55 protein-coding genes, 2 pseudogenes and 1 other annotated feature (2 of these 58 running past the window's edge) are annotated in these 57,671 nt (G+C 37.1%); of the genes and pseudogenes, 7 read left to right on the forward strand and 50 right to left on the reverse strand.

Features of this window, described 5'->3' with window-relative positions; all coding sequences use genetic code 11:
- The 6 genes from fabD to AC3WTA_RS06885 form a co-directional block, all read right to left on the reverse strand.
- A protein-coding gene (gene fabD / locus AC3WTA_RS06860) for an ACP S-malonyltransferase (protein WP_000516945.1) crosses the window boundary here: on the reverse strand, positions 1-885 show its 5' portion. Its footprint begins 60 nt before the window's first position; the window shows 885 of its 945 coding nt (coding positions 1-885); it begins with the start codon at positions 883-885; its stop codon lies off the left edge, out of view.
- A 14-nt stretch (positions 886-899) separates the two neighbouring features.
- Positions 900-1,892, reverse strand: coding sequence for a phosphate acyltransferase PlsX (plsX, locus tag AC3WTA_RS06865; RefSeq protein ID WP_000684108.1), 993 nt, complete (start codon positions 1,890-1,892; stop codon positions 900-902).
- Complete coding sequence (fapR, locus tag AC3WTA_RS06870; RefSeq protein ID WP_000747354.1) at positions 1,889-2,482, reverse strand: transcription factor FapR; 594 nt, start codon at positions 2,480-2,482, stop codon at positions 1,889-1,891. The genes plsX and fapR overlap by 4 nt, the downstream gene beginning before the upstream one ends.
- Positions 2,483-2,570: 88 nt before the next feature.
- On the reverse strand, positions 2,571-4,619 hold the full coding sequence (gene recG, locus AC3WTA_RS06875) for an ATP-dependent DNA helicase RecG (RefSeq protein ID WP_001006889.1): 2,049 nt from the start codon (positions 4,617-4,619) through the stop codon (positions 2,571-2,573).
- Between the two features lie 283 nt (positions 4,620-4,902).
- Positions 4,903-6,579 carry a DAK2 domain-containing protein gene (locus AC3WTA_RS06880; RefSeq protein ID WP_000027122.1) on the reverse strand — a complete coding sequence of 559 codons (1,677 nt, stop codon included), beginning with the start codon at positions 6,577-6,579 and terminating at the stop codon, positions 4,903-4,905.
- A 22-nt stretch (positions 6,580-6,601) separates the two neighbouring features.
- Positions 6,602-6,964, reverse strand: a complete 363-nt coding sequence (locus AC3WTA_RS06885) for an Asp23/Gls24 family envelope stress response protein (protein ID WP_000021109.1) — start codon at positions 6,962-6,964, stop codon at positions 6,602-6,604.
- A gap of 375 nt (positions 6,965-7,339) precedes the next feature.
- On the opposite strand from AC3WTA_RS06885, the gene rpmB reads away from it, so the two are divergent.
- The gene (gene rpmB, locus AC3WTA_RS06890; RefSeq protein WP_000124776.1) at positions 7,340-7,528 is read left to right on the forward strand and encodes a 50S ribosomal protein L28; all 189 of its coding nucleotides are present in this window, start codon (positions 7,340-7,342) and stop codon (positions 7,526-7,528) included.
- A gap of 72 nt (positions 7,529-7,600) precedes the next feature.
- Here rpmB and spoVM read toward each other — a convergent pair whose 3' ends face one another.
- The 17 genes from spoVM to AC3WTA_RS06975 form a co-directional block, all read right to left on the reverse strand.
- A complete protein-coding gene (gene spoVM, locus AC3WTA_RS06895) occupies positions 7,601-7,681 on the reverse strand; it encodes a stage V sporulation protein SpoVM (RefSeq protein WP_001213599.1) in 81 nt (26 codons plus the stop codon).
- Positions 7,682-7,747: 66 nt separating this feature from the next.
- The gene (locus AC3WTA_RS06900; RefSeq protein WP_002096352.1) at positions 7,748-8,428 is read right to left on the reverse strand and encodes a thiamine diphosphokinase; all 681 of its coding nucleotides are present in this window, start codon (positions 8,426-8,428) and stop codon (positions 7,748-7,750) included.
- 99 nt (positions 8,429-8,527) lie between these two features.
- Positions 8,528-9,172, reverse strand: a complete 645-nt coding sequence (gene rpe, locus AC3WTA_RS06905; protein ID WP_098708329.1) for a ribulose-phosphate 3-epimerase — start codon at positions 9,170-9,172, stop codon at positions 8,528-8,530.
- Between the two features lie 2 nt (positions 9,173-9,174).
- Positions 9,175-10,056: a ribosome small subunit-dependent GTPase A gene (gene rsgA, locus AC3WTA_RS06910; RefSeq protein WP_001113945.1), complete on the reverse strand. Its 882-nt coding sequence runs from the start codon at positions 10,054-10,056 to the stop codon at positions 9,175-9,177.
- Positions 10,057-10,324: 268 nt separating this feature from the next.
- A complete protein-coding gene (gene prkC, locus AC3WTA_RS06915) occupies positions 10,325-12,298 on the reverse strand; it encodes a serine/threonine protein kinase PrkC (protein WP_000904733.1) in 1,974 nt (657 codons plus the stop codon).
- Positions 12,299-12,306: 8 nt separating this feature from the next.
- On the reverse strand, positions 12,307-13,059 hold the full coding sequence (locus AC3WTA_RS06920) for a Stp1/IreP family PP2C-type Ser/Thr phosphatase (RefSeq protein WP_000648695.1): 753 nt from the start codon (positions 13,057-13,059) through the stop codon (positions 12,307-12,309).
- A gap of 4 nt (positions 13,060-13,063) precedes the next feature.
- Positions 13,064-14,152, reverse strand: coding sequence for a dual-specificity RNA methyltransferase RlmN (gene rlmN, locus AC3WTA_RS06925; protein ID WP_000450539.1), 1,089 nt, complete (start codon positions 14,150-14,152; stop codon positions 13,064-13,066).
- 4 nt (positions 14,153-14,156) lie between these two features.
- Entirely contained in the window at positions 14,157-15,491 is a 1,335-nt protein-coding gene (gene rsmB, locus AC3WTA_RS06930) for a 16S rRNA (cytosine(967)-C(5))-methyltransferase RsmB (RefSeq protein WP_001249653.1), read from the reverse strand.
- Positions 15,488-16,432, reverse strand: a complete 945-nt coding sequence (gene fmt / locus AC3WTA_RS06935; protein ID WP_000598793.1) for a methionyl-tRNA formyltransferase — start codon at positions 16,430-16,432, stop codon at positions 15,488-15,490. The genes rsmB and fmt overlap by 4 nt, the downstream gene beginning before the upstream one ends.
- 23 nt (positions 16,433-16,455) lie before the next feature.
- Positions 16,456-16,926, reverse strand: coding sequence for a peptide deformylase (def, locus tag AC3WTA_RS06940; RefSeq protein WP_000279468.1), 471 nt, complete (start codon positions 16,924-16,926; stop codon positions 16,456-16,458).
- Positions 16,927-16,937: 11 nt separating this feature from the next.
- Positions 16,938-19,343: a primosomal protein N' gene (gene priA, locus AC3WTA_RS06945; RefSeq protein WP_000666706.1), complete on the reverse strand. Its 2,406-nt coding sequence runs from the start codon at positions 19,341-19,343 to the stop codon at positions 16,938-16,940.
- Complete coding sequence (gene coaBC / locus AC3WTA_RS06950) at positions 19,340-20,545, reverse strand: bifunctional phosphopantothenoylcysteine decarboxylase/phosphopantothenate--cysteine ligase CoaBC (protein ID WP_000911723.1); 1,206 nt, start codon at positions 20,543-20,545, stop codon at positions 19,340-19,342. Before coaBC ends, priA begins: the two co-directional genes overlap by 4 nt.
- Before the next feature lie 172 nt (positions 20,546-20,717).
- Entirely contained in the window at positions 20,718-20,930 is a 213-nt protein-coding gene (gene rpoZ, locus AC3WTA_RS06955; RefSeq protein ID WP_000933964.1) for a DNA-directed RNA polymerase subunit omega, read from the reverse strand.
- A 2-nt stretch (positions 20,931-20,932) separates the two neighbouring features.
- The gene (gene gmk / locus AC3WTA_RS06960) at positions 20,933-21,550 is read right to left on the reverse strand and encodes a guanylate kinase (protein ID WP_001257740.1); all 618 of its coding nucleotides are present in this window, start codon (positions 21,548-21,550) and stop codon (positions 20,933-20,935) included.
- Positions 21,551-21,563: 13 nt separating this feature from the next.
- Positions 21,564-21,827: an extracellular matrix/biofilm regulator RemA gene (remA, locus tag AC3WTA_RS06965; protein WP_001251456.1), complete on the reverse strand. Its 264-nt coding sequence runs from the start codon at positions 21,825-21,827 to the stop codon at positions 21,564-21,566.
- A 67-nt stretch (positions 21,828-21,894) separates the two neighbouring features.
- Positions 21,895-22,770, reverse strand: coding sequence for a YicC/YloC family endoribonuclease (locus AC3WTA_RS06970; protein ID WP_000564115.1), 876 nt, complete (start codon positions 22,768-22,770; stop codon positions 21,895-21,897).
- 99 nt (positions 22,771-22,869) lie between these two features.
- Positions 22,870-25,593, reverse strand: coding sequence for a calcium-translocating P-type ATPase, SERCA-type (locus tag AC3WTA_RS06975; protein ID WP_001104751.1), 2,724 nt, complete (start codon positions 25,591-25,593; stop codon positions 22,870-22,872).
- 105 nt (positions 25,594-25,698) lie between these two features.
- On the opposite strand from AC3WTA_RS06975, the gene AC3WTA_RS06980 reads away from it, so the two are divergent.
- From AC3WTA_RS06980 to AC3WTA_RS06990, 3 genes are all read left to right on the forward strand, one after another.
- Positions 25,699-27,408: an Rqc2 family fibronectin-binding protein gene (locus tag AC3WTA_RS06980; RefSeq protein WP_000863259.1), complete on the forward strand. Its 1,710-nt coding sequence runs from the start codon at positions 25,699-25,701 to the stop codon at positions 27,406-27,408.
- Positions 27,409-27,751: 343 nt separating this feature from the next.
- Positions 27,752-28,822, forward strand: a complete 1,071-nt coding sequence (locus AC3WTA_RS06985; protein WP_070169096.1) for a M24 family metallopeptidase — start codon at positions 27,752-27,754, stop codon at positions 28,820-28,822.
- An 84-nt stretch (positions 28,823-28,906) separates the two neighbouring features.
- Positions 28,907-29,431: a DinB family protein gene (locus tag AC3WTA_RS06990; protein WP_070169097.1), complete on the forward strand. Its 525-nt coding sequence runs from the start codon at positions 28,907-28,909 to the stop codon at positions 29,429-29,431.
- Between the two features lie 33 nt (positions 29,432-29,464).
- On the opposite strand, the pseudogene AC3WTA_RS06995 reads toward AC3WTA_RS06990, so the two are convergent.
- Both AC3WTA_RS06995 and AC3WTA_RS07000 read right to left on the reverse strand, forming a co-directional pair.
- A pseudogene (locus AC3WTA_RS06995) lies at positions 29,465-29,833 on the reverse strand (YoqO family protein).
- Positions 29,834-29,848: 15 nt separating this feature from the next.
- On the reverse strand, positions 29,849-30,280 hold the full coding sequence (locus tag AC3WTA_RS07000) for a YoqO family protein (RefSeq protein WP_171902940.1): 432 nt from the start codon (positions 30,278-30,280) through the stop codon (positions 29,849-29,851).
- 101 nt (positions 30,281-30,381) lie between these two features.
- Here AC3WTA_RS07000 and AC3WTA_RS07005 point away from each other — a divergent pair, with 101 nt between their 5' ends.
- The 3 genes and pseudogenes from AC3WTA_RS07005 to AC3WTA_RS07015 all read left to right on the forward strand — a co-directional run bounded on the left by AC3WTA_RS07005 (position 30,382) and on the right by AC3WTA_RS07015 (position 32,887).
- Positions 30,382-31,767: a hypothetical protein gene (locus AC3WTA_RS07005; protein WP_070169098.1), complete on the forward strand. Its 1,386-nt coding sequence runs from the start codon at positions 30,382-30,384 to the stop codon at positions 31,765-31,767.
- A gap of 165 nt (positions 31,768-31,932) precedes the next feature.
- Positions 31,933-32,187, forward strand: coding sequence for a YbeF family protein (locus AC3WTA_RS07010; RefSeq protein WP_001003947.1), 255 nt, complete (start codon positions 31,933-31,935; stop codon positions 32,185-32,187).
- A gap of 22 nt (positions 32,188-32,209) precedes the next feature.
- Positions 32,210-32,887 (forward strand): annotated as a pseudogene (locus AC3WTA_RS07015) (HAD family hydrolase).
- 39 nt (positions 32,888-32,926) lie between these two features.
- Here AC3WTA_RS07015 and pyrE read toward each other — a convergent pair.
- From pyrE to ftsZ, 25 genes are all read right to left on the reverse strand, one after another.
- Complete coding sequence (pyrE, locus tag AC3WTA_RS07020) at positions 32,927-33,559, reverse strand: orotate phosphoribosyltransferase (RefSeq protein WP_000711448.1); 633 nt, start codon at positions 33,557-33,559, stop codon at positions 32,927-32,929.
- The gene (gene pyrF, locus AC3WTA_RS07025; RefSeq protein WP_000083488.1) at positions 33,556-34,272 is read right to left on the reverse strand and encodes an orotidine-5'-phosphate decarboxylase; all 717 of its coding nucleotides are present in this window, start codon (positions 34,270-34,272) and stop codon (positions 33,556-33,558) included. The genes pyrE and pyrF overlap by 4 nt, the downstream gene beginning before the upstream one ends.
- Positions 34,257-35,186 carry a dihydroorotate oxidase B catalytic subunit gene (gene pyrD, locus AC3WTA_RS07030; RefSeq protein WP_001081054.1) on the reverse strand — a complete coding sequence of 310 codons (930 nt, stop codon included), beginning with the start codon at positions 35,184-35,186 and terminating at the stop codon, positions 34,257-34,259. The genes pyrF and pyrD overlap by 16 nt, the downstream gene beginning before the upstream one ends.
- Positions 35,183-35,962 (reverse strand): dihydroorotate oxidase B electron transfer subunit, encoded by a 780-nt coding sequence (pyrK, locus tag AC3WTA_RS07035; protein WP_000983346.1) that lies wholly within the window; start codon positions 35,960-35,962, stop codon positions 35,183-35,185. Before pyrK ends, pyrD begins: the two co-directional genes overlap by 4 nt.
- Positions 35,959-39,177, reverse strand: a complete 3,219-nt coding sequence (gene carB, locus AC3WTA_RS07040; RefSeq protein ID WP_001126142.1) for a carbamoyl-phosphate synthase large subunit — start codon at positions 39,175-39,177, stop codon at positions 35,959-35,961. Before carB ends, pyrK begins: the two co-directional genes overlap by 4 nt.
- The gene (locus tag AC3WTA_RS07045; protein WP_000828668.1) at positions 39,162-40,259 is read right to left on the reverse strand and encodes a carbamoyl phosphate synthase small subunit; all 1,098 of its coding nucleotides are present in this window, start codon (positions 40,257-40,259) and stop codon (positions 39,162-39,164) included. The genes carB and AC3WTA_RS07045 overlap by 16 nt, the downstream gene beginning before the upstream one ends.
- Positions 40,256-41,542, reverse strand: a complete 1,287-nt coding sequence (gene pyrC, locus AC3WTA_RS07050) for a dihydroorotase (RefSeq protein ID WP_492332856.1) — start codon at positions 41,540-41,542, stop codon at positions 40,256-40,258. Before pyrC ends, AC3WTA_RS07045 begins: the two co-directional genes overlap by 4 nt.
- Positions 41,526-42,440, reverse strand: coding sequence for an aspartate carbamoyltransferase (gene pyrB / locus AC3WTA_RS07055; protein ID WP_000018868.1), 915 nt, complete (start codon positions 42,438-42,440; stop codon positions 41,526-41,528). The genes pyrC and pyrB overlap by 17 nt, the downstream gene beginning before the upstream one ends.
- Positions 42,441-42,585: 145 nt before the next feature.
- Positions 42,586-43,869 (reverse strand): uracil permease, encoded by a 1,284-nt coding sequence (gene uraA, locus AC3WTA_RS07060; RefSeq protein ID WP_000435919.1) that lies wholly within the window; start codon positions 43,867-43,869, stop codon positions 42,586-42,588.
- Positions 43,870-44,015: 146 nt separating this feature from the next.
- Entirely contained in the window at positions 44,016-44,558 is a 543-nt protein-coding gene (gene pyrR / locus AC3WTA_RS07065) for a bifunctional pyrimidine operon transcriptional regulator/uracil phosphoribosyltransferase (protein WP_001156490.1), read from the reverse strand.
- 203 nt (positions 44,559-44,761) lie between these two features.
- Positions 44,762-45,670: an RluA family pseudouridine synthase gene (locus tag AC3WTA_RS07070; RefSeq protein WP_000005846.1), complete on the reverse strand. Its 909-nt coding sequence runs from the start codon at positions 45,668-45,670 to the stop codon at positions 44,762-44,764.
- Positions 45,671-45,674: 4 nt separating this feature from the next.
- Positions 45,675-46,133, reverse strand: a complete 459-nt coding sequence (lspA, locus tag AC3WTA_RS07075) for a lipoprotein signal peptidase LspA (protein ID WP_000642186.1) — start codon at positions 46,131-46,133, stop codon at positions 45,675-45,677.
- A gap of 124 nt (positions 46,134-46,257) precedes the next feature.
- Entirely contained in the window at positions 46,258-46,587 is a 330-nt protein-coding gene (locus tag AC3WTA_RS07080; RefSeq protein ID WP_001004658.1) for a TraR/DksA C4-type zinc finger protein, read from the reverse strand.
- A 157-nt stretch (positions 46,588-46,744) separates the two neighbouring features.
- The gene (gene ileS2 / locus AC3WTA_RS07085; RefSeq protein WP_000455963.1) at positions 46,745-49,510 is read right to left on the reverse strand and encodes an isoleucine--tRNA ligase; all 2,766 of its coding nucleotides are present in this window, start codon (positions 49,508-49,510) and stop codon (positions 46,745-46,747) included.
- A gap of 71 nt (positions 49,511-49,581) precedes the next feature.
- Positions 49,582-49,806, reverse strand: a binding site (T-box leader).
- A gap of 51 nt (positions 49,807-49,857) precedes the next feature.
- A complete protein-coding gene (divIVA, locus tag AC3WTA_RS07090) occupies positions 49,858-50,364 on the reverse strand; it encodes a septum site-determining protein DivIVA (RefSeq protein ID WP_001131609.1) in 507 nt (168 codons plus the stop codon).
- Positions 50,365-50,453: 89 nt separating this feature from the next.
- Positions 50,454-51,221 (reverse strand): YlmH family RNA-binding protein, encoded by a 768-nt coding sequence (locus AC3WTA_RS07095; protein WP_000029705.1) that lies wholly within the window; start codon positions 51,219-51,221, stop codon positions 50,454-50,456.
- Positions 51,222-51,236: 15 nt separating this feature from the next.
- On the reverse strand, positions 51,237-51,500 hold the full coding sequence (locus AC3WTA_RS07100) for a YggT family protein (RefSeq protein WP_000259081.1): 264 nt from the start codon (positions 51,498-51,500) through the stop codon (positions 51,237-51,239).
- Positions 51,501-51,506: 6 nt separating this feature from the next.
- Positions 51,507-51,977, reverse strand: a complete 471-nt coding sequence (locus AC3WTA_RS07105; protein WP_000119131.1) for a cell division protein SepF — start codon at positions 51,975-51,977, stop codon at positions 51,507-51,509.
- Positions 51,978-51,996: 19 nt separating this feature from the next.
- Positions 51,997-52,671 (reverse strand): YggS family pyridoxal phosphate-dependent enzyme, encoded by a 675-nt coding sequence (locus AC3WTA_RS07110; protein WP_000218035.1) that lies wholly within the window; start codon positions 52,669-52,671, stop codon positions 51,997-51,999.
- Positions 52,668-53,486 carry a peptidoglycan editing factor PgeF gene (gene pgeF, locus AC3WTA_RS07115; RefSeq protein WP_001249693.1) on the reverse strand — a complete coding sequence of 273 codons (819 nt, stop codon included), beginning with the start codon at positions 53,484-53,486 and terminating at the stop codon, positions 52,668-52,670. The genes AC3WTA_RS07110 and pgeF overlap by 4 nt, the downstream gene beginning before the upstream one ends.
- 117 nt (positions 53,487-53,603) lie before the next feature.
- Entirely contained in the window at positions 53,604-53,882 is a 279-nt protein-coding gene (locus tag AC3WTA_RS07120) for a YlmC/YmxH family sporulation protein (RefSeq protein ID WP_000619414.1), read from the reverse strand.
- A gap of 172 nt (positions 53,883-54,054) precedes the next feature.
- On the reverse strand, positions 54,055-54,834 hold the full coding sequence (gene sigG, locus AC3WTA_RS07125) for an RNA polymerase sporulation sigma factor SigG (RefSeq protein ID WP_000197753.1): 780 nt from the start codon (positions 54,832-54,834) through the stop codon (positions 54,055-54,057).
- Positions 54,835-54,991: 157 nt separating this feature from the next.
- Positions 54,992-55,711 carry an RNA polymerase sporulation sigma factor SigE gene (gene sigE, locus AC3WTA_RS07130; RefSeq protein WP_000976947.1) on the reverse strand — a complete coding sequence of 240 codons (720 nt, stop codon included), beginning with the start codon at positions 55,709-55,711 and terminating at the stop codon, positions 54,992-54,994.
- Positions 55,712-55,730: 19 nt separating this feature from the next.
- Entirely contained in the window at positions 55,731-56,648 is a 918-nt protein-coding gene (spoIIGA, locus tag AC3WTA_RS07135) for a sigma-E processing peptidase SpoIIGA (protein WP_000261992.1), read from the reverse strand.
- A gap of 313 nt (positions 56,649-56,961) precedes the next feature.
- Positions 56,962-57,671, reverse strand: the 3' portion of a protein-coding gene (gene ftsZ / locus AC3WTA_RS07140) for a cell division protein FtsZ (RefSeq protein ID WP_492332857.1). Its footprint extends 445 nt past the window's final position; 710 of the gene's 1,155 nt are visible here — the last part of the coding sequence; the start codon falls outside the window, past its right edge; the stop codon is at positions 56,962-56,964.

The raw sequence follows: 57,671 nt of genomic DNA on the forward strand, positions 1-57,671 counted from the left end.
ATATGCTTTCACTGATGAATCAATTGACTTCATAAGTCCAGCAAGTACTTTCCCAGGTCCAATCTCAATAAATGTATCTACCCCTTGATTCACCATGTTTTCAATGGACGGGTACCATAAGACAGGCGAATAGAGCTGTTCAATTAGCTTCTCTTGAATATGTGCACCACTTGTAATAACGTCTGCTGTTACATTTGCGATAACAGGAATATTCGTATCTTGAATTGTAATTTCATTTAAGACACTTTGGAACTTCTCTGCTGCTGGCTTCATAAGCGAAGAGTGGAACGGTCCACTTACCTTAAGCGGAATTGCTCTCTTTGCACCATTTTCTTTCGCTCTTTGAGAAGCAATCTCGACCCCTTGCTTTGTTCCCGAAATCACAATTTGTTTCGTACTATTCATATTAGCGATTTGCACTGCATATCCTTCACTTGTTACTTCTTCTGTAACTTGTTTCAGCATATGTGGATCAGCACCTAAAATAGCCGCCATTGCACCTTCTCCGCCAGGAACAGCTTCTTCCATATATTCCCCACGTTTTCTTACAGCATATACAGCGTCTTCAAAAGTTATTGCACCCGCTGCTACAAGAGCGCTATATTCACCTAAACTATGCCCTGCAACAAAGTCTGGTGTAATATCATACTCTTTCAAAGCTGTCAAAATAGCAAAACTCGTTGTTAATAAGGCAGGCTGCGCATTTGTCGTTAACGTAAGCTTTTCCTGCGGCCCTTCAAAAATCACTTCTGAAAGTGAATCTTGCAACACCTCATCTGCTTTGGCGAACACATTTGCAACCTCTTTATTATTCTCCGCTAACTGTTTACCCATTCCAACTGCCTGTGAACCTTGGCCCGGAAAAAGAAATGCTAGTTTTCCCATTTCAAATCCTCCTCTTATTGGAGTGGCTCTTTCTCCATTACGCTTGAAATAGTAGGAATAACTTCTTTCGCTACCATTTCTCTAGTTTGACGAATCGCACTAAATATTGATTGGTCATTGGAAGAACCGTGAGCCTTAATGACAGGAGCTTTCAATCCAAACAATGCAGCTCCTCCATACTCCGAATAATCCATTTTATCTTTTAATACCATAAGTTTTGGCTTTAATACCGCTGCTGCTAATTTGCTCGTAAACGAACTCATTAACTGCTCTTTTAACATAGAAAATAACGCAAGTGCTGTTCCTTCTAATGATTTTAACGCTACATTCCCTGTAAAACCATCACATACAACAACATCTGCTACACCTTGCAATAAATCTCTTGATTCAACGTTCCCAACGAAATTAATTGGGGCATCCTTAAGCATTGCAAAGACTTGTTTTGAAAGCTCGTTCCCTTTGCCATCCTCTGTTCCAACGTTCAAAAGTCCAACGCGAGGATTTTTAATTCCTCTTACTTTCTCAGCGTATACAGATCCCATTACTGCATATTGATATAAATGAATTGGTTTTGCATCAACGTTCGCTCCAACATCTAACATAACAAAACCTTCTCCATCAACCGTTGGCATTGTAGGGGATAAAGCTGGTCGCTCAATTCCTTCCATACGACCTACAACAAACAATCCAGCCGCCATTAAAGCTCCTGTACTACCAGCTGATATACAAGCATCCGCTACGCCGTCTTTCACTTGCTGCGCTGCTAGTACCATTGAGGCTTGTTTTTTTCGACGAACCGCTCTTACTGGTTCATCTGTCGATTCGATTTTTTCATCTGTATGAAGTATAGTAATTCGTTCTTCACTCGTTAAGTATTGACGAATTTCCTCTTCTTTCCCTACTAACGTAATATGTAAATCAGAATATTCCTTAATAGCTTTCATTGCTCCTAATACGACAGCCTTTGGAGCATGATCGCCGCCCATTGCATCTATTGCGATTTTCATAAGTTGTTACCTTCCTCACTATAATTACTAGATCGATACATTTCAAAAGTGCCTGTAAAAACAAGTTCTTCTCCAACAAAGCTACGCACTTTGACAACGGTCCGTCCTTTATCATTCTCTACATCTTCAACGCGCACTTTTGCAACAACACGCTCTCCTAATTTTACAGGACGAATGTATCGAATGGTAGACTTTGCAGTTAAAGCTAATTCTTCATCAATAACTGCAACAGCTAGTGAGTTTGCTTGTGCAAACAAATGATGCCCACGGGCAATCTGATTTCTTTTAAATACGTGTTCTACCTTCACTTCAAAGATAGAAATCGCATGTCTATCTAATTCTATATCGATAATTTCTCCGACAACCTCTTCTAACGGTAAAGATTTCACATCTTCTTCATGTTGCTTTGTAGCTACATGTTTAATTCTTTCTCTTAATTCAGGAATAGATAATTCCATACGGTCAAGACGTACGGTTTGTATACTCACTTGAAATTTTTCTGCTAAATCTTCATCCGTAATAAAAGGATTCGTTTCTATTGTTTGTTGTAATAATTCTTGTCTTTCTTTTTTACTTCTTCTTTTTTTCATACCGCACCATCCATTTTTATGACTAGGTACTAACAGTAGTATATAATCATTAAAAGTAGAATGCAACAAAAACTTTCGTTGCCTCCCTTTAATCGAGCTTCTCTCCTTGGAACACACCTGTCCCGTCAAGATAAGTACGCAGCGAAGCATACTGATCATTATGCCAAAACGCTTCTGATTCTACTAGTAACGCCGCATCTTGTCTAGCTGTTTCTAAAGCTCGATAATCATGTACCATATCAGCAACCTTGAATTCTGGTAAACCACTTTGCTTACTTCCAAAGAAATCTCCAGGACCTCTTAACTCTAAATCTTTTTCTGACAATACAAATCCATCATTCGTTTCGGTCATAATACGCATTCGCTCTTTTCCCGTTTCCGATTTTGGATCCGCGATTAATAAACAATATGATTGTTCACTACCACGCCCAACACGTCCCCTGAGCTGATGGAGCTGCGATAAACCGAAACGCTCTGCATCATAAATAACCATTACAGTCGCATTCGGTACGTTCACACCTACTTCAACAACTGTTGTCGACACAAGAATTTGCACTTTATTTTCACTAAATTGTCCCATTATCTCTTCTTTTTCTTGAGATGAGAGTCTGCCATGCATTAATCCGACTTGACATTTCCCTTGATAATGATGAGTCAGCATACTATGTAAGTCAATCGCATTTTGTACATCAAGTTTCTCAGATTCTTCAATAAGGGGACAAATAACATATGCTTGTCTTCCTTTTTTTATCTCCTTCTCCACAAAACCGAGAACTCGATCTAACATATCATGTTTTGCCCAGTATGTTTCAATTACCTTTCTACCAGCTGGCATCTCATCGATTATAGAAACATCCATCTCTCCAAATGCAGTAATTGCTAACGTACGCGGAATTGGCGTCGCCGTCATAAATAAAACATCCGGACTTTCACCTTTCTCCCTTAAAACTCGTCGCTGCGCTACACCAAATCGATGTTGTTCATCAGTAATAACGAGACCTAACCTATGAAAGATAACTTCATCTTGAATTAAAGCATGTGTTCCAACAAGGATATCTATTTCTCCTTGTTCTAATTTTGCCAAAATCTCTCGACGCCTTACACCTTTAACAGAACTGGTTAACAATTCAACATTCATACCAAAGTGTGAGAACGTCTCTGCAAGCGATTGATAATGTTGCTCTGCTAAAATTTCTGTAGGAACCATTAAAGCACCTTGATAATGTGCTAACTTCGCTGCATAAAGGCCAATCGCTGCAACGACTGTTTTCCCAGAACCTACATCACCTTGCAACAGACGATTCATCCGATAAGGAGATGTCATATCTTTCATAATTTCATCTACTACCCGACGCTGTGCACCAGTTAATGGAAACGGAAGTGCATCAATAAACTCTTGCAATTCTGCTGAAGGAATTTCTTTTTTCGTCCCTTTCGAATTTTCCCTCTCCATTTTCCGTAATGTTTGCATTTTTAGCTGAAATAAGAAAAACTCCTCATATACAAAACGGCGACGTGCTTGTTTTAAATCTTCCTGTCCTGCTGGAAAATGCAACGCCCGAAGTGCTTCATAACGCGGCAATAATTTATATCGACTTAGCAATCCATCAGGTAACACTTCAACTATAGATTCTCCATACTCCTTGAACGCTTGGGCAATAAAACGGCGCATCTGTTTTACTGTAAGTTTCCCTTTCACTGAGTATACAGGCTCTACTTCTTGTTGACGTACAACTGGTCCAAAATGAAGCTCTGATACCGCAATCGTTTGACGGTGCTGATCCCATTTACCAGTAATCGTTACTGTTTCATTTAAATTTAACTTCTGCTTATAGTACGGCCTATTAAAGCATACAGCTGTAATTAAATAACGACCGACGAGGACACGAACCGTAAGACGCGACTTCTTCTTCCCATAATATTGCAGTAAAGGAGCACTATGAACCTTTCCCTCAACTGTTACACGTTCATCATGCTTTACTTCAGCAAGATCTTTCATCGCATAATCTTCATAACGGTACGGAAAATGTTCTAATAGATGAGAAACTGTATAAATCCCCATCTCGTGTAGTAATTCAGATGTTTCTCCTCCGATTCCCTTTACATCCGTAACAGGAACTTGTACAACTTCATTCAAGATTCTCACGCTCCGTCACATTATTTTCTTTGATTCATTCATACTATTGACATCTCTAATCGCTCTCTTTCACCCTATATATTCTATCATAGGCATTCTTAGAGAAACTACTCAAATCCCTCATAAACAATACGAAAGAAAAGAGCCTCACTATTAGCAGCAAGGCTCTTTTTTATCTTCAATATGCTAGCCTTTTGAATAAAAACTAGTAATAAACTTCATATTACTACTTCTTATCCATTAGCAAGTAAGTAATCCATTTATTTTCAAAACGAATTTTTTCTTATTCTACAGAGAAGATGAACGAATACACCGGTTGGTTTCCAGCATGTACTTCTACTTCTGCATCTTCAAAATTCTCTTCTACAAATGCAACTAACTCAGCTACTTCTTCGTCAGTTGCATCTTCACCTTGTAGAATCGTTACAATTTCAGAATCTTCATCAATAAGTGCTTCTAGTAATTGCTTTGCAGCTCCTACTTTTGCAGCATTTGTTGATACGATTTTTCCATCTGCAATACACATGAAATCATCTTTTTGAATCTCTACACCATCAATTTCCGTATCACGTACAGCATACGTAATTTGACCGGTTTTCACATGAGATAAAGCTTCTTTCATGTTTTCTTCGTTCTCTTCTAACGTTCCAACTGGATTAAATGCTAACATTGCAGCCATACCTTGAGGAACTGTTTTTGAACGAATTACAATCACTTCTTGATCCACAACTGACGCTGCTTGTTCTGCTGCCATCACGATATTTCCGTTGTTCGGTAAAATAATGATTTTTTCAGCATTCGCTTCTTCAATCGCCTTCACAATATCCTCCGTACTTGGATTCATCGTTTGGCCACCTTCGATAACTTTCGTCGCGCCAATGCTCTCAAATAAAGTTTTAATACCAGATCCCATAGCAACAGTTACGATACCGTACGGTTGTTTCTCTTTAGACTGGCTAGTTGGCTCAGCCATCATAGTAGGCTCATCTAATAAAGCAGTATGCTGTTCACGCATATTTTCTACTTTAATCTTAATTAAACTACCATAGCGTTGTCCATAATTCATAGGATCTCCAGGATGTTCCGCATGAATATGAACCTTAACAACCTCATCATCTGATACAACAAGTAGTGAATCTCCGTACACACTAATATCTTCACGGAACTTTTGTTCAGAGAAATTATGTTCTTTCATTTTTTCAGGCTCTAATTTCACCATGAATTCCGTACAATATCCATACTTAATATCTTCTGTACTCAATTGGCTTTGTACACTACGGTGATGTTCTGCGCGTACCATGTCATTCATAGATGGTTGGGCAGACACATTAGAAGAAATCGTTTCTCCTTTTAAGTCAGCTAAAAATCCTTCGTATACAACAACAAGACCTTTACCACCGCTATCTACAACGCCAACTTGTTTTAATACAGGTAATAAATCCGGCGTACGATTTAACGATGCATTCGCTTCTTTCACAACGTCTTCCATAAACAAAACAAAGTCGCGCTGTTTTTTCGCAACTGTCACTGCATATTTACCCGTTTCTCTTGCAACCGTTAAAATCGTTCCTTCAATCGGTTTCATAACCGCTTTGTAAGCCGCTTCTACCCCAGCATCTAAAGCTGCAGCAAAATCAACTGTTGTTAATTCTTCTTTTTGCTCAATGGATTTAGAGAAACCACGGAACAACTGAGATAAAATAACTCCAGAGTTACCACGTGCTCCCATTAATAATCCTTTGGCTAAACTTACGCCGACTTTACCAGCATGCTGTGAAGGATTTGCTTTCACTTCACGCGCGCCTGAAGTCATTGATAAGTTCATGTTCGTACCGGTATCGCCATCTGGAACTGGAAATACGTTTAATGCATCAACAAGCTGAACATTATTTGTTAAATTATTCGCTCCTTGCATGATCATTTGTGATAAACGTTTCCCATCAATTTTTTGAATTGACACAGATTTTCCTCCTTAATGCACATTACAAGTTTATTACTTTAACTCCTTGTACGTAGATGTTTACAGAATCTACTGCTAGTCCTACAGTTTGATCTAATGTATATTTCACTTTCGTCTGCACGTTATGTGCTACTTCTGAAATTTTCGTACCATAGCTCACAATAATATACATATCAATATGTACTTCATCTTCATCTTTACGAACAATAACACCTCTAGTGAAGTTTTCTTTTCGTAAAATGTCTGTTAAACCATCTTTTAACTGATTTTTTGATGCCATACCTACGATACCGTAGCAATCTACTGCGGCACCTCCAGCAATTGTTGCAATTACATCTGTACTAATATCAATTTGACCATACTTCGTTTTAATTTCAATTGACATCTCGTTTCCCCCTTCATAAATGGTGAAAGTGAGCTAGACTACTTTAGTTACTATCATATAATCTTTTTAAAGAAAATTCCATCGTTCTTTCTTTTCACTCTCATATTTTATGTTTTAAATCACATTTTTTATGATGAGCAAAATAGTCCATTGTTATTATACAACATGTACCACTATAATATGTCAAGTAATTTTTCTTGATTTCAACTTTTCATCATCGACATATGGTGTCAAGTAATTTTTCTTGATTTCTTTTTTCTACGGTGTTGCATTCTCTTTTTAGTTGTGTTAAATTATAGTAGTGTTTTTAGCATCGCAAAAAAGACTAACATTGAAAAATTACGTATGGTAAGGTATCAAGGGAGGGAAATATAAATGGCTCGTGTTTGTGCTATCACTGGAAGAAAAGCTCGTTCTGGTAACTCTCGTTCTCACGCAATGAACGCTACAAAACGTAAATGGGGCGCTAACCTTCAAAAAGTTCGCGTACGCATCGACGGAAAAGTTCAACGTGTTTACGTTTCTGCTAGAGCATTAAAATCTGGCAAAATCGAACGTGTTTAATAATAAAAAAAAGAGCCGATAGGCTCTTTTTTTACTATGAAAATGGAAAAAGCACCGGTAATAGGTGCTTTTTTAATCTTTTTTGAAGGTATTTAACATGGCACGAACAATTCCACCAAGAAATTTAGGTAACTTAATTGTATAAAATCTCATGGTTTCCCTCCTAATCCCCATTACTCCACTTGTTCACTATATGATGTAAGGAGCAAAATTGTTTCTTTAATCAGTGCTTCTTATCACCATTAATATGCCAGAAGTAAATGAAAAAGTACCTTTTTCCTCAACGAGTTCATTACTAATACAAAGTGTTGATCCCCATTCTATTGTTTTATTAGTTAGAGGATACTTAAAACCAAGTAATGTAATCCCTTCTACTATTTCAGTAACCGGCACAAAAGATACATAAGGGAAATTTTTATTTTCTTCAATTATATGTGTACCCACTTTTTTCACGCTTATTTCATTTTTATTGTCTACAATACACATTTCTATCCCTACTTCTAACCCTCTTAAAAGCATCTGTATATTTGCTAAACCGTGATCCAGCCTTCCACCGGTGGCACCAAAAATACGAATCAATGTCGGATTTTCTTCTAACGCCCAGTTAATCGCAATTTCTAAATCTGTTTGATCTTTTTCACGAGGAACAATATGTAAGTCATTTGTTTGCTGGCCCATCCATACTAATTCCTCTTCAGTAACTGAATCGTAATCTCCAAATGCAACAGCTGGAGTAATCCCTCCTTTTAATAGACGATATACTCCTCTATCAACTGCCGCCCACACTACTTTCTCATTTTCATATCGAGAAAAATCTGCACAATATTCCGCAGGTCCACCCGCTAAAATATGAATAATCATGTTTCCTTCCCCTTCTATTGTAAAAAGGCAATCTGCCATTCGGTAGATTGCCTTTTTACATATTTTTTCTCTATCCTTTATAAATAGTGAAAACTTACTACACTAGCAGTTTCACTAGGATAAAGACTCGTTCATTCATTATCCACGAATGAAACGAATTGCTTCACCACGGTCTTTTTGATTGTATACTGCTGATCCAGCTACAAGTACATTTGCTCCTGCTTCAACACAAAGTCGTGCTGTTTCAGTGTTTACACCACCATCAACTTCAATTTCTACTTCTAGATTGCGCTCTTTAACCATTTCTGCCACTTGTTTAATTTTCGGTAATACAGAATGGATGAATTTCTGTCCACCAAATCCAGGGTTTACTGTCATAAGTAATACTATATCGATATCTTCTAATACATGCTCAATCGTCGAAACTGGCGTATGCGGATTTAATACAACTCCCGCTTTAATGCCATGAGACTTAATTAGCTGAATTGTACGATGCAAATGAGGGCACGCCTCTACATGAACAGTAATAATATCCGCTCCCGCTTTTGCGAAAGTCGGGATATAGTTATCAGGATTTTCAATCATTAAATGTACATCTAATGGTAAAGATGTAATTGGACGGATAGCTTCTACAATTAATGGTCCAATCGTAATATTTGGTACGAAATGTCCATCCATTACATCGACGTGAATGTAATCCGCTCCGCCTTTTTCTACATCTTTAATCTCTTCCCCTAATTTTGAAAAATCTGCTGATAAGATCGATGGTGCAATTTTAATCATAACTAATACCTCGGCTTTCTCTCTCTAATTTCTTCTACGAATTGTTTGTAATTTTTATAACGATATTCTGTAATCTTCCCTTCTTCAACTGCTGTCTTCACAGCACATTTCGGTTCCGAAAGATGTGTACACCCTCTAAATTTACAGTATTGGCTCGCTTCTTTCAACTCTGGAAAACAATATGTAAGATCTTCTACCTCTATATCTATGAAATCAAGTGAACTAAAACCAGGTGTATCTGCAACTAGTCCGCTTCCAACCGCAATTAATTCCACGTGTCTTGTCGTATGTTTCCCGCGTCCTAAATGCGAGGAAATATCATTCGTTTTCAGTTCTAACTCTGGACGTAAAACGTTAAGCATAGAAGATTTTCCAACACCAGATTGCCCTGCAACGACAGAAATACAACCTTCTAAGAATGGTTTTAAAATATCAATACTTTCCGATGTATTTATAGAAGTAAATAATACATCATATCCCATCTCACGATAGTCATTTGCATAAGATTCAACAGTCTCTCTCATTTTTTCATCCACTAAATCCATCTTACTAATGCAAATAATCGGCTTAATGTTATGATATTCAATCAGCACTAAAAATCGATCTAATAGTCCCGGATTAAAATCTGGTTCTACTGCAGAGAAAACGAGGATTGCTTGATCAACATTAGCAATAGGAGGCCTAACAAGTTCATTTTTTCGATCAAATACTTCAAGCACATATCCTTCAGTTGGATTATCTGCTTGAAAGACAACTTGGTCTCCTACCAGTGGCGTAATTTTATTTTTTCTGAACACACCACGCCCACGGCATTGTGTAATCCCTTCTTCATGCTGCACATAATAAAATCCACTTAGAGCTTTTACAATTTTTCCTTCTGGCATATAATTCTCCTTTATTTTGTATAAAGTGAAGCTGTCATTAATATTAAATGGTTTAAAATTCTTTAAATACTTATTTCAAAACCCGTCATATATACAAGTTAATATATTTAATCTACCATCAAATTTAAAATATTATTTATAACAGTATCACTTTTATAGCTTTTTGAATCATATATTTTTGCCTGTTATACAGTCCACTATATGTAGACAGCATAACAGGCAAGAGTAATACATTCCATCCCCTCTAGAAAGAAAATGGAAGTCATTATTATTGAGTTGGGTATGGTACTTCTTTGTCGATAATCGTTACACCATCTCGTACAATTTTATAATGTCCTTTTGTACCTTCTTGAATTACAAATTCTAAAGAAATAGTTGCCGACTCTGAAATTGTTCTAGTTTCAATTGGTCTATCCATTTTTTGTTGCATATCCTCTTTATAAATTTCTATTGTTTGCGGTTTTTTCTCACCAATTATAGAAGACTCATACGGAATAGAAATATTATCCACTTTCACTGTTTTCGTTACTTTCGGCTTAGGCCCCTCTGAGATGATAATCGTCACTTTATCTCCTTCTTTTAACGGCGTTCCTGGTTTTGGAAATTGCGAAATTACAAGTCCTTTATCAACAGTATCGGAATACTCTCGTTTTATATCTGGAGTTAGTTTTCTCTCATTCAAATAACCATTTACGCTATTTTCAGTCCATCCTGAAAAATCACCTGGTCTAATTTGATAAGGACCTTTACTTACCCAAATTTTCAGTTCTTGTTCCGCCTCTACTACCATTTGATCAGGCGTCGGAATTTGCTCTACGATTTCACCTTTTGGCCTATCATTTTCAATATAATTTATTGTAACTTGCTTATATTTTTCTTCTAATTCATTCCTTATACTCTCAAAATCTTTTCCTGTGAGATCACTCATCTTACTTTTCTTTTTTCCACCTGATTGATAGATAGTAATTTTAGAGTTTTCTTTCACGACTCTACCTGCCACAGGGTCTGTTTTTATCACATCACCGGTTTCAACATCATCTGTATATACAATATTAGGTTCCGTAACCTCAAAACCCTTTTCAACTAATTTATTTACTGCTGTCGTATACTTCATACCAGCCACATCAGGGACTTTTACATCTTTTGGAATAAAGAATCCTGGAATAACAGTAAGCGCTAACGTTATTCCAATTGCTAAAAGTAAAAATGTCGTAATTAAAACTTTGATCCATTTATTACTTCGTTTTTTCTTCTTATTTAATTCCGTTTCTTCTTTTCTTTTCTGTTCATCCACTTTACTTCCTTTTAAAACAATTGTTTCATCAGTTACATTTTCGAATAATTGTTCTTGTTGAATAATCGGAATCGCTTTTGTCGCTTCCATATCTTCCGGTATGTAAAATGGCTGCTCATTTATCCTCTCTGGATATAGCGCAGTTTCAATATCTCGTTTCATCGCATTGGCAGATTGATATCGGTGAAACGGATCTTTCGCAGTTGCCTTTAATATAATATTTTCGACACTTTGCGGAATATTTTCATTCCATCTCTTTGGAGACGGAATTTCACTTTGTAAATGTTTTAAAGCTATAGCAACAGCAGATTCGCCAGAAAACGGTTGTCTTCCTGTTAACAACTCAAACATAACGATCCCTAGGGAATAAATATCTGATTGTTTATTTGCTATCCCGCCGCGTGCTTGTTCTGGTGATAAGTAATGCACCGAACCGAGTACCGAATTTGTATGTGTAATTGTTGTTGCACTTGTAGCTGTCGCAATTCCAAAATCTGTTACTTTTATTACTCCATCAGCTCGAATTAAAATATTGTGCGGTTTAATATCACGGTGCACAATTTCAAAATGATGGGCGTGTGCCATGGCGGATGTTAACTGCTCCATAATATCAAGAGCTTCTCCTATAGGTAACATCCCTTGCTCAATTATGTATTGCTTCAATGTTTGTCCTGGTACATACTCCATTACAAGATAATATATACCATCTTCTTCTCCGACATCATACATATTCACAATATTTGGATGCGACAACGTTGTAACAGACTGCGCTTCTCGATGGAAACGTTTAATAAACTCTTCATTATTTGAATAGTCGAGTCTTAATATTTTTACCGCTACATCTCGGCCAAGTATATCATCATGAGCTAAATACACATTGGCCATTCCACCACCACCAATCATTTTCAGCAGCTTATAACGGTCATTTAAGCGTTTTCCAATCAGCACGTTGCACTTCACCTACTTTCGTTTGTCGAACCCGCATAATCAATAAGAACAAGGGTGATATTATCTTCCCCGCCACGATCATTCGCCAATTGAATGAGACGTTGTCCCTTAGTTTCAAGCTGTTCATTTACCTGTAAAATTTGTTGCATATCAGCAATAGAAACTTTGTTAGATAACCCATCAGAGCAAAGAAGTAACTGATCATCTTCCTCAAGCACCAATGTTTTAACATCTAATCCGACTTTTTCTTCTGTTCCTAATGCCCTTAACAAAACATTCTTTTTCGGGTGATATTCTGCGTCTTCTTTTGAAATTTCACCATGTCTTACAAGTTCATTTACAAGTGAGTGATCTTCCGTTACAAGCGAGATTTCTCCCTCTGATACCATATAACAACGACTATCTCCTATATGGCCTATTGTCACAAAGTTTGGCGTACAAATCGCTATTATAAGTGTTGTTCCCATACCATTACATTCTACATGTTGCTTAGAGTACTCATATATACGCTCATTAATAATCCCAACACTCGTATGTAACCACTCTTCTACTTTTTTTGGTTCATTCATATTATGCGTTTGCTTCCAATAATCATGGAATAATTGAATGGTCATCGAGCTAGCTACATCACCAGCTCGATGACCTCCCATTCCATCTGCTACTACCGCTAAAATATTTCCATCTAAATTGTGAAAAACTCCCGCACTATCCTCATTATGTTGACGAACTTTTCCTTTATCTGATAGAAACACGGCTTTCATCTCGTCACCTCGTCTCTTCTTTACGCTCCTTCGCACGTAACTGACCGCAGGCTGCATCAATATCATGACCTTGTTCACGGCGAATTGTTACATTCACTCCACGATCTTTTAACGTTTTTTCAAATAAGAAAATTTGTTCACGTGGGGTACGTACATAATCACGTTCAGGTACGTAGTTTACCGGAATTAAGTTTACATGACATTTTACACCTTTTAAAAGCGCAGCAAGTTCTTCAGCTTGCTCAACTTGGTCATTTTCTCCTCCAAATAAGCCATATTCAAACGTAATACGACGCCCTGTTCTATTTACATAGTATTTAACAGCTTCCATTAAGTCTGGTAGCTTATAAGCACGGTTAATCGGCATTAATTTTGAACGTAACTCTGTATTTGCAGAATGCAATGAAATCGCAAAATTAATTTGCATATCTTCTTCAGCGAACTTATAAATTTTTGGAACAATTCCACTTGTTGAAACTGTCATATGTCTTGCGCCAATATGAATTCCTTTTTCATGGTTTACAATGCGTAAGAATGACATTAAGTTATCATAATTATCAAACGGCTCTCCAATTCCCATAACAACAAGCGAACTTACACGTTCTTCTGTTTCATCAAGTGCACGTTGCACTTCTACTACTTGCGCTACAATCTCTCCAGCCTCTAAGTTTCGTTTTAACCCACCAAGTGTAGATGCACAGAACGTACAACCGATACGGCATCCGACCTGTGTTGTTACACAAATAGAATTTCCATATTCATGTCGCATTAACACTGTTTCAATAGAATAACCATCATATAATTGGAATAAGAATTTAATTGTTCCATCAGAAGATGTTTGTTTTACCAATGTATTTAAAGTAGTAATATCAAAGGAATTCGACAATTTATCGCGTAATCCTTTAGAAAGATTCGACATGTCGTCATAATTTTTTACACGTTTTTTATATAGCCAATCAAAGATTTGTCCTGCACGGAATTTAGGTTCTCCTTGTTCCTTTAACCAATCTTGCATTTCATGAAGTTGTAAAGAATAAATTGATGGTTTTTTCGTTTCTAAATTTTTCTTTTGTTTTCTCACAGTCGTTTCCACGATGCTACACCTTCTTCCTTAAACAAGCAATATAAAAGCCATCTGTTGCAAAATAATGCGGTAAAATTCGCACTTGACCTTCATCAATATACGGATTTAACTTTTCTGGCATGCGATCTTTTATCGTAGTATCCCATTCAAATTCAGGATGCTCTTGTAAAAATTGCTTTATTACTTGTTCATTTTCTATTTTTTCTATTGTGCACGTACTATAAACAAGGCGACCACCTTGTTTTAATAACGGTGCTATTTTTTCTAGTATTGCAAGTTGAATCGTCGATAATCTTTCACTATCGCCTTTATTTTTACCTAACTTAATATCAGGTTTACGTCTAATCACACCAAATCCAGAACATGGTGCATCTACTAATATTTTATCAAATGTTTCATTCGCAAAATGTTCTTGCACTTTTCTAGCATCTAATGCTTTTGTTTCGACATTTTCTAGACCAAGTCTCTCTGCTTGTTGTTTAATTAAACGTACTTTGTGTGCATGTAAATCAAGAGACATAACTTGACCTGTTCCTTTTAATCGCTCTGCAATGTGCGTTGTCTTTCCGCCCGGAGCAGCACAACTATCAAGAACTTCATCTCCCTCATTCGGTTCTAAAGCGCGTGCTACAAGCATAGAACTTTCATCTTGAATAGAAAGAAAACCTTTTTTGAACGCATCTGTATGCGCTACATTCCCTCTTTCAATTTGAATTGCATCCTCTGATAAATCGCCGCGCTTCGCTTCTATACCTTCACCAGCCAACAACTCAATTGCTTCTTCTACTGTTATTTTATCAACATTTACACGCGCTGTTGGTACCGGGGGTAACATGTTCACTTCACACATTTTCTCTGCTGTCTCTAAACCATATTCAGAAGCCCAGTCTTGCACAAGCCACATTGGATGACTTGTTGCAATTGCCAAACGTTCTATTGGATCCTTGATTTCATCTACAGAAGGTACCCCTTCTCTCTGAATCGAACGTAATACCCCGTTTACCATACCAGCAATCCCTTTATGCCCGCGACGCTTTGCAATTTCAACTGCTTCATGAATAGCCGCTCTTTCTGGCACTCGGTCTAAATAAATCATTTGATATAAAGATAAGCGAAGTAATACTCTTACCCACGCCTCAACCTTCTTTTTTAAAAAAGGCTGTAAATAATAATCTAATGTGTCACGACGTTGAATCGTTCCATATACAATTTCAGTTAACAAACCAATATCTTTTCTATCAATTGCATTTTTTTCAATTAGATTATTTAAAAGTAAGTTACTGTATGCACCACTTTTTTCTACTTGAATTAAGCCATCAAGAGCTAACTCACGAACATTTTGTCTCATGCATTTTCTCCTAACTTTGTTCCAATTTCAGGTTTTGTGCCACGTAAAAATTGCGAACAACTCATACGTTTTTTACCAGAAGGTTGCAATTCAGTGATTTTAACACCTGTCTCATTCCCTGTTGCAACAACAAATCCATCTTCTTCAAGAGCTACTATTGTACCTGGTTCAGCTTTCTCTGTAATAGAGACCTTCTCTCCCCACCATACTTTAATAACTTGTCCTGCCAAAGTCGTATAAGCGACTGGCCATGGATTCAATCCGCGAATGTGATTGTATACTTCTTCACCTGTTTTTGTCCAATCAATTTTCTCTTGCTCACGTTTTATATTATATGCAAACGTTACTTCTTCTTCATTTTGTTTAATTGGTTCTAACTTACCTTGAATTAATAAAGGTACTGTTTTAGATAGAAGGTGTGCCCCTGCTTCACTTAACTTATCGAATAAAGAGCCTGTCGTTTCACGCTCTTCAATCTCGACTTCTACTTGCGTTAAGATATCACCAGCATCCAATTTCTCTACCATATACATAATTGTAATACCCGTTTTTTCTTTACCTTCCATAATTGCATAATGGATTGGTGCACCACCACGAAGTTCAGGTAGTAAAGACGCGTGGACGTTAATACATCCATACTTCGGTGCTTCTAAAATTTCATTTGGTACAATCTGACCGAAAGCAGCTGTTACAATTAAATCTGGCTCTAATGCCAAGACTTGTTCATATTCGTCTTTTTCACGAATTCTTAACGGTTGTAACACCGGAATACCATGTTTTTCTGCTTCAACTTTAACAGGTGTAGGTGTTAATACTTTTTTTCTACCTACCGGACGATCGGGCTGCGTCACAACACCTATTACATCATAGCCATCTTCGATAAGACGACGAAGCACCGGCACTGAAAAGTCCGGTGTTCCCATAAATACTACTTTTATCATTTAAAAACCGCTCCTTTTAATACCTATTCTAATTCGTTTTCCTCATAATATCTTGTCACTTTCGATGTAAATAACACACCGTGTAAATGATCGATTTCATGTTGAATTGCACGTGCTAAAAATCCTTCTGCTTCTAGTAAAAATACTTTACCTCGGCGATTTTGCGCACGTACTTTAATATAATCCGCACGTTCCACTTCACCATAAAGTCCCGGGAAGCTTAGACAGCCTTCGGGACCTACTTGTTCACCACGTTTTTCTAGTATCGATGGATTGATTAACTCGATTTTTCCCGTATCATCACCGATATCAACTACCGCAACTTGCAAGCTTACACCTACTTGAGGCGCAGCTAAACCGACTCCGTCCGCAATTAACATTGTTTCATGCATATCTTTCAACAATTTCACTAACTTTTTATCAAAGTTAATTACTCTTTCGCATGGTGTTTCTAATACTTCATTTGGATGCTTTACTATTTCTAAAACTGCCATATTTCCCTCCGCTACATTAACATTGTTGGATTAAAATCAATTGAGATTTGTAGCTCTTTTTGCATTTCTGCTTGATAATGTTCATTTACCATTTTGAGCACGTTCTTTAAGTTTGGTTCCCGTTTGTATTTTATCATGCATTGATAACGATATCTATCTTTTATCCTTGGAATTGCTGAAGCAACCGGTCCTAACACCATTGTTTGCTGCGTGCAGTGTGCCCGTAAATGACCGACAATTTTTTCCGTCACTTGCACTGCCTTTAATAATTCTGGATGAGATACTGTTACAAGTACAACATAGTAATAAGGTGGATATTGTCTTGTTCGTCTCATTTGCATTTCTTGGTCAAAAAACACATCATATTGTTGGTTCTTTGCTAACTCTATACTGTAATGTTCTGGCGTATACGTTTGAATTATAACTTCCCCTGGCAATTCATGTCTGCCTGCTCGTCCACTTACTTGCGTCAATAACTGATACGTCTTTTCACTCGCTCGAAAATCAGGTAAGTGAAGCATCGTATCTGCAGTTAAAACCCCGACAAGCGTTACTTTAGGAAAATCCAATCCTTTCGCAATCATTTGTGTTCCAAGTAGTATATCTGCTTTTTCTTCCCCGAACGCCTTTAATAATTTTTCATGCATTCCTTTGCGACTTGTCGTATCTACATCCATTCGAATAACTCGTGCCTCTGGAAATAGTTTTGTAATTTCTTCTTCTACCTTTTGTGTACCTGTACCAAAGAAACGAATATATGTACTTTGACAAGCAGGACACTCAATCGGCATATTCTCTTCGTGACTGCAGTAATGACATTTTAAACGATGGTTCATTTTATGATATGTCAGCGAGATATCACAATGCGGACATTGTACAACATACCCACAATCACGGCACATAACAAATGTAGAATGACCTCTTCTATTTAAAAAGAGCACCATCTGTTCTTTCTTTTCTAATCGATCTGCTATTTTTTCATGCAATGCCTTCGAAAACATGGAACGATTCCCGTCACGAAGTTCCTCACGCATATCAACAATCTCTACTGTTGGTAAAGCTTGTTTATTCATACGTTTTTCCATCGTTAGTAATTCATACACACCTTTTTTCGCTCTTGCAAACGATTCAAGTGTCGGTGTTGCACTACCAAGAACGATAGGACATTTATGATATTGCCCCCTCCACACAGCTACATCCCTTGCATGATACCTCGGATTATCTTCTTGCTTATAGCTCGATTCATGCTCCTCATCAATAATAATAATTCCTAAATTTTCAAAAGGAGCAAATACAGCTGAACGTGCACCAACTACAACTTTCACTTCTTTTCTTAAAATCTTACGCCATTCATCATATTTTTCTCCAACAGACAGCGCACTATGAAGAACCGCAACTTGCGAGCCAAATCTGCCTTTAAAACGATCTACCATTTGAGGCGTTAGTGCAATTTCAGGAACAAGCACAATAGCTTCTTTCCCTTTCGCGAGCACCGCTGCTATAGATTGTAAATATACTTCTGTTTTTCCGCTTCCTGTAACACCATATAGTAAAAATGGATTGTAAGTTTCATTTGTAATTGATGATAAAATCGGTGCAATAACTTGCTTTTGTTCCTCCGTAAGTGGGAATGGTTTCGTTTGTTCAAAATCATCATCGTCATACGGATTTCGGTACACTTCCACATACTTTTCTGAAATTAGCCCCTTTTTAACAAGTGCTTTAATCGGAGCGTCTGTTATTTGCAACTCTTCTGTTATCACTTTCAACGGCACACTTTTATAATTTTCCACAAAATAATAGAGTACATCTTGTTGTTTTTTACTTTTCAGTTCAAATGCTGCTAATTCCAATTTATCTTCTGACAACTCCGGTTGAACGACTCTTTGTTTCTTCTTTTGCACTTTATCTTTTACCTGATAAACAACTTCAATCGTGCCATTTTTAATTTCTTGTTGAATCGTGCGGTATAGATGCGGCTGCGTCTCAATCGCTTCCCAATCTATCGCTTCTTTGTCCTGAAATAAAAACAGTAGTTCAGGTGCTACTTCTTCTTGTTTACGAAGTTGTAGACGCTTTTTATACGTTGCTTTTATCGCCGTTGGAAGCATGACTTGAAAGGCTGAAATCATATAACATAACGTTTCGCTTGTAAGCCAATATCCAAGCTTTAATAATTCCTCGTTTAAAACTGGTGTTACATCTAATATTTCATGGATTGTCTTTAACTTCTTACTTTCTACTTCAGCCGAATCTTTGATCCCAATAATAAAGCCTTGCAATTTCCTTGGACCAAATGGAACTACTACACGCATGCCTGTCTGGACAATATCTTCCCACTTTTTAGGGATAATATAATCAAATGGTCGATCAGTCTGACGTGCAGGTACATCAACAATTACACTTGCAAATTTCATAGACGATCATCTTCTAACATCATTTCAATTTGCTTTAATATTTCACGAGCAACCTCTTTCTTCGTTAAAAGTGGTAACTCGATAACTTCTCCATCTTTTCTATACATTGTTACAATGTTTGTATCTGTACCAAATCCAGCTCCTTGTGCCTTTACATCGTTCGCAACAATCATATTCGCATTTTTCTCACGTAATTTTTTTGTTGCGTATTCCTCTACCTTTGTCGTTTCAGCCGCAAAACCGATAAGTAACTGTTTATCCTTCATCTCACCTAACGTTTTTAAAATATCTACTGTTCTCTCGAGTTCGATTACAGCATCACCATTTTTCTTTTTCATTTTATTATCATGAACATATTTCGGGCGATAATCTGCAACTGCTGCTGTTTTAATGACAACATCTACGTTTTGATACTGTTGCAGAACTACTTCTAACATATCTTGTGCAGATTCCACTTGTACCGTATTTACATGTAATGGTGGGTTTAATGCTGTCGGTCCCGAAACAAGTATGACATCAGCACCTAAGTTCGCTGCCACTTCCGCAATTGCATATCCCATTTTCCCAGAAGAAAAATTGGTCATAAAACGTACTGGATCAATCTTTTCACGAGTTGGGCCAGCAGTTATTAATATTTTTTTTCCTTGCAATGGTTTTTGTTCGGAAAAACCCTCTTCTAACCGTGCAATAATTGCTTCCGGTTCTTCTAGTCTTCCCTTCGCAACATAACCACACGCTAAAAAACCTTCTCCAGGCTCAATAAATGTATATCCTAACGTTTTTAACGTCATCATATTTTTTTGTACAATTTTGTTTTCATACATATGCACATTCATAGCAGGTGCAATCCAAACTGGGGCTGTAGTAGCTAACAAAGTAGTTGTAATCATATCGTCTGCAATACCACCAGCTAACTTCCCAATACAATTGGCAGTAGCAGGTGCAACAAGTACTACATCTGCCCAATCTGCTAAATCGATATGTGCAATAACAGCTGAGTCTTTCTCATCGAATGTATCTGTATATACGTCATGGCGAGAAAGTGCTTGAAATGTAAGAGGCGTAACAAACTTCATTGCCGACTCACTCATCATTACTTTTACAATAGCACCAGCTTGTGTCAATTTACTAGTTAACGCAGCCGCTTTAAAGACCGCAATGCCTCCTGTTACACATAGAAGTATCTTTTTCCCTTTTAGCATATGGCTCGTCCTCTTTCTTTTTCAAACTTATAATACTGAAACAGAATTCCCAGCTCATCAGTACCAATATTTCTTCCCTATCGTAAAAAAATAACAACCTACTTGTAAATAGGTTGTTACCGTTACATAGAAAATTATAAAGTCTATGTTTTAATTTGTCGAAAAGAATGTCTTAATCGATGATTTTGTCTTCGCTTGGTACATATTTTAATACTTCTGCATCGATTTCTTCTAATGATTTACCTACACATTTATGAGAAACAGGTTGCTCGATAACACAGTTATCCGCAAGTTGCATTTCACGTGCACGTTTTGCAGCTACTGTTACAAGTGTATATTTAGAATCGATTTTTGTTAATAATGAATCAATTGATGGATTTAACATAATTATAGACCCTCCGTCATTTCTTTATAATATTTTGCTACTCTTTCACGGCGGCAATGTTCACCAACCACAATTGCTTTAATTCTTTCACAAGCTAATTCAACTTGATCGTTTTCTACAACATAGTCGTAAGCGTCCATCATTTCGATTTCTTCTTTCGCTACCGTTAAACGATTTTCAATAACATCTTCAGTTTCTGTACCACGGCCGACAATGCGGTTCTTTAGTTCAGATAAACTTGGAGGTGCTAAGAAAATGAATACACCTTCTGGGAAAGCTTTCTTAACTTGAATTGCTCCTTGCACTTCAATTTCTAAGAATACATCTTTTCCTTCTTGTAATGTTTTTTCAACATAGTCAATCGGTGTTCCGTAATAATTACCTACGAACTCAGCCCACTCAAGTAATTTTTCATTACGAATCATTTCCTCAAATTCTTCTCTCTCTTTAAAGAAATAATCCACACCATCTACTTCACCTTCACGTGGCTTACGTGTCGTTACTGAAATGGAGTACTGAAAACGTGTATCCTCATGACTAAACAGCTCTTTTCGAACCGTTCCTTTACCAACCCCAGAAGGTCCTGAAAGAACGATGAGCAATCCTCTTCTACTTCTCATAAATATGTAAAACCTACCCTTCCTCACTTAAATCTTCTTTATTATTCAAACGATGTGCAATCGTCTCTGGCTGAATTGGACTTAATACCACATGCCCATCATCCATAACAATAACCGCCCTTGTTTTTCTCCCATACGTAGCATCAAGCAAAGCATTATGTTCGCGTGCTTCCTGTACTGTTCGTTTAATAGGAGCTGACTCCGGACTTACAATAGCAATAATTCGATGAGCAGATACAATATTTCCGTATCCAATATTTAAAAACCGCATGGCCATAGTTTGCGCCTCCTAGTAAGTCTATCCGATTTCTCCACCACGTATAACTTTATATATTTTTTGAAAGCTACTCAATATTTTGTACTTGTTCACGAATTTTTTCAAGGTTATTTTTCATTTCTACAACATATTTTGAAATTGTTAAGTCATTTGCCTTAGAACCAATCGTATTAATTTCTCTATGCATCTCTTGCACGATGAAATCCATTTTTCTTCCAACAGGCTCTTCAATCTGCAGTGTTTCACGAAATTGCTCTAAATGACTTTGCAAACGAACTAACTCTTCGTGAATATCACAACGCTCTGCAAAGATTGCGACTTCTGTTAACAATCTTTGTTCATCTAGATCTTGATTATGTAATTCTTTTAAGCGATTTTCTAATCGTTCACGATATTTTTGTGTAACAATCGGTACATGCGGAATAATTGCGTTTACACAATTGTGAATCTCTTGTAAACGATACGCTATATCTTTATGTAATCGTTCTCCTTCGCCATCTCTCATCGTTTTTAACATATGAGCAGCTTGGCGAACAGCCTCATATAAACCGTTCTCAAATTGTTCATTTACATTTTCTACTTCTTCAATCGCTGTTACTTCTGGCATTTCCATTAATTGCTGAAGTGTAATAGAATCTTGTAATTGAAATTTTCCTTTTATATCTTCCATAATCGATTGGTACTGCTCAAGAAGCGACCAATTCACACTTAATTTTCTTTCAACAAGCCCTTCACCCGTTATACTAATAGACACTTCAATGCGTCCACGCCGAACTTGTTCTGCAATTATTTTACGAATTTTGTCTTCAAATACCATCATTTGCTTCGGAAGTCGAATACTCATCTCTAGAAAACGGTGGTTCACCGATTTCATTTCTACTGTAATTTGAAAAGTATCATTTTCTACTTTCGACCTTCCAAATCCTGTCATACTACAAATCATTTTTATCACATCCAAGCCATGAAATAACTCAATGAAAAAGGTAATAGAGACAAGGCTCTACTACCTTCTGTAAATTATATCACATTTTCATATCATTGACTATTTCAAGTTTAATCCCTTCTTATATAATACTGGCTTTTCCTTCTTCCCCTTTTTCCCTGTTAATAAAGAACCTACTAATAAAAAGGTCGGAATTGATGACAAACCTCCAATTAACAACCAATCTCTTGCTTGTATTGGCATTGTACTAAAGATCGGTTGTAGCGGTGGGTAATATATAACCACTAACATTAACAGTAAAGAAATGATAACCGCTCCTACTAAATACACGTTCCCAAACGGATTACGGTGGAAGATAGAATGTTCACTTCGGCAGTCAAATACATGAATAAGTTGTGCAAGTACCAACGTCGCAAACGCCACAGTTTGTGCATATTTCAATTCATTTGGATGTTGATTATATGCAATAATAAACGCCACTAACGTCACTGCTCCAATTAGAAAGCCACGACTTATAATTTTCCAGGCAAGCCCTCTAGCAAATACCCCTTCTTTCGGATGACGCGGCGTTCTCTTCATCACGTCTCCTTCCGCCTTATCCAATCCTAATGCCATCGCCGGTAATCCGTCAGTCACTAAGTTCACCCATAAAATTTGAATGGGAACCATCGGCAGCGGTAATGCAAGTAACATTGCAAATAACATGACTAAAATTTCTCCTACGTTCGATGCTAATAAATAACGAATAAACTTACGTATATTCTCGTATATATTTCTACCTTCTTTAATTGCTGATTTAATCGTAGCAAAATTATCATCTAGCAAAACAAGAGAAGAAGCTTCTTTCGCAACATCTGTCCCTGTAATTCCCATCGCTATCCCAATATCCGCTGTTTTTATAGCCGGAGCGTCGTTTACTCCATCACCTGTCATCGCTACTATATGCCCTTTATTTTGCAACGCCTTAACAATTTTCAATTTATGTTCAGGTGATACTCGAGCAAATACATACGTGTCTTCTACAACACTTTCTAGTTCCTCTACATCCATATTCGCGAGTTCTACTCCTTCAACAACACGTCCACCAGGTGGTAAAACCCCTAATTGTTCCGCAATTGCCATTGCTGTCACTTTATGATCTCCTGTTATCATCACTGTTCGAATACCAGCTTCTCTGCACTCTTTTACAGCCTGTTCTACCTCTGGTCTTGGCGGATCAATCATTCCCTGTATCCCGACCAACATAAAATCTTTTTCAACGTCTCTTTCATGTTCAATAGAATCTGTTACTTTTAATGGCTTAAATGCAACTGCAATTGTTCGAAGCGCTTGACTACCTAAACTATGAATAGCCGCCTGTACTTCTTTTCTATACAACTCACTTATCGGTTGTTGCTTATCCCCCCATAAAATCGTTTGACTCATTTGCAGGAGGACATCTGGTGCTCCCTTCGTAACAAGAAACTTTTTCCCCTCTCTATCTCGCACAATAACACTCATCATTTTTCGAGTTGAATCGAATGGAAATTCACGAATGATTTCAAATTTCCCTTTCAGTGCCTCACGCGTTATCCCCGCCTTCATTGCTGCAGCTACTAGTGCTCCCTCAGTTGGATCTCCATCTAATACATACGCCTTTTTCTTTTGAATAATATTTGCGTTATTACATAGTGAACCAAATGTGAGTAGTTGATACAATGCTTTTGTTTTAGCTGGATCACATTCTTTTTCACCTTTCAAAAAAGAGCCATTAGGTTCATACCCTTGCCCCGTCACTTTCCATAACTCTCCACCTGACCACATATGTGTTACCATCATTTTGTTTTGCGTCATTGTTCCTGTTTTATCAGAGCATATAACAGAAGCGCACCCTAACGTTTCTACCGCTGGTAACTTCCTTACAATTGCTCTCTTTTTAATCATACGCTGTACACCAAGCGATAAAGCTACTGTAACGATTGCTGGTAATCCTTCAGGAATAGCAGCAACAGCTAGCGACACTCCTGCTAAAAACATATGGTACACTTCATTCCCTTGATACACACCGGCTAATACGACAAGCGCTGTTAAAATAAGAGCCACAATAATTAATATTTTCCCGAGTTGCTCTAATCTTCTTTGCAGTGGTGTTTCCATTTGCTCTGCATTTTGTAACATATTTGCAATTTGGCCCATCGCTGTATTCATACCAGTTGCTACAACGACCCCTGTTCCAGCTCCTCGTGTAATCATCGTACCCATAAAAGCCATATTTTTTTGATCACCAATTGAAACATCTTGCCCCTGCAGAGCTTCTACCTTCTTCTGCACCGGTACTGACTCTCCTGTCAAAGCTGATTCTTCGATATATAAACTTGATGCCTCAACAAGACGTACATCCGCCCCAATACGATCACCACTAGAAAATTTAATGATATCACCTAAAACAAGTGCTTTAGACGGTGCTTTTACCCACTTTCCATTCCGCATTACAGTAACTTGCGGGGCGGCTAGCTCTTTTAAAGCTTCCAGTGACTTTTCAGCCTTTCTTTCTTGAAAAAAGCCAAGAATACCATTGATAATAACAATCGCAACAATCGCAATAGAATCAATGTATTCACCTAAAAAAGCCGAAACTATTGTTGCACCAAATAAAACAAGTACCATAAAATCTTTAAACTGCGCCAAAAATACCATCAGTGCAGAAGGCCTTTTGGCTTCATCTAATTCATTTGTACCAAATTTTTTTATTCGCCCTTCTGCTTCCTTCTCTGTAAGTCCAACCTTCACATTCGTATTCGTTCTTTCTTCCACTTCGTGTGCGCGCATTCCATACCAGTTCATCCCGCTATCGACCTCCTGATTCCAGACATACTCTATTGAAAGCTTATTCAGCCTCGTCCAAAAAAATGCTATAATTAACTTTTAGTTAGAAAGGAGTGTTCATTTATGGCATTCGATGGATTATTTACAAGAGCAATTACACATGAAATTGCAAATTCTCTTTACACAGGAAGAATTTCTAAGATATACCAACCTTCAAAATACGAGATTTTATTACATATTCGAGCAAACGGAAAAAATCAAAAACTGATTCTTTCCGCTCATCCGACATATGCACGTTTACACTTAACAAATCAAAATTACGATTCACCTGCACTTCCACCAATGTTTTGTATGCTTCTTCGTAAGCATTTAGAAGGTGGATTCATTGAAAAAATTGAACAAATTGATTTAGAGCGTATTATTCAAATTACAGTTCGCAGTAGAAATGAAATTGGTGACGAATCACTAAAAACATTAGTAATTGAAATAATGGGACGACATAGTAACATCATTTTAGTAGACACAAAAACAAACAATATTTTAGATAGCTTAAAACACGTTTCTTTAGCAGTAAACCGACATCGAACTGTATATGCTGGAGCGGAATATATTGCACCACCAGCACAACATAAAATTAACCCACTTCAGATTGAAACAAATGATGAATTTATTAGACCGCTAGACTTTCTATCTGGAAACATGGATAAACAGCTTGTCGGCACCTTTACGGGAATATCGCCGTTATTCGCAAAAGAAGTAGTGAAAAAAGCAGGTATGGTAAATGAAAAAGCATTAGCGGACGCATTTTTCTCCATACAAAAACCATTACTAACTCATACATATTCACCAACAATGACTACTTCAAATGGGAAAGAATTCTTTTATCTTTTCCCTCTTGCACACTTGCAAGGAGAAGATAAGATTTTTTCATCTGTTAGTGAATTGCTAGACCGTTTCTTTTTCGGAAAAGCAGAGCGCGACCGTGTAAAACAACAAGCTTATGATTTAGAGCGCTTTATGCAAAACGAAAAAAATAAAAATGAGAAGAAACTCATTAAACTAGAAAAAACATTACAGGATGCCGGAAAAGCAGATAAATATCAACTCTTTGGAGAACTACTTACAGCCAATATGTACGCTTTGAAAAAAGGGGATAAAGATATTGAAGTCGTTAACTATTACGACGAAAATGGCGGAACTGTAAAAATTACATTAGATCCTTTAAAAACACCATCTGACAATGCGCAACGCTATTTCCAAAAGTACCAAAAAGCGAAAAATTCAGTTGTTGTTGTAGAAGAACAAATCGAAAAAACAAATGAAGAAATTCTTTATTTTGATAGCTTACTTCAACAAATGGAAGCTGCTTCTTCAAAAGATATTGAAGAAATTCGTGAGGAATTAGCTGAAGAAGGTTATATGCGCAATCGGAAAGCAAAAAATGCTAAGAAGAAACCAACTAAACCGGTATTGGACAAATATTTAGCTAGTGATGGAACAGAAATTTTCGTCGGTAAAAACAACAAGCAAAATGATTATTTAACAACGAAGTTTGCCCGTCGTGATGAAATTTGGTTACATACGAAAGATATCCCTGGGTCTCATGTTGTCATTCGTTCTCTTGAACCTACCGAAGAAACTGTGTTAGAAGCTGCTAAAATCGCTGCCTATTTCAGTAAAGCAAAAGATTCTAGTTCTGTTCCTGTAGATTTCACCAAAATACGCCATGTCAAAAAACCGAGTGGTGCAAAACTTGGTTTTGTTACGTACGACAATCAGCAAACCGTATATGTAACACCTGATGCTGATACTGTAATGAAATTAAAAGCGTAAATAAAAAAATGCGTTGCTTATAAGCAACGCATTTTTTATTTATTTTCAATTTAGTTGCTATATCCATTCAATATTGTCAAAAAAATTGACAGTGTCATTTCACATTTGTATAAATTTTTTTACAGCATGTAAATAAAGTACAAGTGTAACTCCAATCAATATTTTTTCATCCCCCTGCTATTTATTGAAGCAATCTGGATTTTATAAACAAACCGTCTCCCACAAATGGCGGGCTATTTTCTTATCTCCCCTAAAATATATGTTTTCCCTACTATCCTTTCTTCAAATATACATTTTGGCACACTATTTGCTTTATTCAATACTGTGAATAGGGGGAATTAACATGACTTTAAAAATTAATAAAATCCAAAATCAACTACAAAACTATGAAATTGACGGGTTACTCATTACCAAAAAAGAAAATCGCCAATATGCAACAGGCTTTACAGGTAGTGCTGGCGTCGTCTTAATCTCTGCGGATAAAACTGTTTTTATAACTGATTTTCGCTATGTAGATCAAGCGAAATCACAAATAAAAGATGCTGAAATTATTATGCATAAAGGAAATTTAGAAAAAGAAATTGCAAATCAAGTATCAAAATTAAACATTCAAAAACTCGGAATTGAAGAGAACAACATGACATTGCAACAATATAAAAACTTACAAAAATGCGTACATGTGGAAATGGTTCAAGTGTGCGAAATCATCGAAAATATTCGTATTATTAAAGACATGCCGGAAATAGAAACAATGAAAATCGCAGCTAATATTGCTGACGAAGCATTTCACCACATCCTTACGTTTCTAAAACCAGGAATAAGTGAAAATGATGTACGAGATGAGTTAGAATTTTTCATGCGAAAAAAAGGGGCTACATCCTCTTCATTTCAAATCATTGTAGCTTCTGGTGTTCGTTCTTCACTTCCTCATGGAGTTGCATCAAATAAAATAATCGAACGAGGCGACGTCGTTACATTAGATTTCGGTGCACTTTACGATGGATATTGTTCCGATATCACACGTACTGTAGCAATCGGAGAACCATCAGAAGAATTCAAAAAGATATACAATGTTGTACGAGAAGCGTTAAAACGTGGGACGGAAGCAATTAAACCTGGGGAAACTGCGAAAAGTATCGATGATATAACGAGAGATTACATTACAGAACATGGATACGGCCAATATTTTGGACACTCTACTGGTCATGGTCTTGGGTTAGAAATACATGAACCTCTTCGCCTATCCCAAGAAAGTAAGACTATTTTAGAAGAAGGTATGGTTGTTACAGTTGAACCTGGTATTTACATACCAAACTGGGGCGGTTGTAGAATTGAAGATGATATTGTCATTACAAAAGACGGATATGAAGTTATTACAAAATCAAATCGGGAACTAATTGTCATACCTTGTTAAAATCATGACCTTTTTTAACAGGAGTTTTTCTCTGCACATAGAATTCTTTCTCTGGAGTAATCGTTTAAAGAGGGGGAATATTAATTGAATTTTGTAATTGATAAAATAGATGGTTTGCAAGCTGAATTTTCCAAACTTGTTTCCATGATGAATTACGCTCGCTATACAACAATGCAAGCGGTGGAAGGTTTAACAATTGAAGAACTTGATTATTTATATGATGAGGAAGCAAACTCAATTGGTATGCTTTTGTACCATATGGCTGCTATTGAATTTTACTACCAAATTCATACTTTTGAAGACCGTGAACCAACGGAAGCTGAATTAGAACGGTGGTTACCTGCTATTGAGTTAGGGGCTCTTGGCCGCGAGAAAATAAAAGGAAACTCTATAGAATTTTACATAAACACATTACAAGAAGTACGTTCCAAAACGATCGAGACTTTTCAATCGTTACCTGATGAATGGCTATTTAAAACGACAGAATTTTGGTATGACAAACCAGCAAATAACTACTTTAAGTGGTTTCACGTATTTGAAGATGAAATCAATCATCGCGGACAAATTCGTTTAGTTAAAAAGATGCAAAAATCTCATTCAGTAAAATGAGAAAATGCCACCGAATAAGGGTGGCACTTTCTTTTATTCATTAGCGAATAGCTTTTCATTTACTTTTTTGGCGACTACCGCTACCAACATTAAAATGCATATTAAATATATCAATTTCGCAATAAATAACCAGCCTTGAAACATTACAATTCAATCTATTATCTCATTTCCTTTCAATAACAAAAAAGGAATCGCGCTAATTATAATGACAAACTCGATGCTGAAAACAATTTTCTTTTTTCGGCTATACGCTTTCCATTCATCCCAGCGATACATAGGAGCAAATATCAATACTCCTATACATAATATAATTGGTACCCATTCACTTTTAAGAAATTGCCCTGAAATAACTGATAATAGTAAACAAACGAGCACACCATAATAACCTATTTTCTTTCTCATTCGTACGCCCCCATTCTACTTCTCCTTTAATATGTAACTTGCTACGCTTATAACAATTCTTAGAAAAACAACAACGACAATTACAAGATAAAGACCTTTTGCAGAAGACATCCATTCTTGAAAAATAGACATTTTCTCCATTTGCTTCTGCCCTTCTATTAAAATAAACCCTACGAAAAATGAGCAAACAACAATGATACCTATCATAATTCCGATACTTTTCTTACTATATTGTTTCATATCATCCCAGTTATATAAAAGGATAAATACAAACCCGAAAACAGGTATGATACTGATCCATTCATTGTTTGTAAACAAGTTTAAAATGATTAATAGACTACAAGATATAACGAATCCCCAAAATCCAATTTTTTTGTGCATAAGCCCTCCTCGAATTCCATTTTTAGGATTAATTGTATTGTAACATCCATTTCCACTTCTTACCATTATAGTATATGAAATTTTACTTTTTTTCTTTTTCCTATACTCACATACTTTTACTGCTTTCATACAATAAACTACACGAATGCCTAAAGGATGTGAATGTTATGGGAGTTGAATTAACGCTGTTGCATGCTCTCTATATTCTTTGTTTACTCGCTATTATTACTTTTTTTATTCTCCGGAAAGATACGACGATTATTTGTATCGTTTTTATCTTTTTATTAGCATTAACTGCTACAAGTTCTATCCCTCTTGCCGTTAGCGGTATTTTTCAAAGTTTCATTTATGCCATTACTGAGCTATTACCAACTATATTAATCATCTCTATTATCGTATCAATGAGCAATCTACTCGTTCATACTGGCATAAATGATACGATGATTTCACCATTTACAAAGATGATTCGTACACCTGCACTCGCCTACTGGATTATCGGCCTTTTAATGATGACAATTTCTTTCTTCTTTTGGCCTTCTCCAGCTGTCGCTTTAATGGGAGCTATTTTATTACCCGTCGCTGTACGCGTCGGCCTTCCGCCAATTGGAGTTGCCATTGCTATGAACTTGTTCGGACACGGCATCGCCTTATCTGGTGACTTCGTTATTCAAGGTGCACCGAAATTAACAGCAGACGCTGCTGGTCTTCCTGTTTCCAGCGTTGTTTCTGCCAGTGTTCCCCTCGTTATCGTTATGGGTATTGTGACAACTTCCGTCGCATTTTTCTTCTTACGAAAAGAATTTCATACAGGCTTATCTATACAAGAATCTATTCCATCAACTGAGTCTTCTAAAACGCTCACCTCATTATCTCCTCAAACAAAAAAATGGCTCGCTATTTGTATTCCGGTCGTATATGCCATCGATATCCTTTGCATGATTCAATTTAAACTACAAGGAAGCGATGCAACTGCACTTATCGGCGGGACGACTGTTATTATGATTATCATCATTTCCCTTATCGCCTACAAAGGTAATGGACTAAATAAAACGACCGATTATTTTATAGAAGGGCTCCAATTTGGATTTAAAATCTTTGGTCCAGTTATCCCAATTGCTGCACTCTTTTATTTAGGAGATAGCGGCTTTGTAAAAATTATCGGAGACTATTTACCGAAAGGTTCACACGGAATCATTAACGACTTAGGAATCGCTTTGTCTCAAACTGTTCCTTTAAATCAATACGTATCGGCGGGAACATTAACTATCGTTGGTGGCATAACAGGATTAGATGGATCTGGCTTTTCTGGTATATCACTTGCTGGTTCAATTGCCAATCTTTTCGGAACAGCACTTGGGCATGGTACAGCTACATTAACAGCTCTCGGGCAAATTGCTGCAATCTGGACCGGAGGCGGGACTTTAATTCCTTGGGCGCTTATTCCTGCCGCTGCCATTTGTAAAGTAGATCCATTTGAACTTGCACGCCGTAACTTTTTACCGGTTGTGATTGGTTTAATCGTCACCACCATCGTTGCGATGTTTATTCTATAAAGTAAGTAAGTGTTCTCTTGCTTACTTTTTTATTGTGAAATCAATCATTTATTACGGACTTTCAAAAGGGATTATGTATATGTTAGCGAAGTTATATTAGGAGAGTATTTATTTCAAAACGTTTACGAGAAACAGATTACTTCCATTCGAAAAGGGGACATAACTATGAATGAATTGATTTTCGTCTTATTACTTTGTCCGTTACTTATCTTTATCGTTTCTGTTATTGGAACACGTCGAACGAAAACGTATTACGTAATGCCAATTGTAACGTTTGCTAGTTTTTTAATAATAGGTGTTATCGCCTTTACTCCAAAATTTTTCTTTTGGGTTGGCATGTACAGCATCTTCTCATTTATTGTTTCTTATATGACGCTATTGTTTGTGAGAGGATATGAGGTTACTGAAAACGCTAAATAGTTATTAACGAGGAGATTGTAATATGATTTTCTTTGATGTCGATGGAACTTTACTTGATTATGAGGCCGCTGAAAGAAATGGTATTATAGATTTCTTTCAAGTATATAGTACTATTTTTTCAGGTAATGAATTAGAGGCCACGAAAGTCTGGCATGAATTATACGAAGAATATTTCAACAAATTTTTATCCAAGGAATTATCTTTTCAAGAACAACAAAGGATGCGAATATATCATTTATTTAAAACATATGGATTAAACTTATCACCCGAGGAATCTCAGCACAGATTCAATCAATATATAGAACTATATAAGAACAACTGGGCCGCGTTTGAAGATGTACACTATACATTACAGACCTTAAAGCAAGAAGGGCACTCATTAGGTGTCATTAGTAATGGTGACTATGAACAACAAATCGAAAAATTAACTGCTTTAAACATTCTACAATATTTCAAATACATATCTACTTCTAGTAAAATTGGTATATCGAAACCAGACCCTGAAATTTTTCAAAGAACTGTATTACAATCGAATCTTGAAATGAAAGATTGCTATTATATTGGTGATCGATTAGAAACAGATGCAATTAGTAGTACAGCAGCTGGAATGTAAGGGATATGGTTAAATCGTGATAACTTGCAACTCAAATGTGATGTTCCTACTATCTGTTCTTTACATGAAATTATAACAATGATATAAAAAAACGACCGCGTTCCCCCGCGGTCGTCTTTTTTCGTGTTACGCTTTAATCCAAGCTTCATTAGCTGGATTTTTACGCCACTCTTGTAATTTTTTCGTTTCAGCTTGTCCGATCATACCTTTTTCTGCTGCTACTTCAGTTAATGCACTGTAGTCGCTTAAAGAGTATGATGCAACGTTAGCTGCTTCTAATTTTTCTTTTCCTGCCTCTAGCTCGTATGTGAAGATTGATACGATTCCTAATACTTCACAGCCAGCTTCGCGAAGTGCTTCTACACATGTAATCGCACTACCGCCAGTTGAAATTAGGTCCTCTACTACTACTACTTTTTGACCTTTTTCAGCTTTTCCTTCGATTTGATTCCCTTTCCCGTGACCTTTTGCTTTACTACGTACGTAGCACATTGGTAAATCCATACGATCGCTTACCCATGCAGCGTGCGCAATACCAGCAGTTGCTGTTCCTGCAATAACTTCTACAGTTGGGAAGTGCTCTTTAATTAACTCTTCTAATCCAGCTGCAATCGCTTGACGTACTTTTGGATAAGATAAAGTTAAACGATTATCACAATAAATTGGTGATTTCATACCTGAAGACCAAGTGAATGGATCATTCGGTTGTAAAAATACTGCTCCAATTTCTAATAAATGCGATGCGATTTCTTTTTTCATACTGTTACACCTTCCCACTGTTGTTTTACTGTTTTATACGCTTCAAGCGGATTTTCTGCTTTTGTAATACTACGTCCAACTACGATGTAGCTTGAGCCAAGTTCCCTCGCACGTTTCGGTGTTGCTACGCGCACCTGGTCATTTACATCATCGCTTGCAAGACGAATCCCCGGTGTTACTGTTACAAATTCATTTCCGCATACTTCACGTAATTTCGGAACTTCAAGTGTTGAACAAACAACGCCATCAAGTCCACTTTCTTTCGTTAGTTTTGCATAATGAGCAACCGCTTCTTCTAACGTTTTCTCAATGCCAATCTCTTTTTTCATCATAGCTTCCGAAGTGCTTGTTAGTTGTGTAACTGCAATACAAATCGGTCTCTCTTTTCCTTCTTGCTTACCTTCCTCTAACCCCTCAATCGCAGCTTTCATCATACTGCTTCCCCCAGCAGCATGAACATTTACCATATCAACATCTAGACTAGCTAGGCTACGCATAGCGCTTTTTACTGTATTCGGAATATCATGAAGTTTTAAATCTAGGAAGATCTTATGCCCTTTTTCTTTTAAGTACGTAATAATCGCAGGGCCTTCTTTGTAAAATAACTCCATACCAACTTTGACAAATAACTCTTCCCCTTCAAAGTGGTGTAAGAATTGTTCTACATCTTGTTTCCCTGGAAAATCTAGTGCAACAATTAACGACTGTGACATGTTTGCTTCCAGCTCCTTCCTTGACATTCCGAAATGTGATCAAATCCTAATTCATCTAGTACTGCTGGTAACTCTTCAATAATTGTCGGACAAACGAACGGATCGATAAAGTTCGCTGTTCCAACTGCAACCGCACTTGCACCAGCATAGAAGAATTCAATTACATCTTCCGCAGTTTCAATACCACCCATTCCAATAATCGGAATGTTAACCGCTTGACTTACTTCATGTACCATACGAATTGCTACCGGCTTAATCGCAGGCCCTGATAGTCCGCCCGTACGGTTTGCTAAAATTGGTTTTGCAGTTTTTAAATCTAGACGCATACCAAGCAATGTATTAATCATCGTTAAACCGTCTGCACCCGCATTTTCAATTGCTTTTGCAATCTCCACAATGTTTGCCACGTTCGGTGACAATTTCACATATACCGGTACTTCAGAAACCTCTTTTACTCGCTTCGTTAAATCAGCAGCAATTTCAGGATTCGTACCAAAAGCGATACCACCCGTTTTTACGTTTGGACAAGAAATATTTAATTCTAGCGCATGAACATTAGGTGCCTTTGAAATTTCCTTCGCAACTGCTACATAATCCTCAGCTTGTGAGCCAGCAACATTTGCAATAATCGGAAGATCAAATTGCTCGAGAAAAGGTAATTCAGAATTCATTACCTTTTCTAATCCAGGATTTTGAAGCCCGATTGCATTTAGCATTCCGCCTGGTGTTTCCGCAACACGAGGCGTTGGGTTTCCGTAACGAGGCTGTTCTGTTGTCGCTTTAATCATAATTGATCCAAGTACACTTAAATCATAGAACTGTGCATACTCACGACCAAATCCGAAGCAACCAGATGCTGGGATGATTGGATTTTTTAATGATAACCCTGGTAATTCAACTTGCAATCTGTTCATAGTACAACCTCCCCGATTGGAAATACTGGTCCGTCGCTACACACCTTCTTGTAAGAATGTCCACTCGGATCTGCTTGTAAATGGCATACACATGCGAAACATGCCCCAATGCCACAGCCCATACGCTCTTCTAATGAAATGTAGGCTTTTCTCTCTTTATAGCGTCCTTCTAATGCACGAAGCATCGCTAAAGGTCCACATGAGTATAGAATGTCAAAGTCGATTCCATAGCTATCAATTACATCTGTTACAAAGCCTTCTGTACCATGCGTACCATCAACTGTTGCAACATACGTATCACCAAGCTCTGCGAATTTCTCTTCATAGAAGACAACATCTTTCGTTTGGAAACCTAAGATGTGAATAACGCGTACTCCCTTTGCTACAAGACGCTGTGACAATTCATATAGTGGTGGTACACCAATTCCCCCTCCAACTAATAGAGCCGTTTGTCCAGCTTCCGCTTCTTCTACAGGAAAACCATGTCCAAGTGGGCCTAACACATCTACAAGTTCGCCTTGTTTTCTTTTCGCTAATGTTTTTGTTCCTTGTCCTTCCGCACGATATAGCATTGTAAATTCGTTCTTGTCTTGATCGACATTACAAATACTAATTGGGCGGCGCAGAAGGGGCGTAATGCCCTCCGCTACCTTAATGTGTACAAACTGCCCTGGATCGTTCATTTGCTGCACTAGATCCCCTTGAAGCACTAATTCGTAAATGTTTTTTGCGATTTCTTTTTGGTTAACGACGATCATATTTTGCTTTTGCATCATGCATGTACCACCTCGTGACGCTTCGTTTGCGTAATTTCTTTCATTGAATGAGCTGAGAATGTCATAGATTCTAGTACTCGTAATATTGCTCTCGTTGTATCAAGTGATGTTAAGCAAGCCACACCATTTTCTACTGATTCACGGCGAATGCGGAAACCATCACGCGCTGGTTGTTTGCCTTTTGTTAATGTATTGATTACAAACTGTGCTTTTCCTTGACGGATAATATCAAGTAAGTTGTATTCTTCAGAATCAATTTTATTTACAACTTGCACTGGAATGTTTTGCTCTGCTAACGATTGTGCTGTTCCAGCTGTTGCTAATAAGTTATAGCCGATTTCGTGGAAACGTTTTGCAATTTCCATTGCTTCTTCTTTATCTTTATCCGCTACAGTGATGATTACTGATCCGTGCGTTGGGATGTTAATTCCTGAAGCAACTAACCCTTTGTATAATGCTTTTTCAAGTGTTAAGTCTTTACCCATTACTTCCCCTGTTGATTTCATTTCAGGTCCTAATGTTGTATCAACTGAACGTAGCTTCGCAAATGAGAATACCGGTGCTTTTACATACACTTCTTTCTCTTCTGGGTGATAACCAGTTCCATATCCTTGTTCTACAAGATCTTGACCTAAAATAACTTTCGTTGCAACATTCGCCATCGGTACGCCTGTAATTTTACTTAAGAATGGTACTGTACGGCTCGCACGTGGATTTACTTCAATTACATACACTTCATCTTTGAATACTACAAACTGAATGTTTAGTAATCCAACAATGTTTAAACCTTTTCCAAGTGCAATTGTATGTTCAATAATTTGTTCTTTCAGTTTTGCAGATAAGCTTTGCGGTGGATATACTCCGATTGAGTCACCAGAGTGAACTCCAGCGCGTTCAATATGTTCCATAATACCTGGAATGAATACATTCTCACCGTCTGAAATTGCATCTACTTCAATTTCTTTACCAACCATGTAACGATCGATTAATACTGGGTGATCTGCGTGAACTTTAACCGCATTTTTCATGTAGTGCAGCAGTTCTTCTTGACGATATACGATTTCCATCGCGCGTCCACCTAGTACGTAAGATGGTCTTACTAATACTGGGTAACCAATTTTGTCAGCGATTGCTACCGCTTGCTCTACAGTCGTTGCTGTTTTACCAACTGGTTGCGGGATACCAAGTTGTGTTAGAGCTGCTTCAAACTTATCACGATCTTCTGCACGGTCTAAATCTTCAAGTGATGTTCCTAAGATTTTCACACCGTGAGCCTCTAATTTAGCAGCTAAGTTAATTGCCGTTTGTCCACCGAATTGGACGATAACACCTTCTGGCTTTTCTAAATCGATAATGTGCATTACATCTTCGATTGTTAATGGTTCAAAGTATAATTTGTCAGAAATACTGAAGTCTGTTGAAACTGTTTCTGGATTGTTATTAACAATGATTGCCTCATATCCCGCTTCTTTAATTGCCCATACAGAGTGAACTGTTGCATAGTCAAACTCAACACCTTGACCGATACGGATTGGACCAGATCCTAGAACTACTACACTCTTACGATCTGTTCTAACCGATTCATTCTCGTCACCATATGTGCTGTAGTAGTATGGTGTTGCAGATTCAAACTCTGCCGCACAAGTATCTACCATTTTATAAACAGGAGTTATATTGCTTTCTTTACGCATATTGTAAATTTCACGCTCTGTTTTGTTCCAAGCATTGGCGATGTAATGGTCACTGAAGCCCATTTCTTTCGCTGATTGTAATACTTCCATATTTCCTACATTTGCTTTTACTTCGCGTTCCATATTTACGATATTTTCAACTTTTTGTAAGAAGAAGAAGTCCATTTCACACCAATTGTTGATTTCTTCTTTCGTTACACCTTGACGAATTGCTTCTGCTACAATAAACAGTCGCTCATCATCAGCTTTTATAATGCGTTTTTTCATTGTCTCTTTATCAAGCTCTTTTAAATGCTCTAACTCTAAGTGATAAACACCAAGTTCTAAAGAACGAATCGCTTTTAATAATGATTGCTCTAAGTTACGTCCGATTGACATAACTTCACCAGTTGCCTTCATTTGTGTACCCAGTGTTCTGTTTGCTGATTCAAACTTATCAAATGGCCAGCGTGGAATTTTTGAAACAACATAGTCTAATGCTGGTTCGAAACAAGCATATGTTTTTTGTGTTACTGGATTTATAATTTCATCTAATGTTAAACCGACTGCAATTTTTGCCGCTAGCTTCGCAATTGGATATCCAGTTGCTTTAGATGCTAGTGCAGATGAACGACTTACACGCGGGTTTACTTCGATTACATAATATTGGAAGCTATATGGATCAAGTGCAAGCTGAACGTTACATCCACCTTCAATTCCTAATGCACGAATAATTCGTAATGAAGTGTTTCGTAACATTTGATATTCACGGTCACTTAATGTTTGGCTCGGTGCTACAACGATAGAATCACCTGTGTGAACCCCAACTGGATCGATATTTTCCATGTTACATACTACAATCGCGTTATCATTTGAATCACGCATTACTTCATATTCAATTTCCTTACAACCAGCAATGCTCTTTTCTAATAAACATTGTGTTACCGGACTATGTTTTAATCCACCTGATACGATTTCAATTAGTTCTTCTTCATTACTACAGATTCCGCCACCTGTTCCCCCCATTGTAAATGCTGGGCGAACAATAACTGGATATCCAATTTCTTTTACAAATTCATGTGCTTCTTCTAGCGTATGAATAATGGTACTAGATGGAATTGGTTCATTTAATTCCTGCATTAAGGTACGGAATAAATCACGATCCTCCGCTTGCTCGATTGCTGATAATTTTGTTCCTAAAATTTCAACTCCGCACTCTTCAAGTATGCCTGATTTCGCAAGTTCAACAGCCATATTCAGGCCTGTTTGACCACCTAATGTTGGTAAGATTGCATCTGGACGTTCTTTACGAATGATACGGCTTACGAATTCTAGTGTTAATGGTTCTATATATACTTTATCTGCCGTTGCAGTATCTGTCATAATTGTTGCTGGGTTAGAGTTAACAAGGATTACTTTGTAACCTTCTTCTCTAAGAGATTGACAAGCTTGTGTACCAGAGTAGTCAAACTCTGCTGCTTGCCCAATTACAATTGGTCCTGATCCGATTACTAAAATTGTGTTAATGTCTAGGCGTTTTGGCATAACTCTTCCCCTTCTTTCTTGAAGTTTTCAATCATTGCTAAGAAATCTTCGAACAAATCGTTTGCATCTTCTGGTCCTGCAGAAGCTTCTGGATGGTATTGCACTGTAAATGCTGGGAACTTCGTATGACGAAGACCTTCTACTGTTCCATCATTTAAAGCAACATGTGTAATTTCAAGTTCTGTATTTTTAACTGATTCTTCTTCTACTGCGTAACCATGATTTTGAGATGTAATTGCTACTTTTCCAGTTGCAAGATGTTTTACTGGATGGTTTAAACCGCGGTGACCGAATTTTAACTTACTTGTATTCGCACCAGATGCTAGAGCGAATAGTTGATGTCCTAAGCAAATTCCGAATAAAGGAACTTTACCGATAATGTCTTTTAACATTTCAATTGCTTCTGGTACATCTTTTGGATCTCCAGGTCCGTTACTTAACATAATTCCATCTGGGCTAAGACGTAAAATTTCTTCTGCTGTTGTATTGTAAGGTACTACAATTACATCACAGTCACGTTTATTTAATTCTCGTAAAATACCATGTTTCATTCCGAAGTCTACAAGTACAACTCGGTGTCCACGGCCTGGGCTTGGGTATGGATCTTTCGTTGATACGCGTTTCACGTGATCTGTAAATACTGTCGCTTTTAATTGGCTCACGATGTATTCTACATCTGCATCCATGTTACATAGACGTCCACGTAATGTACCGTATTGACGAATTTTTCTCGTTAATTTTCTCGTATCAATTCCTGCTAACCCTGGGATATTTCTTTCTTTTAAGTAATCATTTAACGAAATTTCATTACGGAAGTTTGATGGATGATCACAAATTTCGTTTACGATTAAACCATTTACAGATGGGTGAATCGATTCAAAATCGTCACGGTTGATGCCGTAGTTTCCGATTAATGGGTACGTGAATGTTACGATTTGACCGCAATATGATGGATCAGATAATGTTTCTTGATATCCAGTCATTCCTGTTGTAAATACAACCTCACCTGACTTTTCGATTTCTCCTCCGAAACCTTTTCCAATTAATACTGTTCCATCTTCTAAGATAAGTTGTCTTTTCATACTAATGCACTCTCCTTTTGCCATGCGATCTTACCACCAACGATTGTCATTACCGGCCATCCTTGGCATTTCCAACCTGCGAATGGTGTATTTTTTCCTTTTGATAAGAATGTTGTTGGGTCAATCTCTTCTTCTTGTTCTAAATCAATGATTGTAATATCAGCTGTTTTACCTTCTTTCAGGCGACCTGCTTCTAAGCCGAATGTATCAGCTGGTTTTTCTGTTAAGAATTGAATTAACTGCTCTAATGTAATAATTCCTTTTTTCACAAGGTTTGTGTATAGAAGTGGGAATGCTGTTTCAAAACCAGTAATTCCGAATGGTGCTCTTTCAATTCCTTGCGCTTTCTCTTCCGCTGTATGCGGTGCATGATCAGTTGCGATCATATCAATTGTTCCATCTAATAAACCTTCAATTAGTGCTGCGTGATCTTCTTTTCCACGAAGCGGTGGGTTCATTTTAAAGTTAGGATCAGCTGCTGGGATATCATCTTCACATAACACTAAGTGATGAGGTGTTACTTCTGCTGTTACTTTAATTCCAGCGCGTTTCGCATCTCGAATTACGCGTACAGAACCTTTCGTACTTACGTGACATACGTGATAGTGACAATCTGCTGCTTCAGCAAGCAGTATATCCCTTGCAATATGTACAGATTCACATACTGATGGGATACCGTTTAATCCGTGTTTCTCAGAAAACTTTCCTTCATGTACACAACCTTTATTAATAAGAGTATTCTCTTCACAGTGCGCAACTACTGCCATATTTAATTTCGCTGCACGCTTCATAGCAGCTAACATCATGCTAGCATCTTGTACGCCTACACCGTCATCAGTGAAAGCAAATGCTCCAAGTTCTTTTAATGTTTCGAAATCTGTCATTTCAGAACCAGCTTGGCGTACTGTAATTGCTCCGTATGGTAGTACGTTGACATGCGCTTTTTCTTTAATACGATTTTGCAAGTCTTCCATATGTTCTCTGCAATCTGGTACTGGGCGTGTATTTGGCATTGCACAAATTGTAGTGAACCCACCTTTTGCCGCTGCTAGTGTACCTGTTTCAATTGTTTCTTTATGTTCACCACCTGGTTCACGAAGATGTACGTGTACATCTACTAATCCAGGTGCGATTAACTTTCCGTTCACATCGATTACTTCAGCATTATCTGCCGTAATATTTTCTGCTACCTTAGCGATTTTACCGTCTTGTACGAGAAGATCTGTTGCTACGATTTTTCCTTCTTCATTCATATAACGACCATTTTTAAACAAGTAATTCATGTTTCATTCCTCCTAATACATTTGGTAAGGCGCGTTTTAGTACAGCCATTCTTACGTAAACTCCATTTTCCATTTGTTTAAATATGCGTGAACGCTCACACTCAACAAGTTCACTTGCAATTTCAACATCACGGTTTACAGGAGCTGGATGCATAATAATGCTTCCTTCTTTCATACGTTTTTCTCTTTCCACTGTTAATCCGTGTTTCTCATGATACTCTTTCATAATGTCTGTTTCATAATGATCATGACGCTCATGTTGTACACGAAGTAACATCATTACATCCACTTCTGGAACAAGTTCATCTAATGGTTTGTATGTTCCAAATGTGCTGTCTTCATCTTTCCACTCTTCTGGACTTGCAAAGTAAATTGTTGCACCCAGTTTCGTTAATGCTTCTGCATTAGAACGTGCTACTCGGCTATGACGAACATCTCCTACTATCGCAATCTTTAATCCTTCAAATCTTCCAAACTCTTGTTTAATTGTAAGAAGATCGAGTAGGCACTGCGTTGGGTGGTTTCCACATCCATCTCCAGCGTTTAAGATTGGGATATTTACCTGATCTTTTAGTTCATCGAAGTAGCGATCTTGCTCATGGCGGACGATCACCGCTTTTGTTCCGATTGATTCTAGTGTTCTTATCGTATCGTATAAAGTTTCTCCTTTTTGTACGCTAGATGCATCAGCTGAAAAGTTTAAAACTTCAAGTCCTAATCTCTTCTCAGCAACTTCAAAGCTAAATCTCGTTCTCGTGCTATTCTCAAAGAACAAGTTCGCAACAAAAGTTTGCTCTGTCGTTTTGCTCTCTTTTCCATTCGCGAAATCTTCTGCGTCTTGTAGGATTTCTGAAATTTCTACTTCCGATAATTCACTCATCGTTAACAAATGGCTCATCGTCATCCCTCATCTTTCTGATTTTTATGTTACCACTTTTGTATTTTTATAACAACTTTCGTATAAAAATACCCTAGTCGTTTGAGACTAGGGTGCAAGGAAGAAGCCACCCTTTCCGGTCTCACAGGACTGAATTAAAAGGTTATTATGAAGCAATCTGCTTAGATTGTTTTATTTGTTTCGTTTCCGGTAGTAGTAGATTTAATAGTACACCTACAATTGCTGCTAGTGCCATTCCTTCTACTTGGAACGATTCTCCTACATGAAGTACCGCTCCACCAATACCGATTACTAGTATTACTGATGCAATCATTAAGTTTCGTTTGTCACTTAGGTCTGTTTTATCATCTACCATCATGCGTAATCCGCTTGATGCGATTACACCGAATAGTAAGATTGATACTCCGCCCATAACCGGTGTTGGTATGGAGTGAATCAGCGCGGAAATCTTACCTATAAAACCAAACATGATTGCGAATACTGCTGATCCGATGAATAAGTATACGCTGTAAGCTCTCGTAATTGCTAGCACACCGATGTTTTCACCATACGTTGTATTCGGTGGTCCACCTATTAGTGATGCAATCAATGTCGCTATTCCATCACCGAAGATTGAGCGATGTAAACCTGGTTTTTCAATTAAATCTCTTTTAATAACATTTCCAAGTACAATTTGATGTCCGATATGTTCTGAAATTGTTACTAGTGCAACTGGTACCATCAAGAGTACAATCTTCCACGAAAACTCCGGAGTATATGTTACAAATGGTACTGTGAAATCTGGTACAACAAACCATTTTGCCTCAGCTACCGGCTTTAAGTTTACTAGCCCTTGGAAGTAAGCGAAGATATATCCGCCGATAATGCCCAGTAACACTGGTATGATACTGAAAAACCCTCTTCCGAATATAGAGCAGATAATTGTAATTGCTAATGTTACTAATGCTACTGAAAAGTGTGTAAAGCTATATTTGCCATCCGCACCGTTCATCGCCATGTTAACTGCTGTATGTGCTAAAGCTAGACCGATTACCATTACGACTGGACCAACTACGATTGGCGGAAGTAATTTCATAATCCACTCTGATCCTGACTTCTTAATTCCGAGTGAGATTAAGATGTACACAAGTCCTGCAAACAAACCACCGAGCATTGCTGCTCCAGGTCCACCTGCTGTTTTCGCTGTTATAATTGGTGCGATAAAGGCGAATGATGATCCTAGATAGGCAGGTACTTGACCTTTCGTTATAAGAAGAAACGCTAGCGTTCCTAATCCACTTGATATTAATGCTACTGACGGATTCAATCCTGTTAAAAACGGAACAAGCACTGTTGATCCAAACATCGCGAACAAATGTTGTATACTTAAAAATAACCATTTTCCCGGTTTCGGTACTTCATTAACGTCTAACACTGGCTTTTGTTCCATTGTTACATCCTCCTTCAGTTTAAATCTTTGCAATAAAAAAACTCTTTGTGCCTGTGCACAAAGAGTCCTACACTTTCGTATGCCAAATTTGACATATGAAAGCCAAGACCCTTTGGCAGCCTCACAGGACTACATTTAAAAGGGCTTTACTTATCGTATATGCTTACTCGATCTTGTTGATCTGTCTCTTGCAAATCAACTTCGATACGCTCTTCACTTGATGTTGGAATGTTCTTTCCTACATAATCAGCGCGAATTGGTAGTTCACGATGACCTCTATCAACAAGAACCGCCAATTGGATTTGTGATGGTCTACCTAAATCCATAAGAGCATCCATTGCTGCTCGAACTGTTCTTCCTGTATATAATACATCATCCACCAGGATAACTTTTTTCTTCGTAATATCTACAGGGATATCAGAACCTTTTACAAGTGGTTCTTCATTTTTCGATTGTAGTGTTAGATCATCACGATATAACGTAATATCTAGCTCTCCAACTTCCATTTCTTTTCCTTCAATTTGACCAATTCGTTCTGCCAAACGTTGTGCAATAAAAATTCCACGAGTTTTAATTCCGACAAGAACACAATTATCGACACCTTTATTTCGTTCCACGATTTCATGACTAATTCGTGTTAAAGCGCGGCGAATCATTTGGTCATCTAAAACGACAGCTTTCTCTTGCATGCTCTACACCTCCAAGCTTTTTTTCTTGCGTGAGAGTAATGGTATAAAAAAAGTCCTCTCAGCGTGTGCGAGAGGACTTTTGAAAAAGGGTACAGCATACCCTATGTATTTCAAACCGTTACCTTCTCAACCTCACGGGGCTGTGTTAAAGGATCATTATTTAACTGTTGTCAGTATCTCAGTTTTCTTATGATTTGTCAATACTATTTCCGTAAAATATTTAATGCGTCTTCAAACACTTCTGGAATCGGTGCCTCAAACTGAATATATTCACCAGTACGAGGATGGTCAAACCCTAAAATACCTGCGTGAAGTGCTTGTCCATTCATGTCTAATGTTTTCTTCGGACCATACTTCGGATCTCCTGCAAGTGGATAGCCAATATATTTCATATGAACACGAATTTGGTGCGTACGTCCCGTTTCTAAGCGACATTCTACAAGTGTAAAATCTTTAAAGCGTTCTAACACCTGGAAGTGCGTAACAGCATTCTTACCATTTTCATCAACTGTCATGCTTTGACGTTCTTTCTTATCGCGACCAATTGGCGCATCGATCGTTCCTTTATCATGCGGAATCACACCGTGTACAATCGCTTTGTAACGTCTTGTTACTGTTTTTGCTACAAGTTGATTTACAAGTGACTCATGCGCCACATCATTTTTAGCAACCATTAATAGTCCAGATGTATCTTTATCAATACGATGCACAATACCAGGACGCATTACACCGTTAATACCTGACAGGTCTGTACAATGGTGCATAAGTCCGTTTACAAGCGTACCGCTTGTATGCCCTGGAGCTGGATGTACAACCATACCACGTGGCTTATTTACAACGAGTACATCTGCATCTTCATAATAAATTTCTAAGCCCATATCTTCTGCTTGGATATCTAACTCTTCTGGATCAGGAATCGTTACTGTAATTTCATCGTTTTCTTTAACTTTATAATTCACTTTTACCGATTTTCCATTAACTGTAACGACATCATCTTTAATCCATTGTTGTACTTGTGAACGTGACCATTCACTGTTTATTTCTGCAACGAATTTATCAATTCGCTCACTTTTTTGTTCTTCTGCAACTGTTACTTGTACTACTTCACTCATTCAATTACTCCTTCGTTTTCTTGCCTTCTAATAATGTTTGAATAATAATTAATACAACACCAATACATAATGCTGAATCAGCTATATTGAATACTGGATAGTTGTACGAGAAAATATACACGTGAATGAAATCCACTACTTCTTGTCTAAATACACGATCAATGAAATTACCAATTGCTCCGCCTAATATTAGACCTAATGAAATCCCTAGAAGTTTGTCTGTTTTCGCATATTTTTGCATATAAATTACAATAAATACTACAAAAACGACTGTAATAATGTAGAAAAACCACATTTTATTTTCTAAAATCCCCCAGGCAGCTCCTCTATTTCGATGTGATGTTATGTATAATACATTATCGATAATCGGAATGCTCGTACCCAATTCCATGTTCTTTACAATTAGCCATTTCGATATTTGATCGATGGCAATGACAAATAACGCTATTACATAATATATCATTTTCATTTCCCCCACAAAGACAGTGTACCTCAAAATTTTAGCATAGCTGCAACCTTTTCACAATGAACCTTTATAGAAGAATAAAATAAATTAAAAAAAGGTAATATAATATCGTTGTGCGCATTCATACATTTACTTTTTCATAGAAAAATTCATGAATGGTACGGGCAGTCGGCATCGTCTTCATTTGTTTTACCGAAATTGCTCTCCCCGTTTCTTCACAAATACCATACATATCTATTTCCATTTTAAATAATGCACGTTCTACATCTTTTAAGTCCTCTTTTATATCATGTAATAGGAGTTTTTTCTTTATCTCTTCCTTAATTTCATATCCAAGCTCTTCGCTAAACTCTGTATCATATTTGTGCATGACCTCTTTAGCTAGCCTCTCTTGTAACTCTTTTCGCATCAATTGCAATTCTTCTTTGATTTCCATATACATTTCATTCACGTGTACATTCCTCCCAGCTGCAATGTACGATTAGTGTGTCCGAAATTTCTATGCTTACCTCACACACATTTTTCCTTCATAGGAAAGAGAGTGGAAGTTATTTTAATATATCATCAATAAAAAAACTGACTGTACTTACGCACAGTCAGTTTTTTTATTATTTTACATAGTTTTCTTTAACAACTGTTGCACAACGCTCACATAATGTTTCATGTTCAGCGTCTTTACCAATTGTTTCTGAAACTACCCAACAACGTTCACATGTTTCACCAGTTGCTTGAGCAACAACAACCGCTGTATGCTCATACTTCGGCGCATCTGCTGGCGCTTCTTCCATCATACCACCAAGTTTATACTCAGAAACGATGAATAATTGCTTTAAGTCTTCGCTAATAGACTCTAACATAGTTTTCATTTCTACAGTCGGATATAGCGTAATACTTGCATTTAATGACTTACCGATTACTTTCTCATTACGAGCTACTTCTAACGCTTTTAATACGTCATCACGCAGCGTCATAAATGCATCCCATTTTGTTTTTAATGCTTCCGCACCATCTAATTGTACAGCTTCTGGCATATTAGTTAATTGTACACTTTCTTCTGTTACACCCGGAATATATGGCCATACTTCATCAGCTGTATGCGGTAAGATTGGTGTTACAAGTTTCGTCAATGCAACAAGAACATCATATAATACAGTTTGAATTGCACGACGCTCTTCATGGTTTGCACCTTCAATGTATAAAATGTCTTTTGCAAAGTCTAAGTAGAATGAACTTAAATCAATTGTACAGAAGTTATGAATTGCATGATACACAGCAGCGAAGTCGTATGTTTCATATGCTTCTTTTACTTTTGTAATTAAGTCATTTAATTTCACTAACATGTAACGATCTACTTCACGAAGTTCAGCTACAGCTACTGTATTTTCACTTGGCTTAAAGTCATCTAAGTTTCCTAATAAGAAACGGAATGTGTTACGGATTTTACGATACACTTCTGCTACTTGTTTTAAAATATCATCTGAAATACGTACATCAGATTGATAGTCAACAGAAGATACCCATAAGCGTAAAATATCTCCACCTAATTGATCCATAATTTTCTTCGGTACGACGATGTTTCCAATCGACTTACTCATTTTACGTCCTTCACCATCTAATACGAAACCGTGGCTTAGTACGCCTTTATATGGAGCTTTACCTGTTACAGCAACTGCTGTTGATAATGAAGAGTTAAACCAACCACGATACTGGTCAGATCCTTCTAAATATAAATTAGCTGGACGTTGTAAGTCTTCGCGCTCTTCTAATACTGCTTGGTGAGAAGAACCTGAATCGAACCATACATCCATGATGTCTGTTTCTTTACGGAATTCACCATTTGGGCTACCTGTATGTGTAAATCCTTCTGGTAATAGATCTTTCGCTTCACGCTCAAACCATACGTTAGAACCGTGCTCACGGAATAAATCTGCTACATGGTTAATTGTTTCATCTGTAATAATTGGATCACCATTCTCTGCATAGAATACAGGGATTGGCACACCCCATGCACGCTGACGAGAAATACACCAGTCACCACGGTCACGAACCATATTATGAAGACGAGTTTCTCCCCATGCTGGTACCCATTTTGTTTCCGCAACAGCTTCTAATAATTCTTTACGGAACGCTTCAATAGATGCAAACCACTGTGCTGTCGCACGGAAAATAATTGGTTTTTTCGTTCTCCAATCATGTGGGTATGAATGCGTAATGAATGTTAGTTTCAGTAACGCGCCTACTTCTTCTAATTTTTCTGTAATTGGCTTGTTAGCTTTATCATAGAATAAGCCTTCAAATCCAGGTGCTTCATTTGTTAATACACCTTTATCATCAACTGGGCAAAGTACTTCTAATCCATACTTTTTACCAACAACAAAGTCATCTTCCCCGTGTCCTGGTGCTGTATGAACACAACCTGTACCTGCATCTGTTGTTACGTGATCTCCTAGCATAACTAATGAATCACGATCGTAGAATGGATGTTTTGCAACTGTATACTCAAGTTCGCTACCTTTTACCGTTTTCACAACTTCAGCATTTTCCCACTCTAACGTTTTTGCAACTGTCTCAAATAGTTCAGAAGCAATAATATATTTTTCATCATCTACTTTTACAATAGCGTATTCAAGTTCTGGGTGAACAGAAATACCTAAGTTTGCAGGTAACGTCCAAGGTGTTGTTGTCCAGATAATGAATTTCTCATCACCTTCTAATACGTTCTTTCCGTCTTTTACAGGGAATGCTACGTAAATAGATGCTGATTTTTTATCTTGGTATTCAATTTCAGCTTCTGCTAAAGCTGATTCACTCGTTGGAGACCAGTAAACTGGTTTCTGTCCTTTATAGATATAACCTTTTTTCGCCATATCACCGAACACTTTAATTTGTTGCGCTTCATAAGCCGGCTCTAAAGTAATATATGGGTTATCCCAATCTGCACGTACACCTAAACGCTTAAATTGTTCACGTTGACGTTCTACTTGTTCATATGCATACTCTGCACATAACTTACGGAACTCAGCAACTGTCATTTCTTTACGCTTTACACCTTTATTTGTTAAAGCTTGCTCAATTGGTAAACCGTGTGTATCCCAACCCGGTACATATGGTGCGCAGTAACCAGTCATTGATTTATAACGAACAATAAAGTCTTTTAACACTTTATTTAATGCATGTCCCATATGAATGTCACCATTCGCATATGGAGGTCCATCATGCAGTACAAATAAAGGACGACCTTTCGTATGTTCTTGTACCTTTTCATAAATATTCATTTCAGCCCACTGTTCTTGCATTGCAGGCTCACGTTTTGGTAAATTCCCACGCATTGGGAACTCTGTTTTTGGCATTAGTAATGTATTTTTGTACTCCATGCTCAATTCCTCCTTACATGTATAAAAGAAACACTTAAAAAACGGAATAAAAAAGAGACCTTCTCATCCCAAAAAGGGACGAGAAAGTCTCCCGCGGTACCACCCTAGTAGATCCTATACGTATGTATACAATCCTCTTTATATTCTTAACGCGAATATACGCCTACGCTTACTCTATTTGTTCAGCGCGGAACTCCAGGGTGATATTCCCATTATCTCCTTATCCTGAGCTTACACCATCCTCAGTTCGCTATATAAGGTATGAAAAAGGTACTTATCCCTATCTTCGTTTTTCTTAATAAATATGTTGTTTAAAATTATATGTAATAATGAGAAAAACGTCAAGCTTACACTGTTTCTTCTTTTTTCAACAGTTCATCTACTTCGTCTTCTAACTCAATTAGTTTATCCCAATCATCGTTGTTTAACATTTCAAGCTGTGTTTCTAATAACATACGGAAACGAGTGCGGAATACTTTCGCTTGTTTCTTTAGCTCTTCAATATCAAAAGCAACTTTTCTTGATTTTACTAACGCTTCGTTAATAATACGGTCTGCATTCTTTTCAGCTTCACGTACGATTAATTTTGCTTCTTTTTGCGCATTACGTTTTACTTCTTCCGCTGCTTCTTGTGCAACGATGATAGATTTGTTTAACGTATCTTCAATATTAGAGAAATGATCTAACTTCCCTTCTAATTGCGCAACTTTTTCTTCTAAAGCTTTTTTCTCACGAATGACTAATTCATAATCTTTGATAATTTGATCAAGAAACTCATTTACTTGATCTTCATCATAGCCACGGAATCCGCGACCAAATTCTTTGTTATGAATATCTAATGGTGTTAACGGCACAACGCCACCTCCAAGTAGTTATCTAAATTTCCTCTTTCAATTATATCTTTTCTTCGACAAAATAGGAGGATTTCCTTCTAAAAAACCAATCATTTTAGTATACCATACAAAATTCTCCATTTGTCGCGCTTTGTTCTACCTTCTACAGAAAACAATTTACTTCGTCCATATCCTCTCACTGAAAAAACATCTCCTGAATAACATTCATAAGAAGTTTGCTCCACTGTTTTCCAATTAACTTTTACTAAACCATTTTTTATGAAAGGTTGTACTTTTTGTCTGGATATATGTAACATTTCAGCTAACATAACATCTAAACGAAGTGAAGAAACCGTTCCAGATTTCTCTCCCCACGTTTCTTGCATCTGTAGAATTTTTTCTCCTTGCACTGGTGATAAGGAGACTTTCACTTTCCCTATAGATTGTAAGTTCATCTCAATATAAGATACAACTTCTTTCGCGACTACAATTTGGGCACGATCTTCTTGAAGCAAAATATCACCACATTTTTCTCTCGTTAAACCAAGAGACATAAATGTACCTAATATTTGCCTATGTTCTAGCGTATAAAACTTGGAAGGATAGTCAATTTCCAATACTTCTACTTGAAATTCCTCTTCATTCACTTCTAGATAATCTGGATAAATGAGTGCTCTTTTACGCTCTGCATGAGGCGTTGCACCATCAAACTGTACCGCAACATCCCCTTGACCTATTACCATAGTGACAATTTGTTGTTGTCTTGGATCAAGGAAGTCTGTTAACTTCACTTGATGGTACTCCGCTGCTCGCTTCCACTCTAACACCTTATCCACAAAGACCTCTTCATCGGGTCTGAAATGTTCATAGATGCTCATGTATTTAACCTCTTACTATAAGAAATAGCGGAATATACTTACTAAACCATTCGTAGCAAGCTTTAACGCAAAAATCGCAACGAGTGGAGAGATATCAATCATACCAAGCGGCGGAATAAATCTGCGAAATGGTTCTAAATACGGTTCACAAATACGTGCAAGAATTTCTCCAAAAGTTGATTCCTTTGCACCAGGGAACCATGATAGAAGAATGTAAATAATAAGTGCCCACGAGTAGATCTCGATAGCAGTAATTAAAACGTTTAAAACTGTTACCATGGCGTATTACCACCTCTTTATATTTGTGTCTTCTTCTTCACCGAATAACTCTGAAATTGCACCAACAATATCTACATTTTCAGGGGTACACATAAATGTTTTCGGTCCTATTTTTTGAATGTCCCCGCCTATAGCGTATACAGTACCACTTAAAAAGTCAACGATACGTACAGCTTGATCAGTAGACATTCGTTGTAAATTAATCACAACAGCTCGTCTACCTTTTAAATGGTCCGAAATCCCTTGTGCTTCCGAATATGTGCGTGGTTCTAATAAAACAACTTTTGAAGATTGCTTTGCCGTTTCAATGCTCACAACATTTTGTTTCGGTTGCGCTTTTGGAAACGCAACATCTTGTTGTTCTGGCGGATCTTGCTGCTTCTTCATGTCTGTTTGCTCCTTTTCATAACTATATTGAGCTGCTTCTTTTTCTTCCGGTGTATCAAAAAAGAAGTATTTTACTTTTGACCAACTCATAATAAGATTCTCCTTCCTTTTACGCTTTTCCTACTAAAATCGTCCCCAAACGAATATATGTAGCACCTTCTTCAATTGCAATCGTGTAATCGTTAGACATTCCCATTGATAATTCTTTACATGGCGCATGTAATAATTCTAGCTCCTGCACCTCTGTTTGTAGCATACATAACTCCTTAAAACAGCGTCTGATTTCTTCCTCTTCTTCTGTAAACGGAGCCATTGTCATTAGTCCAACCACTTCAATCTTATCCAATTCTTGCAAACTTTGAATAAAAGAAACGGTTTCTTCTATTGCCAATCCTTGCTTTGATTCTTCAGATGATGTTTTTACTTGAATAAAACATTTCACTTTCTTATCAGCACGTTTTTGAATTTCTTTTGCAAGTGAAAGACGATCTAACGAATGTAAATAATCAATTTCATTAATGATTTCTTTTACTTTTCTCGTTTGTAATGATCCAATAAAATGCCAATTCACTTTTGAACCGAAATGTTCGTACTTCTGTAAGAAACTTTCATTTCTATTTTCACCTAAATCGATAATTCCAGCTTCAATTACTTCGTTTGTTTTTTCAATTCCTACCGTTTTTGTAACCGCAACGAGTTTAATATCTTGCAACGAACGTCCCGCTCGTACGCAAGATTGTTTAATTGCTTCATTTACAGTTGTTAAATTTTTTTGTACTGTCACTTGCTTTTTTCCTCCTTAAAACCTATGAAACTCAACATTCTTCCTGTCTTACCTTGATCACGACGATGAGAGAAAAATAGTTGTTCTTCACAGCTTGTACAAAGAGATGACATTACAATATTCTCTTCTTTTATGCCTGATTGTACACATAATATACGATTAATTTCTTTTAAATTAATTGCGTACTGCCCATCAGAAATTTTTTTATAAGGGACAGAGCCGTTTACTACTTGCTCTGCTGCTGTTAATACTCGATCATCAACAACGTAACAACAAGATCCAATTGCTGGTCCAATTGCAACATGAATTTCATCACTTGAAATCCCTTCTGCATTCCATTTTTGAATCATTTCCTTTGCAATCTCTTTTACAGTCCCTTTCCATCCAGCATGCGCAAGTCCTATCATACCATGTGATGGTGCATAAAAATAGAGTGGAACACAATCCGCGTAACATGATGTTAGAAGAACATCATTATTAGTCGTATAAATGCCATCTGTTTTTGAAATGCCGTCTTCATATGAATAGACGCCACTTCCTTTTTCCTGTTGTCCTACTTTTTCAACATGATGATCATGAACTTGTTCAGAGCAAATCCAGTTTTCTAATGGTTTTTGTAACTTATTTGCTAAAATGCGTCTGTTTTCATGAACGTTCTCCACGATATCATTCACATGTAATCCTAAATTCATCGCATGAAAGGAGCCCGTACTTACCCCACCATCTTTTGTCGTAAATCCAGCAGTAATGTTTCCAAGTTCTTTCCACGCTTGTAAATACAGTATACCGTCCACATATTTAAATGGTTGTCTCATAAAGTGACTCCTTTTAATTAAAATAACATAAAAAAGCATGGTACTTCCTGTCTATTTTACCATACTTTTATTTTTTCATAATACCAACAGAAAAAAAAGAGGAATTTGTAATATTCTTTATGAAATTGTCGGTGTTTGTATTGATTCTGTTACAGAATTAACAGGATTTACTCTAACAAGTATGACATCTTCCCCAATTTTCATAATTTCCTCCCAAGGAATTACAATTTCTACATCCTTCCCAAAGATCCCTAACATACGTGCCTGTTTGGAAATAATAATAGACCCGATCTTCCCTGTGTTCATATCAATTTCAATATCTCCAATATTCCCAAGCCTTTTTCCATCTGAAACATTTATTATCTCTTTCATCTGCAACTCCGAAATTCTTATCATTTTCATCCTCTCCCTTATATATGACGAATTGAAAAAACACTGTTTCTCAAATTAACAGGAAGCACCCTCTACTAATCCCATATTATTTTCATTATATGAACACAGCTTCCCTACTATGAGCGAAGACAAACTATATTACATATAAAAAGGTTTCACCATAAATGGTGAAACCTTATCCTTGAATCGTCTTATTCATTTGTTTAATAGCTGATTTCTCTAAACGTGACACTTGTGCTTGAGAAATCCCAATTTCTTCTGCAACTTCCATTTGTGTCTTTCCTTGAAAGAAACGTTTTCGAATAATCATTTTCTCACGATCATTTAAACGCTTCATCCCTTCTTTCAGTGCTAACTCTTCAACCCACTGCTCGTCCTTTTGTTTTTCATCACTTAACTGATCCATAACAAAGATAGGATCTCCCCCATCGTTATAAATCGGTTCAAATAATGAAACTGGATCTTGAATCGCATCTAATGCAAAAACAATTTCTTCATGAGTCACTTCAAGCACTTTTGCAATATCCATTGCTGTTGGCTCTTTTGAATTTTCTGCAATCAATTTCTCTCTTACTTGTAACGCTTTATACGCAATATCTCGTAATGATCGAGATACGCGAATCGGATTATTATCACGCAAATATCTGCGTATTTCCCCAATAATCATCGGCACAGCATACGTTGAAAATTTTACATTTTGGCCTAAATCAAAGTTATCAATGGATTTCATAAGTCCGATGCAACCAACTTGAAATAAATCGTCAACATATTCTCCTCTGTTATTAAATCTTTGGATGACGCTCAGTACAAGACGTAAGTTTCCATTCACTAATTTCTCTCTTGCGCTTATCTCTCCACTTTGCATTTCACGAAATAATTTACGCATTTCATCATTTTTTAGTACGGGAAGTTTAGCTGTATCAACACCGCAAATTTCTACTTTGTTTCTCGTCAAAGTGTTCCCTCCTATCGGGAGTTGCTGTACAGTGTAAAGTATTTCCTTTGAAGGGGATTTTATGCATGCGGTTTTCTCTTCATTTTTCATTTTCGTTGTCTCTTCTCATACAACGAAAGAGAATAAGACCAGCCTAGATAACGGCTGGTCTTATTCTTTACACCATTTTATTAAATTCTTTTCGTAATCTTTTTATGATTCTTTTTTCTAAACGCGAAATGTATGACTGTGAAATCCCAAGCATATCCGCCACATCTTTTTGCGTCTTTTCCTCTTCTCCAGCAAGCCCAAACCGAAGTTCCATAATTTGTTTTTCACGATCATTTAATTGATGCAATGCTTTCATTAGAAGATGACGATCTACAGTAGCTTCTAAATCTTTTGTAATAATATCATCATCTGTACCTAATACATCTGATAACAAAAGTTCATTCCCATCCCAATCGATGTTAAGCGGTTCGTCAAAAGAAACTTCTGAACGATTTTTATTATTCCGACGCAAATGCATTAAAATTTCATTTTCTATACAACGTGAGGCATATGTCGCTAATTTTATTTTCTTTTCCGGATTAAATGTATTCACTGCTTTAATAAGGCCGATTGTTCCTATACTAATCAAATCTTCAATATTTATCCCTGTATTTTCAAACTTTCTTGCTATATATACAACTAACCGTAAGTTGCGTTCAATCAGTAACGATCTTGCTGCCTGATCTCCTTTTGGCAATTTATTCAAAAGAACTTCTTCTTCTTCTTTCGTTAACGGTGGTGGCAACGCTTCACTTCCACCGATGTAATAAATTTCATCGGTCTTAATTCCTAATTTCAACAATACTTTATACCAAAGGTATACTAAATAAAATTTTAATTTCATCATATTATCCCGCCTCCCATTATTAAGCAATTACCATTTTTTGCGAAATTAACATTTTCGGATGCACAATACATTGATACTCTCCATTGGTTGACAACTGTTGTGTATTTAATCCAATCAATACTTTGCTGACTACAATAGAACTACCTTCATGATGAATTTGCACACTGTCTGGCTTAATTGCCCATAAAAATTGATTCTCTACTCCTACTGCTCTGAAAGGAATTAAGCGTAATTTTGTCGCCCAGCCAGAATCATTTTCTGGTATTTGAGGAATCTCTGTTTTGGAATAAATTTGTTCTGTTAACCAAGCTGGCAAGCAATGCTCTAATGATGAAATATGCATAATCATAACGGGTGTTTTTGTTAACGGGTCGTAAAGTTGGTTCCCACTATCAATTAAACCTGCGAGTTCTAGTTCCTCTTCAGCTAATTGAATTTTCAATTTCACAATTTGGTCATAGTGTATTTTTGTAACCTCTACGCTTTCAATACGCTTTTTAGAAAAATAATAAATTACTGGAAAACCAAAAACAACAAACAACCAGCTAATTGGATCACCGTAAGAAATTGATTGAGATTGAACCAATCCATTTACCATTTCATTCGTTTGCAAAAAGAAATGAGTCCCAATTAACCCTCCGCCAACCATAAAGGTTACAAAGTAAAAAGTAAAAACAGTTTGTGCATAGTTTCTAAACGTTGTAAACCCAAATGCTGTATACACAATAAGTAACGAGTACAGTAGTTTCATAATTGGATGTGTCATCATAGAAGCAAAAGGAGTAAAGGCAAAAATAACAATGGTTGAACCTATAAGTGCCCCTAACACAAGCCTCCATCTTTTGATCTTCTTTTTTAACACGGTTGCTGTTAATAAAAGTAAAAGAAAATCAATGCAGGCGTTTAACAACCAAACAACGTCGGCGTAAACAACCAAACAATTCACCTCTTTTTTTAAGTTGAGACTAGTATAATGCATATCCAATAGGAAAGTGTGTCAATTTGCGGAGGTGTTTTTTTGTTATTTTGTGCTTTCTAGACAAAATCTGTCGGTAAAAAATAAAAGTATATGTTTCATAGAATACTATATCTTTTTACTTATATATTAAGTGAAACTTTAATCACCCCACACCAATCAGGCTGCCCAGCAAATAGCGGGATAAATCGAAATATATAAAATAAAAAAAGACCTGCTTAGCAGATCTTTTCTCTGTATAAAACAAAAAAGGAGCATGAAAGCTCCTTTTCTTTTATCGTCTACGACGGTTACGTAAGAATGCTGGAATATCGATGTCATCTGAATCTGTATGACGCTCATGCACAACCGGCTCTTCACGTTTCATTTCACGCTTAACTTCACGTTGTTTTGAAGGTTGAGCTACTTGCTGTTGCTGTTGTTGCGTGTGATTCGCAGTCGGACGGATAATTGGTTTTGATGGCTGCGTCGAAGCACTATCATCAAAACCAGTTGCAATTACAGTTACAACGATATCATCTTTTAATCCTTCATTAATAACAGAACCGAAGATCATATTTACTTCTGGATCTGAAGCTGAAGCTACAATGTCTGCCGCTTCTTGTACTTCATATAAGCTTAAGTTAGCTCCACCCGTAATGTTCATGATAACACCTTGAGCTCCATCAATAGATGTTTCTAATAATGGACTAGAAATCGCTTTTTTCGCAGCTTCAGCAGCACGATTTTCTCCATTACCAGAACCAATACCCATTAAAGCAGAACCTCTATTAGACATAATTGTCTTTACGTCTGCGAAGTCTAAGTTAATTAAACCTGGTGTTGCAATTAAATCAGAAATACCTTGAACACCTTGACGTAATACGTTATCTGCTTCACGGAATGCTTCTAACATCGGCGTATTTTTATCAACAATCTCTAATAAGCGATCGTTTGGAATTACAATAAGTGTATCTACATTTTCTTTAAATGCCGCAATACCAG

The organism is Bacillus sp. EB106-07-01-XG149, assembly GCF_058791555.1.

Bases quoted from the DNA above. Each gene is read 5' to 3' on its own strand.
- plsX (WP_000684108.1), bottom strand. From the start codon at position 1,892: ATGAAAATCGCAATAGATGCAATGGGCGGCGATCATGCTCCAAAGGCT.
- fapR (WP_000747354.1), bottom strand. From the start codon at position 2,482: ATGAAAAAAAGAAGAAGTAAAAAAGAAAGACAAGAATTATTACAACAA.
- AC3WTA_RS06885 (WP_000021109.1), bottom strand. From the start codon at position 6,964: ATGTCAATTGAAATTAAAACGAAGTATGGTCAAATTGATATTAGTACA.
- rpmB (WP_000124776.1), top strand. From the start codon at position 7,340: ATGGCTCGTGTTTGTGCTATCACTGGAAGAAAAGCTCGTTCTGGTAAC.
- spoVM (WP_001213599.1), bottom strand. From the start codon at position 7,681: ATGAGATTTTATACAATTAAGTTACCTAAATTTCTTGGTGGAATTGTT.
- AC3WTA_RS06900 (WP_002096352.1), bottom strand. From the start codon at position 8,428: ATGGCAGATTGCCTTTTTACAATAGAAGGGGAAGGAAACATGATTATT.
- rpe (WP_098708329.1), bottom strand. From the start codon at position 9,172: ATGATTAAAATTGCACCATCGATCTTATCAGCAGATTTTTCAAAATTA.
- rsgA (WP_001113945.1), bottom strand. From the start codon at position 10,056: ATGCCAGAAGGAAAAATTGTAAAAGCTCTAAGTGGATTTTATTATGTG.
- AC3WTA_RS06920 (WP_000648695.1), bottom strand. From the start codon at position 13,059: ATGAAAGCCGTGTTTCTATCAGATAAAGGAAAAGTTCGTCAACATAAT.
- rsmB (WP_001249653.1), bottom strand. From the start codon at position 15,491: ATGAGACAAAATGTTCGTGAGTTAGCTCTTGATGGCTTAATTCAAGTA.
- fmt (WP_000598793.1), bottom strand. From the start codon at position 16,432: ATGATAAAAGTAGTATTTATGGGAACACCGGACTTTTCAGTGCCGGTG.
- def (WP_000279468.1), bottom strand. From the start codon at position 16,926: ATGGCAGTTTTAGAAATAGTAAAGCATCCAAATGAAGTATTAGAAACA.
- priA (WP_000666706.1), bottom strand. From the start codon at position 19,343: ATGAAATTTGCAAGTGTAATTGTTGATGTACCTGCACGTCAGACTGAT.
- coaBC (WP_000911723.1), bottom strand. From the start codon at position 20,545: ATGCTAAAAGGGAAAAAGATACTTCTATGTGTAACAGGAGGCATTGCG.
- rpoZ (WP_000933964.1), bottom strand. From the start codon at position 20,930: ATGTTAAATCCATCAATTGATTCATTATTAACAAAAATCGATTCTAAA.
- gmk (WP_001257740.1), bottom strand. From the start codon at position 21,550: ATGAGAAGTAGAAGAGGATTGCTCATCGTTCTTTCAGGACCTTCTGGG.
- remA (WP_001251456.1), bottom strand. From the start codon at position 21,827: ATGGCCATGCGGTTTTTAAATATTGGATACGGAAATATTGTATCTGCT.
- AC3WTA_RS06970 (WP_000564115.1), bottom strand. From the start codon at position 22,770: ATGATTTGTAGTATGACAGGATTTGGAAGGTCGAAAGTAGAAAATGAT.
- AC3WTA_RS06975 (WP_001104751.1), bottom strand. From the start codon at position 25,593: ATGAACTGGTATGGAATGCGCGCACACGAAGTGGAAGAAAGAACGAAT.
- AC3WTA_RS06980 (WP_000863259.1), top strand. From the start codon at position 25,699: ATGGCATTCGATGGATTATTTACAAGAGCAATTACACATGAAATTGCA.
- AC3WTA_RS06985 (WP_070169096.1), top strand. From the start codon at position 27,752: ATGACTTTAAAAATTAATAAAATCCAAAATCAACTACAAAACTATGAA.
- AC3WTA_RS07000 (WP_171902940.1), bottom strand. From the start codon at position 30,280: ATGGTAAGAAGTGGAAATGGATGTTACAATACAATTAATCCTAAAAAT.
- AC3WTA_RS07005 (WP_070169098.1), top strand. From the start codon at position 30,382: ATGGGAGTTGAATTAACGCTGTTGCATGCTCTCTATATTCTTTGTTTA.
- AC3WTA_RS07010 (WP_001003947.1), top strand. From the start codon at position 31,933: ATGAATGAATTGATTTTCGTCTTATTACTTTGTCCGTTACTTATCTTT.
- pyrE (WP_000711448.1), bottom strand. From the start codon at position 33,559: ATGAAAAAAGAAATCGCATCGCATTTATTAGAAATTGGAGCAGTATTT.
- pyrF (WP_000083488.1), bottom strand. From the start codon at position 34,272: ATGTCACAGTCGTTAATTGTTGCACTAGATTTTCCAGGGAAACAAGAT.
- pyrD (WP_001081054.1), bottom strand. From the start codon at position 35,186: ATGAACAGATTGCAAGTTGAATTACCAGGGTTATCATTAAAAAATCCA.
- pyrK (WP_000983346.1), bottom strand. From the start codon at position 35,962: ATGATGCAAAAGCAAAATATGATCGTCGTTAACCAAAAAGAAATCGCA.
- carB (WP_001126142.1), bottom strand. From the start codon at position 39,177: ATGCCAAAACGCCTAGACATTAACACAATTTTAGTAATCGGATCAGGA.
- AC3WTA_RS07045 (WP_000828668.1), bottom strand. From the start codon at position 40,259: ATGAAAAGACAACTTATCTTAGAAGATGGAACAGTATTAATTGGAAAA.
- pyrC (WP_492332856.1), bottom strand. From the start codon at position 41,542: ATGAATTACTTGTTTAAAAATGGTCGTTATATGAATGAAGAAGGAAAA.
- pyrB (WP_000018868.1), bottom strand. From the start codon at position 42,440: ATGAGCCATTTGTTAACGATGAGTGAATTATCGGAAGTAGAAATTTCA.
- uraA (WP_000435919.1), bottom strand. From the start codon at position 43,869: ATGGAACAAAAGCCAGTGTTAGACGTTAATGAAGTACCGAAACCGGGA.
- pyrR (WP_001156490.1), bottom strand. From the start codon at position 44,558: ATGCAAGAGAAAGCTGTCGTTTTAGATGACCAAATGATTCGCCGCGCT.
- AC3WTA_RS07070 (WP_000005846.1), bottom strand. From the start codon at position 45,670: ATGAGTGAAGTAGTACAAGTAACAGTTGCAGAAGAACAAAAAAGTGAG.
- lspA (WP_000642186.1), bottom strand. From the start codon at position 46,133: ATGATATATTATGTAATAGCGTTATTTGTCATTGCCATCGATCAAATA.
- ileS2 (WP_000455963.1), bottom strand. From the start codon at position 49,510: ATGGAGTACAAAAATACATTACTAATGCCAAAAACAGAGTTCCCAATG.
- AC3WTA_RS07095 (WP_000029705.1), bottom strand. From the start codon at position 51,221: ATGAGCATCTATGAACATTTCAGACCCGATGAAGAGGTCTTTGTGGAT.
- AC3WTA_RS07100 (WP_000259081.1), bottom strand. From the start codon at position 51,500: ATGGTAACAGTTTTAAACGTTTTAATTACTGCTATCGAGATCTACTCG.
- AC3WTA_RS07105 (WP_000119131.1), bottom strand. From the start codon at position 51,977: ATGAGTTGGTCAAAAGTAAAATACTTCTTTTTTGATACACCGGAAGAA.
- pgeF (WP_001249693.1), bottom strand. From the start codon at position 53,486: ATGAGACAACCATTTAAATATGTGGACGGTATACTGTATTTACAAGCG.
- AC3WTA_RS07120 (WP_000619414.1), bottom strand. From the start codon at position 53,882: ATGATAAGAATTTCGGAGTTGCAGATGAAAGAGATAATAAATGTTTCA.
- sigE (WP_000976947.1), bottom strand. From the start codon at position 55,711: ATGATGAAATTAAAATTTTATTTAGTATACCTTTGGTATAAAGTATTG.